Below are 57,671 nucleotides of genomic sequence, written 5' to 3'. Positions count from 1 at the left end.
GGTGATTTGCAATCCTTCAACACCACAAACGTGAACAATGTAGTCACGCGAACAACGATCAATCAACCGGGAGCTGGCGATGCGTGGCGCTACGAATACACCTATCGGGCCGACGGCTATCCTACTCAAATGAAGTCGTATCGGGGTACAGAGTTTATTAATACCATTGAGTATACCTATACACAGTAAAGTCATCAAGGGTGTCTGTTTTGAGAAACTGACACCACGTCGATATACGGCTGCAATTCCTGAACAAGAGCGAACCAACTTGCCATTAATCAAATTTTTCCAACTAAATTACCTTTTTTAGTTGGTATGCGCTTTCTCGCTTTTGCTCTAAGTACCTTTCTTTTTATCAATCTGCTCACCAGTTGCGTGGACCCAATTGGGTTGACGCTTACCGGAACAGTTAATACGTTGGTGGTTGATGGAACCATCACGAACCGCGCGGAACCACAAATTATTCGCATTAATCGCTCGAAAGCCGACCCACTGACGGGCCGTTTTGGCAGTGTTCCCATCACAAAAGCAACTGTTGAAGTTCTTGTTGATTCAGTAAACGTTATTCCCTGCCACGAAACCGAAGCCGGGAGCTATCAGCTACCCAGCGATTTTAAAGGCCAGATCGGTCATCGTTATCAACTCCGCTTTACACTCAGCGAAGGCACACACTACCAATCGACGCCACAAATTATGCCCGCAGTTCCTGCCATTGATCGGGTATCGTCGCAATATAATTCGGCAAGTTTGCCCGTCGAACTCGCCTTAACAGGTGGTTATCGAGGTGGTCACGATGTATATATCGACTGGAAAGACCCCGCCAATGAGCAGAACTATTACCGATGGGAGTGGAAATTGTGGGAAAAGCAGTCGTGGTGTCGGAGTTGCCAACAAGGGGTTTATGCGGTCAATGCCATTCTTGACCATGTGTATAAAGACAAAACGTTTTATGTATCGGGCGATGCACTCTACGAAAACTGTTTTGTACCGACCAATTATTTCGAAGCTGGCCAGCCCCCTTTCACAACCGGATTATACGTCTATGATTATCCGTGTCGCACGGAATGCTGGGAAATTCTGTATAGTTCGGCACTCAATGTTTTCGATGATCAGTTCAGTAATGGTGGTCTGATTACCAAACGAAAAATTGCCCAGATCCCCTACTATGACAGTACAGCCTGTCTGGTTGAAATCAGACAGTTATCTCTGACGAAGCCAGCCTATTCGTACTTTAAGCGCTTTCAGGATCAAACTCAAACTACAAATGGACTTACCGATCCTATACCTTCTGCCCCGGTAGGCAACATTCAGAATTTGGGTAACAGTCAGGAGCATGTTGTGGGTTATTTCACTGCCTCCGCGGTGTCGGCGGTTCGGCATTGGATTGACCGAAAAGATGTGATTGGCCTGCCATTTGGCCAAACCGACCCAACTGGTCCCTCTAAACTGCCGGGTTCCGAGCTGTTCTATTCGCTCAATTTGCGGCAACCTACCCCTGAACCCATTTACCCTTATCCCAACATCCGCATCCTCGGTGGTCCTCCCCGCCCCGTAACCGCCCTCTGCGTTCCCAGCGATAGCCGGACACCTTTTAAACCCGATGGCTGGCAGGATTAGTCTGAGGTTTGTAGTTGGCTACCGCAAAACATCAAACTAAGACTTCTTCCAATAGCCCCTGTTTTGTTTCGTAACAAGCCACTAAAGCCTGACCTAGTAACTGATGACCAGTTCTATTTAAATGGCTAGGGTCGTCGGTCAGATAAAACTTTTCGTCGGGGTGGATAATCAAGTGGGTATCCAGAACAGTCATTTCCCATCGTTTGCCTTCGTTCAACAATATAGTACGCCCCTGTTTCCGCAACCATTGACTAACCAGATCACGATGGGGCGTAGGTGTCAACAGAATAACTTTTTCCCGGTGTGGGTGCAATTGCTCCAGTAAGGCGGCTATCTCCTGCTCAACATAAAGCAACTGTTTTACGAAACCAACAGGCTTACTTACACACAACAAAAGGCGTTTAAGCCAATTCTTCATTTGCTTGGTACGGCCGATTGGTGTTCTATCGAGCGGTAAGGGTGGCAGCGCCCTCATAGCACTCAATTCGTTCGTTGTCAATCCATAGCCTGCCTGCTTAGGCACTTTTTTGGTAGGTGTTTTAAACAGTTTCCAAAACGTAGATGGATGCTGAAGGTTGTAATGCGCCGGTTGGATAATCAATAAATCAACGTTCGAGAGGTCCAGGTATGCTAATGTTTCCCGAACAGTAGCCAGTGGCAGAAAGACATAGCCGGTAATTTGAGGAGAGTAACCCGTTTCTTTGAGTCGATCCGAAAATTGATCTACAAAGCTGCGTTCATTCAAGCTTAGTCCATAGCCATAGACCTGACACCCACCAACTACCAGAATATTCATGTTGAGTATACGTTTAATTCTAAAACATGACCTTATTGGCCATATTTGCATTAGACGTATACTTTATGAGATTGTTTCGTTTTAAGTGAATTAAAAATCAATAAAAGATACAAAAAAGGTTATTACCTTGTATTCTCCGCGTTTGAATCTATTATACGGATTTGGTTGACCCGAGGGGAATTGTAATTTTGGCCGCGTAATGATGTCTCAGCCAAAAAAAATTCATAAAGGATTAACTACTACAGGTTTTTTGACATATTCCCGAAAATAATGTTCTTTTTTGCATACAACGAAATATATTCACTCTATAATCAATAACAGTTTATACATAAGCATGGCAACAGCCCTTGACTCCCCTACCCAGCAACGTGTTGATAAATGGCTTACCGGTAATTACGATGCCGCAACTAAAGAATCGATCCAGCATTTGATTGATTCGGGTAATATTACCGAACTCACCGATTCTTTCTACCGCGATCTTGAATTTGGTACAGGCGGTTTGCGTGGCATTTTGGGTGTGGGCTCCAATCGAATGAATCGCTATACGGTTGGTGCCGCAACACAGGGTCTTTCCAATTACATCAATGCCGCTTTTCCGGGCGAAGACATCAGCGTGGCCATTGCCCACGACAGTCGACGGATGAGCCCTGAATTTGCCCGGTTAGTAGCCGATATTTTTTCGGCCAATGGCATTAAAGTGTACCTGTTCAGTAGCCTTCGCCCAACGCCAGAATTGTCGTTTGCCATTCGGCAGCTGGGTTGCCAGAGCGGTATTGTCGTTACGGCCTCGCATAACCCACCCGAATATAACGGCTACAAAGTGTACTGGAACGATGGCGGTCAGGTGGTGGCTCCGCACGATAAGGCCATTATTGCAGAGGTTAACAAGATCACGTCGGTTGATGATATTAAGTTCGAAGGTATTCCTGAGCGCATTCATCTGATCGATGAAGAAATTGATGCGCCTTACGTAGAACGAGTTAAGTCGAATGCTGTGAATCCTGACGTTATTAAACGTCAGGCCAATCTGAACATCGTGTACACGCCCATTCACGGAACGGGCATTACGCTGGTACCGCGTGTGCTGGATGCACTGGGTTTCAATAACGTTCATATTGTTCAGGAACAGGCAACCCCAGACGGTAACTTCCCAACGGTAAAATCGCCCAATCCCGAAGAACGCGCAGCCATGCAACTGGCGCTCGATCTAGCCAATTCGCTGGACGCCGATCTTATCATGGCAACCGACCCCGACGCCGACCGCGTAGGTGCTGGAGCCCGTAATCATCATGGTGAATTTGAGTTGCTGAACGGCAATCAGATGGCCAGTCTGATCATTTATTACCTGCTGAATGCCTGGAAAGATGCCGGTAAACTGACTGGCAAGGAGTTCGTGGCCAAGACCATCGTAACCACCGATCTCATCGATCAGATGTGTAAAAATTACGGTGTAACCTGCTACAACACCCTAACGGGCTTCAAATACATTGCCGAAGTAATTCGTGAACTGGAGGGGAAAGAGAAGTTTATTGGTGGTGGTGAAGAAAGTTACGGTTACCTCATCGGCGACTTTGTACGTGACAAAGATGCTATTGCGTCCTGCGCCATCATTGCCGAATTGACTGCCTACGCTAAAGATCAGGGCAAGAGCCTGTTCGATATGCTGATGGCGATGTACCAGGAAAACGGTTTCTATTATGAATCGCTGGTATCACTGACCAAGAAAGGTAAATCAGGTGCTGAAGAAATTCAGCAGATGATGGCTGACTTCCGCGCCAATCCACCTAAATCGATTGCCGGTTCACCTGTGGTTCGGGTAGATGACTACAAAGCACTGACCCGACTCGATGCAACGACTGGCACAACCTCAGCCATCGAAGCGGGTAAAATGGGTATCGAATCATCGAACGTGCTGCAATTCTTTACGGAAGATGGTACGAAAGTGTCGGCTCGCCCATCCGGTACCGAACCAAAAATTAAATTCTACGTCAGCGTTCGTGAGCCACTCGAAAGCAAAGAAGCATTTGATGATACGTACGCTCAACTTAAAGCGAAAGTGCAACGAGTCATTGATGAGTTACAACTGACCTAGTCGCTGTTTTATCGCACAATAGTTCCTGCCCGCCTGTTTGCACAGGCGGGCTTTTTTATGCTTGTCCTTACCCACTTATCCTCGGTCTGTGTCCGCACTATAGTCGTCAGGCTAAGCAGATGTGGACCCAAATAAAGCAGCTAAATTCATCGCCATTCAAACGGTCCAAGTCCATTTATACATCTAAGTCTCCGCTCAACAAGAATTAAAGATATATTAAAGATTATATCTTCTTTACTAGTATTATTGTAGATAGTGACACGAGTAATTCTACTCTGTTTCTTTACTTAATCAGGTCAACCTGTACTAAAGCTTATTTTATGATCACTCCGTTACCAACCTCTACCCGAAATGGGTATCGACAATGGGTGTTGTTTAGTCTTCTGTTTCTATCGACTCAGTTGATTTATGCCCAAACAACAATTACAGGTACCGTAACCGATGCCACAACCGGCGAAGTACTCGCTGGCACAACCATTCAGGCCAAGGGTACCAACGTTGGTGCAACCAGCAATGCCGCCGGGAAGTATCAGATTAACCTGCCTACAGGAGCTAAAACCCTTGTTTTTTCCTTCATTGGCTATCAGCCAACGGAAATTGCGATAGGTAATCAGAGCGTGGTCAATGCCAAACTGACCGCCACCGACAATGCTCTTAGTGAAGTAGTTGTGGTGGGGTATGGTGTCCAGAACAAGCGGGACATTACAACAGCCATCGGCTCCGTGAAGGCCAAAGACCTGGCAAACCAGCCAGTAGCGAGTTTCGATCAGGCGCTGGCGTCTAAAATCGCCGGGGTACAGGTCTCACAAACATCAGGCGCTCCAGGTGCAGCCTTATCTATTCGGGTACGCGGAACGGGCTCGATCAGTGCCGGGAATGATCCGCTCTACGTGATCGACGGTATTCCCCTTTCGCGTGATACTAAATATGCTACGGGGAGTACAAACTCGCAATTCCCAGATAACCCAATCAACGTGATGAGCACGATCAATACCGATGATATTGAAAGTATCGAAGTACTGAAAGATGCTTCTGCATCAGCCATTTATGGCTCTCGTGGTTCCAACGGGGTTGTATTATTAACCACTAAACGGGGTAAAGAAGGCAAACCAGTTATCAGTTACGATTCGTACATAGGGGTGCAAAACGTCTCGAAAAAGATTGATATGCTCAATGCCTACGAATACGCGCAATTGAGCTATGAAGCCAAAAACAACGCCTATCTCGACCGGAACCCAACCGGCAAACCTACCGATTCGAACGATATTCGGAATAAAGGCGTAGGGGCACCCAGCACACTCATCCAGCCCGAAATCGTACCCTATCTGAGTGGCCAGACCGGGCTGACCAATACTAACTGGCAGGATGCGATTTTCCGTTCTGCCCCAATTCAGAACCACACGCTTTCTATTTCGGGCGGCAAAGAAAATATTAAGTATTATTTATCAGCCAATTACCTAAATCAACGGGGCGTAGTTATTAACTCAGGCTTCAAAAGGTATGGCATGCGGGCCAATGTAGAGGTTAAGAATGGCCGCCTAACAACGGGGATTAACTTTAATCCCACCTACTCGTACCACGATCTGATCAAGGCAGAAGGTCCTTATCTGGGCGAAGGTGTTGTAGGTTTGGCGCTGCAAATGCCACCACTTTTTCCGGTCTACAATGCGGATGGTTCCTACAATTTTGGCGGCAATGCCTGGGGATATGGGGCTACATCTATCCTAAATCCAGTTGCCATTGCCAATCAGGTTAGTGACAAACTGAGCCAGTTACGATTACTGGGTAATGCCTATGCTCAGTACGAAATCATTGATGGCCTATCGTATCGGCTTAGCGTCGGGGCCGATGTCAACAGTTTCCAACGGGATTACTACCGACCATCAACGCTTGAAATACGTGACCGAAAAGGACCTTCAACCCCAACAGGCTTCTCGCGTGCCCAGAATTTCGTAGACTGGCTGGTCGAGAATACGCTGAACTATAATCGTTCTTTTGGGCAACACACGCTTTCGGCACTGGCGGGTTTTTCGTCCCAGAAAGATCGTCGGGTAGCCAACGAACTTACCGCAACTAATTTTCCGAACGACTTAGTTTACACACTCAATGCGGGGCAAGTTACGTCGGGTAGTTCCGATGTTCAGGAATGGTCGTTGCTATCGTATCTGGGTCGGGTTCAGTATGATTACGGCGGAAAATATCTGGTATCTGCAGCAATCCGGGCGGATGGCTCCTCTCGCTTCGGGAAAGATAATCGATGGGGCTATTTCCCCTCTATATCAGCAGGCTGGAATATATCGCAGGAAACGTTTCTGAAATCCGTCAACTGGCTGAGTGACGTTAAGCTACGGGCTAGTTACGGTTTAACGGGTAACTTCCAGATTCCGAACTATGGCTCAGTCAGTTTGCTCAATTACTCGAACTACATTCTGGGTAACGAAACCGTCGTAAGTGGTCTGGCTCCCGGCAACTCGGCCAATGATAAGTTGAAATGGGAAAAAACGGCGATGCTCGATGTGGGTTTCGACGTGAGTTTCCTTCGTAACAAACTGAATTTCACATTCGATTATTACAACGCCAACACATCTGATCTGCTCCTGAACGTACCTGTTCCCCGTGCCTCTGGTTTCAGTACTGAACTACAGAATATTGGTAAAGTGAATAACCAGGGCTTTGAATTTACGCTCGGCACTCGCCAGACTTTTGGCCGGTTACGTTGGGATGCCAGCGCCAACATTGCCACGAACCGCAATGAAGTGAAAGCCCTCGGACCTTCGGGCGATCCGATTATTGTAGCGGGTGGTGTTGCCGGAGCGCAGTTTATCACCCAGATTGGTCACCCGATTGGCGAATATTATACCTACGTTTACGAGGGTGTTTATAAAAATCAGGCTGAATTGGATGCTAATCCAGCCCTTCACGTTTCGACATCGCGGCCCGGCGATTTCAAGTTCAAGGACGCTAATGGCGATGGTAAGTTTGACCTTAGCAGTGACCGTACCGTTACGGGCAGCTATTTCCCAAAATACACCTTTGGCTTCAACACAAGTCTTAACTACCGAGGCTTCGACCTGGGCGTAACCGTACAGGGCGTGCAGGGGCATAAAATTCTGAACCTGATCCGGCGATATATCTACAACATGGAAGGTAACGGCAACCTGTTCAGAGGGGCGCTGGATCGCTGGCAATCAGCCGACAATCCGGGCAATGGCTTAGTAAACCGCGCCAATCGTCTGGCTTCTGGCTCTAACGGTGAAATTTCAACCTGGCATATCGAAGATGGCTCATACGTACGGATTCGTACAATTACACTGGGCTACTCGCTGCCCACTGCCTTACTTACCCGACTGCGCCTGACCCGTGCCCGTTTATACGTGACAACCCAAAATCCGTTTACGTTCACGAAGTATTTGGGCTATAACCCAGAGGTTAACAGCCGGCCAGACAGCGCCTTATCATCTGGCGAAGATTATGGTACATATCCCCTCCCCCGCACTACTTCAGTTGGTCTCAACCTGTCATTCTAATTACAACCATGAAAAAGATAGCCTTATTTCTTACTGCCTTTGTGGGTCTGACAGCCTGCCAGAAAGACTTTCTGGATCTTAAGCCTCAGTCGCAGCCCAACGTAGATAATTTCTACAAAACTGCTACTGACTTTAATAACGCAGTCAATGGTGCCTACGATGCCCTTCAAAGCTCAAACCAGTATGGCAATGATTATAACACCGTCATTGAAGCCCGTAGCGACAACGTACTCGATAACGACCCTTCGTCAAGTTCTGGGTTGCGGTACAACATCGACCGATTCATCGAGCCAACTACGAACACCGTTCTGCGCGACACCTGGGGAAGCCTGTATACCGGCATTAACCGGTGTAATCTGATTCTGGATAAGATCGATGCCATACCGATGGATGCTACGTTAAAATCACGCTACAAAGGTGAAGCACAGTTTATTCGCGCCTTGTCATATTTCAATCTGGTGCGTTTATGGGGCAAAGTGCCTCTGGTTCTGAAGGCTGGCACCACAACAGAGGCTCGTTCGTATATTCGGAATGAAGTGGCGGATATTTACACCGCTATTGAAAAAGACCTGACAGCAGCCGTAGCAGGTTTACCAGCATCTTATACTGGAAACGATATTGGTCGTGCTACATCGGGTGCAGCAGCCGGTTTGCTTGGCAAAGTGTATGTAACCGAAAAGAAATATGATCTGGCCGTTTCGACGCTGAAAGATCTGGCCAATGGCACTACCTATCAGTTGCTTCCCAACGTTGCCGATGTATTTTCGGTAACCAACAAAAACAACGCAGAACTGCTGTTTTCGGTCAAATTCAAAAAAGGCGGCACCATCGGTGAGGGTCATGGCTCCTGGTTTGGCACCAGCATTGGCGACCCTATTGAGCCATCGTTGCGGGCGGCTTACCCCACTGGTGATAAGCGGCTTCCGTTAACGGTTATGGTGCCGGTTCCGACCAGTATCAATGCTGTACCAAGAAAGTTCTATGATGAATTATCCTCTACGAGCGATGTGGGCAATGACTTTCCGGTGTTACGTTATGCCGATGTATTGCTACTCTATGCGGAAGCCCTTAATCAGGTTGGTTATCAGGCCGATGGCGACGCGTTTAAAGCGTTGAATCGGGTGCGAACTCGGGCGGGCGTTGCGACTTACACAAGCGCACAACTTGCCACGAAAGATGCTTTCCAAACCGCTATTATTAATGAACGTCGTCTGGAACTGGCTTTGGAAAGCGACCGATGGTTCGACCTGCTTCGTACAGGAACAGCCGTAGCGGCCATTAAAGTAACGGGCATTACCATGCCTGATTATCGAGTGGTTTACCCAATTCCACAATCGGAAATTGATGTCTATAACAACAAGACTACTTTCCCACAGAATCAGGGGTATTAGGGCTTCACTAAAGTAGATTCTATAGAATCTGTTGATTCTTTGGATTCTATAGTAGAACAGAATCTGGTAGAATCAATAGTATCTACAGAATCCAAAGGATCAACAGTATCAAAAGTCACAGGGGAATGGGCAGGTATAGTTTGCCCATTCCTCTTTTTGTTTCTCCAATAAGTATAATCACGCATTAAGTCAACCTAAGAGAACGAAGTAGACGACCTAAAATCTGTATCTTTGCAGGCTAGTACTAACACAAACCTATGACACTGCATATTGACCACATCGACGAACTTGATACTGTAGCCCACCAGCTACTCGCTGAAGGGCGGCAACGGACGGTATGGTTACTAGACGGAGAGATGGGGGCTGGTAAAACCACGCTTATTAAAGCACTTTGTCGTGCGTTAGGAGTTGTTAGTACGGTACACAGCCCAACGTTCTCAATTGTTAATGAATATACTACCCACGAAGGGCACTCGGTGTATCATTTCGATTGTTACCGACTCAAAAACGAAGCTGAAGCGCTGGATATTGGTATTGAGGAATACTTTGCTTCGGGCGATTATTGCTTTATCGAGTGGCCCGAGCGCATTATGTCTCTTTGGCCTGCCAGGTATTATCAGGTTCAACTATCGGTGGACACAGATGGGCACCGAATGATTGAAGCAGAAATCAGTTGACTAGTTTACGGTTTACGGTTTACAGTTGCTCACTCAGGAACGATGATGCGTTAGCCAACTGTAAACCGTAAACCGTAAACTGAAAACGTATAAAAAGTGACTGGATTTGAGGAATTGGCCAAACAAACGGCCCTGTATCCGAAAGAAGCTCCGCTGGCCGTAAAGACCAATCGGAATGGTCTGCTTATCGGATTACCCAAAGAAGTATCGCTTCAGGAAAACCGCATCGCGCTCACTCCTGAAGCCGTGGCTATTCTGGTTCGAAATGGGCACAATGTGATTGTTGAGACTAACGCAGGCGAGAAAGCCAAGTTTCCCGATCATGAATATAGCGAGGCTGGTGCGCAGATTGCTCAGTCGCCCAAAGAAGTCTACGAAGCCAATCTGATTCTGAAAATTGAGCCACTTGTCGAAGAAGAGTTCGATCATATTCAATCGGGTAGCACGGTCATTTCGGCCTTGAACCTACCATCGCACGACAAGGCTTACTTCGAGAAGATGCTGAGTAAGAATCTGACTGCCTTTGGTTACGAATACATTGAGGATCAGAGCGGTGGCTTACCCGTTATTCGATCGATGAGCGAGATTGCAGGTAGCACCGTTATGCTTATCGCGGGTGAATACCTTAGCAATGCCGATAACGGTCGGGGTATTATTCTGGGTGGCATAACGGGCGTTCCACCAACGAAAGTCGTGATGCTTGGCGCTGGAACCGTAACCGAATATGCGATTCGTATGGCACTCGGGATGGGCGCCGATGTAAAAGTATTCGACAAGCATCTATACAAATTACAGCGACTTAAATATGCTGTTGGTCAGCACGTGTACACGTCCATTATCGACACCGATACGATGGCAGAAGCCATCCAGCGGGCCGATGTTGTGATTGGTGCGATGCGAGCCGAAGATGGCCTCAGTCCGGTGGTGGTCACCGAAGAAATGATCAGTCGGATGAAACCCGAATCGGTAATCATCGACGTATCGATTGATCAGGGGGGTAATTTCGAGACGTCGCGCATGACGACTCACAAACAGCCTACCTACAAGCACATGGGGGTGATCCACTACTGCGTGCCAAATATTGCCGCACGTGTTGCTTACACGGCCAGTATGGCTCTGAGTAACATCTTCTTACCATTCCTGCTCGAAACTGGAACAACGGGCGGTATTGAGCAAATGATGTATGCGAACCGTTGGTTTATGAAAGGTGTTTATACGCATAAGGGAACGCTTACGAATGCCTATATCGCTCGCAAATTCAACTTGCGGTTCAAAGATTTAGACCTTTTATTGGCTGCCCGATTTTGAGTTAAAATCGTTTTCGGCTTACGGTTTTCAGTTGTGCGAAGCGGTTATGCGTTAGCCAACAGTAAACCGTAAACTGAAAACCGAAAACTATTTTTATGATTAACCATAGCAACGAAAATACCCTACTCGACGACGCAAACTCCTACGATGTCAATAAACAGTTGATGGGAACCATTTCGTCGGATTTTGTGAAAGTCTCCGATCAGCTTAAAGAAGCTTCGTATCAGATTCGCAAGCGCGGCTTTTCAGACTATCCAATTTTTGTCGCTTCCCGCCGGGATGTACCTGTGGGGCAGTTGCTTATTGGAGCTACAGAATTAGAGAACCAGTGGAATTACAAAGCCTCTTTTCTGGATGAATTTATCCAGCGCGAACTCATTGGCGAGGACTCAATTGAGCTATGGAAAGAGAACTACAAAAAGCCGGATGAATATTGCTGTTTATTCGTCGTACACGGTGATTTTGCGGGCTTTGTGTATATTCCGTACCCCGAAGATTAAACAAACTTTCTTCAAGCGTTTTTCTAAGCCGAATCTACCTGATTCGGCTTGTCTTTTTTTAAGACATGAATAATACTTTTTGGGGAAATAGTCCCTTCAAATGGAGTGCTCAAACACATCTTTTACAGGTCACTTGAACACTGGCAATACATCTGATAATCTGGCAAAAAAGGGCATCAAAATTGCAAGAAAGCCACTGCCTACCCTGCCATTTGCCAATTATGCTTTTTTTTAATGCATTAGGCAAATCCGCTCAAAAACCGATTGGAAAAGATGAATTATTTTTGTATTTTTACAATCTATATAGACACATAAAATTGGGCTATTTTTCAAGCCTGAAACAATAAATTTCAGACTCGCTCCTATTCTGATATGACCAACGAAATAATTGAAGCAGATGCCCCCGTTGAAGCTGCACCAAGCAACTATGGTGCCGATAACATTCAGGTGTTAGAAGGTCTGGAAGCCGTCCGTAAACGTCCATCCATGTACATTGGCGACGTGGGTACGCGTGGCCTACACCACCTGATCTGGGAAGTCGTTGATAACTCAATCGACGAAGCTCTGGCAGGGTACTGTGACAAAATTACGGTGACAATTAATGCCGATAACTCAATTACAGTACAAGATAACGGACGGGGAATTCCAACGGGTATCAATAGTAAAACAGGCATGTCGGCCCTGCAAATGGCCATGACCATGCTGCATGCTGGTGGTAAATTTGACAAAGACACGTATAAAGTATCGGGTGGTCTTCACGGCGTTGGTGTATCCTGCGTAAACGCCCTTTCGACCGACCTTCGCGTGGAAGTTCATCGGGAAGGTAAAATCTTTGAGCAGGAATACAAAATAGGTATCCCTCTGTATGACGTACGCATCATTGGTGATGCTAACGACACGGGCACTCGAACCCATTTCAAACCCGATGGCAGTATCTTCACCGATACCATTTACAAATATGATACCATTGCAGGCCGTCTGCGTGAGTTAGCGTATTTGAACAAGGGCATCCATATTTTCCTGAACGACCTGCGTGAGCTGGATGAAGCTGGCGAACCTATACGCCATGACGATTTCTTTTCGCAGGGAGGTCTGGTTGAGTTTGTCGAGTATCTCGATCAAACACGTCCAGCTCTTGATGGAATGAAGCCGATTTACATGGAGAACACCAAAGGATCGACACCTGTACAGGTCGCTCTGGTGTATAACTACGAAGCGGGTGAAAACGTACTATCGTATGTAAACAATATCAATACCCATGAGGGCGGTACTCACGTACAGGGCTTCCGCTCAGCTTTAACACGGGTTTTGAAAAACTACGCCGATAAGAATCCTGGTGTATTGCCAAAGAATTCGGGTAAGGTTACGTTCAGTGGTGAAGATTTCCGGAAGGGCCTAACGGCTGTTATTTCGGTAAAAGTCGGCGAACCCCAATTCGAAGGGCAGACCAAAACTAAATTAGGGAATCAGGAAGTCGTCAGTGCAGTGAGTCAGGCAATGGCCGATCTGCTCGAAACCTGGCTGGAAGAAAATCCGAAAACAGCACAAGGCATCGTAAAAAAAGTACTTGTGTCTGCTCAGGCCCGGATTGCGGCCGATCTGGCTTACAAGCGGATCATGACCGAGCGTAAGGACTTCATGGGTGGTATGGGCTTACCCGGCAAACTGGCCGACTGCTCCGATACCGATCCAGAACGTTGTGAGCTTTACCTGGTTGAGGGTGATTCGGCTGGTGGAACGGCCAAACAAGGTCGTAACCGAGCGTTTCAGGCTATTTTACCCTTGCGTGGTAAAATTCTGAACGTAGAGAAAGCGATGGAGCACAAAATCTACGAGAACGAGGAAATCAAAAATATCTGGACGGCGCTTGGCGTTCGCTTAGAAAAGAAAGATGATGAGACAGTGATGAATCTGGAAAAACTCCGTTATCATAAAATCATTATCATGACCGATGCCGACGTAGATGGTAGCCATATCCGGACACTGATTCTCACGTTGTTCTACCGCAACATGAAGGCCCTGATCGACAATGGATACATTTACATTGCTCAGCCTCCTCTTTACCTTGTCAAAAAAGGAAAAGAAGAGCGCTATTGCTGGACGGAAGCCCAGCGAGAAGCAGCCGTAAAAGAATTAGCAGGTGGCGGTAAAGAAGAGAATGTGGGCGTGCAACGTTATAAAGGACTTGGCGAGATGAATGCCGAACAGCTCTGGAGCACAACGATGAATCCCGACTCACGAACGCTGAAAGTTGTAACGGTGGAGTCTGCTGCCGATGCTGACCACGTTTTCTCGACGCTTATGGGTGATGAAGTAGCCCCCCGACGCGACTTTATCGAACGAAATGCGAAATACGCCCGAGTGGATGTTTAACCGAATGATAACATAAAGCGGGCTTTTTAGTCCGCTTTTTTGTTGTAATTCAAAGTTTGAAATGAGTATGCGTTATTCCCTGAATCCAAACCGAACGATATTGGGCAATTTAGTTTCCCGGTTTACCCACCGTCAGGCAACTACTACTGCCCAGGTGACTGATAAAATGGCAAAAGTTAGTGAGAAAGTAAGCAGTGTAATTGATCAAAGCGATTACCTCAGCCGTGATTTAAGCTGGCTTAAATTTAATGAGCGCGTTCTGGATCAGGCTCGTAGCCCACACCGGACGCTCATGGAGCGCCTGAAGTTTCTGGCCATTTCAGCCTCTAATCTCGATGAGTTTTTTATGATTCGTGTTGGTAGTCTGTACAACTATCTGGATTACCATAAGCAACGGGTCGATTATTCAGGGCTTCGCGAAGTTCCTTTTCGTAAAGCTCTGTTTACGGCTGCTCATCAATTTTGCCAGGATCAGCAAACTGTTTTTACAGAACAGTTACTCCCACTTTTTACCGAAAATGGGCTTCAGTTAGTTACCTACGATCACCTAAGTGCTGAAGAAAGAGCGGAAGCAACGGACTATTTCGACAAAGCGATTTACCCGACCCTAACACCTATGTTGTATGATTATACACATACGTTTCCGGTGTTGCTGGCAAAGGTGTTGATTTTCGGTGTGGTTACACAAAGCCCTGATGGAATTGACTTGCACAATCAGCGCTCTGACGATGATGATGACCGTCAACGCTTATCGTTTGTCCAAATTCCAGCTAACCTGCCACGCTTTCTATCATTTGAACGTGAGGACACCATTTTGTTCCTGCCGATTGAAGAAATCGTTCGACATAACATTAAAAAACTATACCGAAACGTAGAAATTACCTCCGTAAACTTATTTCGGATAACGCGTAATGGCGATTTTACTCTCGATGAAAACGATGACGATGAAGTCGATTTTATTGATGAGGTCCGGCAGAAAATCAAGAATAGGCGTTTAGGTCGTGTTACCCGTGTTGAGGTAGAAACGTATGTAAACAGTGCCTCCAGAACGAATTCTCCCTGGATGATCAACCTGCTGAAAAAACGCTGGGAAATTGATGATCTGAACATTTTCGAGTCGACTGGCTTACTCGACTTTTCAGCCTGCTGGCAAATTATTGGTCATCCTGAGTTTAAAGACGACATGCCTCGGCCGCACGTGCCAGTGCCTCCGCTTGGCCTGGTTCGAGAAAAAACGGATGATATTTTCGAGATAATAAAGCAGCGTGACCTACTGTTACACCACCCCTACAACAACTTTGAGCCTGTGCTCCAACTGCTCGAGCAATCGGCAGAAGACCCAGATGTACTGGCTATTAAGATCACGGTTTACAGGCTGGCAAAACGCTCACGTATTACCGAAGCCCTCTTAAAAGCGGCTGAAAATGGTAAACATGTATCCGTCTTGTTTGAAGTAAAAGCGCGTTTCGACGAAGAGAACAACATTCGGGAAGCCCAGCGATTACAGAAGGCCGGGTGTTTTGTCATCTACGGCATCAGCCGTTTCAAAACACACACCAAGCTGTTGCTGGTCGTTCGTAATGAAGGAAGTCGGGTTGGTCGCTATGCACATATGGCCACGGGTAATTACAATGAAGACACGTCGAAACTCTATACCGATATTGGTTTGCTAACGACAAACGAAACGTATACACACGATATTTCGGAGTTCTTTAATGTCATTACGGGCCACTCGTTACCTAACGAATACCAATACCTGATTACAGCTCCCCGCGACATGCGCGATCAGTTAGTCCGGTTAATTCGATTAGAAGCAGAAAATGCTAAACGTGGCTTACCAAGTGGAATTTGTATTAAGGTTAATTCGCTGGAAGATAAGCTGGTCATTGACGAACTGTACAAAGCCTCACAGGCTGGCGTGCCCATTCGTTTAATTGTTCGCAGCATTTGCTGCCTGCGTCCGCACCGGGAAGGTTTGAGCGAGCACATTACTGTACGGTCAATTGTCGGCGACTTTCTAGAACATACACGTATTTATTATTTCCATAACAACGGCGATCCTAAAGTATATAGTGGCAGTGCCGATGTAATGGTCCGTAGTTTTGACCGACGAATTGAGTCGTTGTTTTACTTAGCAGATACCCGCGTTAAGCAACAGGCTATTCTGATTCTGAAATACAACCTGCTCGACAACATAAATGCTTACGAACTAAAAGAAGACGGCGATTTTCAGAAATGCGAGGTACCTGAAGGTGGTGAGTCCTTCAACATCCATCAGCGGTTCTTCGATGTCACGGAAAAAGAAGCCCTGGAAGCGCGGTTGTTCGACCCAGAAGTTAAGTCAACTGAAGTAGCCAAAATCGAGGAAGAATATCAGGAAGGTGCTGAACGCGCCATCGCGGATATTTAGGTCTTTGCTAAGTTCTGCTGACAAATCCACGGAAGGACTGTTTTGAGAAAATGGACGACTGGATGGCAAATGGATGTCGACTTGGCTGGCTAATTGACCTCACCAATCAAACGACATACGTTTATCGACCAGGCCAGAAATCACAGGAAGTTATTGGCCTCAGTCAATTGTCGGGCGAAGATGTTTTGCCTGGTTTTGTACTTGATCTGACGGCGCTCATCTAAGCAGAAGATGGCTAATGAAAACTGGCTGATTTGACGAATATTATTCGTCAAATCAGCCAGTTTTCATTTTGTTACGCTTCGAGTGGATTCGTTAGTGTTCTACTTTTTGTATCTTAGCCCACCTAACTGTAATTTCATCATCACTGAATGGATCGTTTTACCGGCCTGATTGGCATCGTCTTAATTTTGGGCATCGCCTATGCCCTCTCTGATAACCGAAAAGCTATTAATTATCGTACTGTTGGTGTAGGATTAGCCCTTCAATTTGGATTGGCCTTGTTTGTTTTAAAAACCGACATCGGTCAACTCCTTTTTCAAAAGCTTGGCTATTATGTTGACCGGCTTCTGCAAAAAGCTAGTATTGGTGCTGAATTCGTTTTTTCCTCACTCGTCAAAACGGATGTATTAGTTAAAGTATTTGGCCCTGGTAATGACTTCATTTTCTTCTTCAAGATTATTCCAACAATTATTTTCGTAGCGGTTCTCGTCAATATTTTCTACCATTTGGGCATTATGCAACGCATTGTAGCGGTTATGGCTCGTGCTATGAAATGGCTCATGGGGGTAAGTGGTGCCGAAGCACTCTCTAACGTAGCTAGTACATTTGTTGGTCAGGTTGAAGCGCAAATCATGATTAAGCCCTACCTGAATGGTATGACAAACTCCGAACTGCTTGCCAGCATGACGGGTTCGTTTGCTTGCATAGCCGGTGGTGTGTTAGCGGTTTATATTTCGCTGGGTGTACCAGCTCCCTATCTGTTAGCCGCCAGTATTATGGCCGCTCCTGGCGCATTGGTCATCAGCAAGATTGTCATGCCCGAAACGCAGATTTCAGAAACTCGTGGAACGGTGAAGGTTGAAATCAAGAAAATATACGCGAATCTGCTCGATGCCATTGCTGCCGGTGCTAGTGAAGGCTTGAAAGTTGGTTTCAACGTTGTTGCCATGTTGATTGGCTTTATCGCATTAATTGCCCTAATCGACAGCCTATTCTTCCGCTTCGGGTTCTATATTTTGGGCATTGATTACTTAAGTCTGAACTTTCTGTTAGGTAAATTCTTCTCTGTTTTTGCCTGGGCAATGGGCGTTCCAGCGAAGGATATTCAGGCCGCAGGGTCACTGATGGGGACAAAAATGGTCGTCAATGAATTTGTAGCGTACCTGGAACTGATAAAACTTAAGCCTTCGCTTGACCCAAAAACAATTGCCATTGTGAGCTTTGCTTTATGTGGATTTGCCAACTTTAGTTCTATCGCGATTCAGGTTGGTGGTATTGGTGAATTAGCTCCTAAGCGCCGTAGTGACCTTGCCAAACTAGGCTTCAAAGCCTTAATTTGTGGCACGCTGGCCAGTTATATGTCGGCTACGCTAGCCGGCCTACTCCTTTAATTGTACCGAATTACCCATACCTATATGTTTCCGCCCGGCTCTGATTTGTCAGTAGCCGGGCTTTTTTTTGATTCCTATTTTTTCTTTACATTATTCAACTCTACTTTAGATTCCTGACGTTTTACTATTGTGGTGTGAATGACGATTGTAGGCACTAAACCCCATTAAGAATGATTCCGACAAAACTGATTCCACGGACAGCCGAGGCCAGTGAGCCCCCCCTACTCATAAAATCACTACTGGCACAATCGCTCAAATACGAACCGCAGCGGGAGATTGTATATCGGGATTTGTTTCGCATGAACTATGTTGAGTTCAACCAGCGCGTTCGTCAACTAGCTAATGTATTGGCTGAGTTAGACGTTAAAGCTGGTGATACTGTGGCCGTACTTGACTGGGATAGTCATCGGTATCTCGAATGCTTCTTTGGTGTTACAAGTGTTGGGGCTATTCTACACACCGTAAATGTCCGTCTATCGCCTGCCCAGATTCTTTATACAATGAATCATGCCGAAGATAAGATCGTCCTAATTCATGAAGATTTCCTACCGATTTTGGCTGCCATAAAGGATCAACTTACAACGGTGGAGAGGTTCGTTATACTAAGCGACAAAGTGTATGGTTCTCAGATCGGCTTAAGTGACATACCCAGCTATTTTTCCGGTGAATACGAAGCCTTACTAAAAGGGGCACCATCAGATTACGACTTCCCTGATTTCGACGAAAATACCTGGGCAACAACCTTCTATACCACAGGTACAACAGGGAATCCAAAAGGAGTTTATTTTTCCCATCGTCAGCTATTTATGCACACCATGGGACTGCTGGCCTACATTATTGGGTATGAAGCGATGCCGTTCAAGGGAACTACGGATGTATACATGCCTATCACGCCTATGTTCCACGTACACGCGTGGGGATTTCCGTTCCTGGCAACCATGATGTCAGCAAAACAGGTTTATCCCGGTCGTTACGAACCTGAATTACTACTTAAACTTCTTATTAAAGAAGGGGTTACATTGTCGCACTGCGTACCCACTATTCTAAACATGCTAGTAAGTAGTCCCGCAGTTCAGAAGTTCCGGGAAAACCTGAGTCGATGGAAAGTGTTAATTGGTGGTTCAGCACTCACAAAAGGGTTGGCCCAGGCTGCTACTGACTTAGGCATTAGGGTTATGGCTGGTTATGGGATGTCAGAAACAGCCCCCGTTATGGCCGTTGTGTATTTGAATGAACAGGAAAAAGAGCTACCTAAAGAAGAGCAGATTGAGTTAAGCACACGAGCAGGCCGCATTTCGCCTTTCATCGAAATGCGATTAATGGACGATGAGGGCAATTTTGTTCCACACGATGGACATTCACTCGGCGAAATTGTGGCACGCGGCCCCTGGCTCACGCAAGGCTACTATAACGACCCAGAACGTGGAGCCGAACTCTGGAAAGGCGGTTGGCTCCATACCGGCGATGTTGCCAGTATCACCCCCGATTACTGGGTTATGATTGCCGACCGAACTAAAGATGTTATTAAAACTGGAGGTGAATGGGTATCTTCACTGGATATGGAAAACATACTCTCGCAGGTAGAAGGTGTAGCCGAATCGGCGGTAGTTGGCCTTCCAGATGCTCGTTGGGGTGAACGGCCCCATGCACTCATTGTACAGAAACCAGGTTATAACCTCACTGCCGAAGGGATAAAATCTAAATTACAAGCTCAGGTTGACTGTGGTGAACTTCACAAATGGTATGTTCCGGACCATATTTTATTTGTATCGGAAATACCGAAAACAAGCGTCGGTAAAATTGACAAAAAGCGCATCCGAAGCGAAATGAAAGAGCAAATTTTAGCATCATGACCGTAGCCTGGACGGCCACGTCTGGGTAAAATACCTGGTAGACTTAACCCGGACGTGGCCGTCCAGGCTACGATTATGACACGTATAGGTCTTTTATCCGATACACACAGCTATCTGGACCCGCAAATTTTCAAACACTTCGACACTTGTGACGAAATATGGCATGCAGGCGATGTAGGGAATCTCGTTGTCATGGAGCAGTTACGAGCATTCAAACCCTTACGAATTATATCGGGAAATATTGATCGCGAAAGCATCGATTTACCGGTTAATCAACGCTTCGAGCTTGAAGGCTTAAGCATCTGGATGACGCATATTGGTGGCTCACCACCCAACTATAATCCTGCAGTTCGGCCACAATTACAGGCTAATACGCCCGATATTTTTATTTGTGGACATTCGCATATTCTTAAAGTCACGCGCGATCCAATGATGAAGAATATGCTGTTTATTAATCCAGGAGCGGCTGGCAAAACAGGTTTTCATATTATGCGAACTGCCGTACGATTCTCGCTCGATTTGGGGCGAATTTTAGATATGCAGGCCATTGAGTTAGGTAAAAAGTAATGTAACAAAAAAGGGTTTCCTGTTTAGGAAACCCTTTTTTGTTACATTATGAAACTTATATCGGCAGCGACTCAGGCTCTGTTTCAGCAGGCTTGGCTTCCTTACCGATTTCTTCTTTAACTTCCTCAGCTACACCTTTGTTCTTGTAAGCCTGATAAACGGTTTCACGTTCGAATGGGCGTTTCCCGATTAGACGTACCAAATCATTCTGATACAGAATTTCTTTCGAAAGTAATTCCTTAGCAATGATTTCTAAAGCCTCACGGTGATCAGTCAGCAGATCCTTCGTGCGATTGTAAGCGATGTCAACAATCTTACGAACTTCCTCATCAATGTGCTTGGCCGTTTCTTCTGAATATGGCTTATTGAATGCATAGTCCGATTGTTTCGAATCGTAGAAGGATACATTCCCGATCTTATCATTCATGCCATACATCGTCACCATACTGTAGGCCAGTTTAGTGATTCGTTCCAGATCGCTCAGAGCGCCCGTCGATACTTTGCCGAAAATCAAATCTTCAGCAGCCCGACCGCCCAATGCCATGCACATTTCGTCCATGAGCTGCTCCGTGCGATATAGATATTGCTCACGAGGCAAATACTGCGCATAACCAAGGGCAGCTACTCCACGTGGTACAATCGTGACTTTTACGAGCGGATCAGCATGTTCGAGGAACCAGCCTGCTACAGCGTGACCAGCTTCGTGGTAGGCAACAATTTCTTTTTCTTCTGGTGAGATAATCTTGTTTTTCTTTTCCAGACCACCAATCACACGATCCATCGCATCCTGGAAGTCTTTCATATCAACAGCTTCTTTATCGCTACGAGCGGCAATCAGGGCAGCTTCATTACATACGTTAGCGATTTCAGCACCAGCGAAACCAGGTGTTTGAGCAGCCAGTTCTCTCGGATCAACATCCGGCGACAATTTGATTGGCTTCAAATGCACCCGGAAAATAGCTTCCCGACCAATAATGTCTGGCTTATCAATGCTGATCTGACGATCGAAACGACCTGGACGTGATAAAGCAGAGTCCAGTACATCGGGGCGGTTTGTTGCGGCCAGGATAATAATACCCGAATCCGTAGCAAAGCCATCCATTTCGACCAGTAATGAGTTCAGCGTATTTTCACGCTCATCATTAGCGCCGGGCATTGAACCCCGACCCCGTGAACGGCCTACTGCATCGATCTCATCAATAAAGATGATACAAGGTGCTTTCTCTTTCGCTTGTTTGAAGAGGTCACGCACCCGAGCAGCACCTACCCCAACAAACATCTCAACAAAGTCAGAACCTGACAGCGAGAAGAAAGGAACGCCAGCTTCACCAGCAACAGCTTTCGCCAGGAGCGTTTTACCTGTACCTGGAGGGCCAATCAATAAAGCACCTTTCGGAATTTTAGCCCCAAGTTTGGTAAACTTGGTTGGATTCTTCAGGTAATCAACAATTTCCTTGATTTCTTCCTTGGCTTCATCCAGACCAGCTACGTCGTTAAAGGTGATTTTTACCTTATTATCAGCATCAAACAAAGCGGCTTTCGACTTGCCTATATTGAAGATCTGTCCGCCAGGGCCACCTGCGCCAGACATTCGACCCAACAAAAAATACATAGCTAGTATCATCACGATCAGGAATCCCCATGTGCTGATAATACTACCAAAGTCGCTACGTTGTTCGAATTTATAATCAACCTTTTCGTTAGCAGGAACGCCTTGCTGCATGGCATCAAGGTCCTTCTTGAAGGTTTCACCAGAAGCTATCTGAAATTGAAAATGGGGGCCATGTCCACTACCGAAATAAGGTTTTTCGGTAAACATAGACCGGTATTTCGGGCTTTGTGCAGCTTGTTGCGTAAGGGTAACTTCCGCAATCTTATCATTTACGACCACTACTTCGGCTACTTCATGATCTTTAACCATAGCCTCGAACCGCTTTTGCGATGTCTCGCGAGTGGCCGAACTTTTATTAAAGAACGTAATGCCGAGAATGGCGGCAATCAGCAATGCAACAATCCAACCCTGAAAGTTAGGCTTACGAGGCCCTCCACGAGGTACTAACGGATTTCTATTATTATTTTCTGCCATTTCTTCAGGTTATGCAAACAGATTTTCAACAAGTAACACCGTTTTTCAATTGAATGTTTCTTTCTCGAAACGGTTAGGACAGACGGTTAATCAGGCCTATAAGCGGCCCAAATTAACCCATATTTAACTAATCTTAAGTTAGGAAGCCACTGTTAGTTCATTATCTTCAATCAAATGAATTTCAGCATCTCCCCACAGTTGTTCAAGATCGTAGAATGACCGGCGTTCTTTTTTGAACACGTGGGCAACAACGTCCACGTAATCCAGCAAAATCCACTCCCGATTCAATTTACCTTCTTTATGCCAGGGATCTTGTTTACTGGCTTTATAAACTTCTTCTTCAATAGACGTTGAGATGGCGTCAATCTGCGTGTCGGAATTACCCGAACAAATGACAAAATAATCGCAGATGGCGTTTTTAACGTTGCGCAAGTCCATCACTACAATGTCATGCCCTTTTTTTTCCTGCATTCCGCGAACAACAAAATCACGTATTTGCTCAGCGGTAAACTCTTTATTGTTGTTAATTCTCATGCTTTCAGTTTAACATTGTCACGCTAACCAGCGGGTACTTTATCTAAAAGACGTGTTGTCCGAAGCACCATTCATTAGCTCTACTACTAAACTATACAATATTTTGTACAAAATCTATCCCAAAACGCTTTTTCTTGGACAAATAATCCAATATCTGCCAAGCTGTCAGTCTACTAACGACGAAGCGGCTGCTTTGATTGCCCAAACGGACCCCAGCGAGGGCATGCTTGTCATAACCGACAACCAGACTGCTGGACGCGGACAACGTGGTAATCAATGGGAAGCAAAATCTGGGCAGAATCTAACCGTTTCGTTGATTCTTAAGCCATCTTTCTTAGCGGCCACTGAACAATTCTGGCTCAACATCGCTATTTCGCTAGGTATTTACGATGCTCTCCAACCGCTTATTGGCGATTCGCTACGAATTAAATGGCCTAATGATATTTACGTTGGTGATCAGAAATTGGGCGGAATTCTGATTGAAAATATTCTGCACGGCTATAACATCGAATGGTCAATTGTAGGAATGGGGCTAAATGTGAATCAAACAGAGTTTGGTTATTCAACCGCTACGTCGTTACAATTACAGGCTCCACTGCCAAATTCGTATGATCTTCCTGGATTACTTAGCCGGTTATGCGAAACGCTCGAACAGCGCTACTTACAATTGCGTACGGGGCAACGGGATACGTTAAAAATCAATTACCTACAGATACTCTATCGCTATCAGGAGGAACATACATTCGAAGCTGATGGCTACTCGTTCCGAGGAACTATCATTGGTATAGATACCACCGGTCGTCTGGCCATATCAACCGCCGGACAAGTACGATATTTTAACTTTAAAGAAGTGAGTTTTGATATATGATGTATGATGTATGATGTATGATGTATGATAGAAAGATACATCATACATCATACATCATATATCATACATCATATATTATTTAATCGCTTCCTCTACTGGGTTACCAATGCAGCCATTTGGCTCGAGGAGACCGAGAAGAGCTGTAATAGTTGGGGCAATATCATGAATATGGGTTCGACGCAGCGTTTGGCCTGGTTTTACGCCCCAACCGTAAATCAGGAAGGGTACATGGGTATCATAAGCGTAAGTAGTGCCATGTGTTGTACCCTTGTTACGGCCTTCAATCCACCCTGGAGGCTGCATTACATAGAAATCACCGCTCCGATTTGGATGGTACACATTCCGAAACAGATTTTCCTGCAATAATGGCAGAGCCTCTGCTCCCAAGTTGTGTAAATTCACCACGTTGACAACCGCTTTTTGTTTAAGCAAAGTCGCTCGTAGCAATTCGTATACATCCTGCATGGCAATCTTCTTCTCGGTTAACAATGCATGATTCAGATAAATTTGCTGGTTAATGTAGGACAGCATCCATTGCCCTGGTCCATAGGCTTTTTCGAGCGTGGCCTTTACGGTTTCGCCAATTTCTCCATAACTCTTTACACCAGCTGGAATGCGGTACTCCTGTAGAAAACCGGGAGCATCAACCACGCCATGATCGGCCGATAGGAACGTTACCCATTGGCCTGGTCCTACGGTAGCATCTAACTGAGCAAAAATATCAGCTAGTTGACGATCAAGTCGAATGTAGTTATCTTCTGTCTCTACGGCGTGTGTTCCAAAAGCATGGCCAATATAATCGGGCGATGAAAAGCTGAGGCAAAGCATATCCGTTACATCATGCTTGCCCAGTTGTTCACCCTTTATGGCAGCCAACGCAAATTCTTTCGTAATCTGATCGCCATAGGGACTAGTCCGTAATACTTCATATTTGCTACTACCCGTCTGAACAACAAATTCATGAGGGAAAACCGCTTTTGCTTCGCCTGGCATTGTTGCTTCATAAGGCTTATCATCGGCAGAGCTTTCTGTGTATTGGTTCATGGGAAGTGTTGTTTCCCACTTTTGGCTAATAAATTTTTCGGGCAGCTTTTGTGCATTAAATGCCTGTACCCATTGCGGTAACTCCTGCTGATAAAATGTACTGCTTATGAAATTACCATCTTTCGAATCAAACCAATAGGCAGCGTTGGCGGCATGTCCGGCAGGCAAAATAGCTCCCCGATCTTTCAGAGCAATACCAATTACTTTAGCTCGACCATCAGTCGCCAGCTTAAGTTGATCACCAATTGTTGTAACAAGTAGGTTACGGGGCGACATTTTACCTGCTGTCCCTGTATTACCTACTGTAGTTACGGTCGTATCTTCGGCACAGTATAACAAACGACCAATATTTCGCTCATAGAAATCATTACCAACAATGCCATTGAGTGCTGGAGCAGATCCCGTATAAATGGCAGCGTGACCAGGCCCCGTATACGTAGCGGCATAATGATAATGGTTATTTCGGGCATTAAATCCCTGATCCATCAATCGTCGAAAACCGCCCGTGCCAAATTTAGAATAGTATCGGTAGAGGTAATCATAACGCATTTGATCGACTACTATTCCGACAACGAGTTTAGGCTTATCTAATGGCGACCGGGCAATTATCGGCGCTTTTTTAGGTTGCGCTAACGCTGTTACCGTAAGTAAAGACGATAACAAAATGGAAGAAATAAGACGCATAAGGTCGTTTGTTGGGGTTGGGTAACTTTTGGGCAAATGTACAAAACAAATTGTTGGGCGATTTAAAGAGAAAATGAAGCCTTTATAAGCTCTGATTCGAAAAAATCCAGAAAGAGTTGCCAAGTGTATATACTCAGGAGACTTTTTTTCCAACATTCTGGTTTTGATTCTGTTAATAGTTATCCTATTGTTTGACATGATTCAGATTTCCGGATCCGCTACATTCTGGTTAACAGCTCTGCTATTTTTCGTAGCTATTTTCGGGCGGTACGTTCTGTTTTCGCTAACATTCTGGTGGCTGTTCAAGGTGTCGTGGAAAGAGCAGTTTACGCAAAGGACTGTACAAACTCGCCCTCGAAAACCAGATCAGGATTGGCGTGAGATTGGCTGGTCGGCACTGACATCGATTATCTTCACGGCTATTGCTATGGGGATGATTCTGGCTTACCAAGCGGGTCATACCGCCGTTTACACGCACCTCCACGACTATCCGCTCCTGTGGTATCCAGTCAGTATTCTATTGGTTCTGTTCATCCATGAAACCTATTATTACTGGCTACACCGCTGGATGCACCGACCTAGCGTTTATAAATGGGTTCACAAAACTCACCACGACAGTATTACGACTTCGCCCTGGACTGCCTTCTCGTTTCATCCTATTGAGAGTACGTTACAGGCCATTATCATTCCTGCGCTAACATTTATTATACCGCTTCATATTTCTGCGGTTGGGCTTATCCTCATGATTATGACCTTATCGAGCGCGGTCAATCACCTGAATACAGAAATTTATCCCCGTAATTTCGATAATCATTGGTTTGGGCGCTGGCTTATCGGAGCAACTCACCACAGCTTACACCATACACAATTCCGGTTCAACTACGGCCTCTATTTCACGTTTTGGGATAAATGGATGAAAACCGAGAGCCCCGATTTTCACCGATTATTTGGGGAGAAAACGAAAAAAAGTAATAGGAGCGAGGAGTGAGAAGCGAGGAGTTGCTGACGCTAGTATTTGTGTTGAGTCAGCAACTCCTCGCTTCTCACTCCTCGCTCCTATTACTAAGCATACTATTTACTTCGGTCTATGGTGTACTGTACGAGTTGGTACAACGACTGGCGGTAGTTTGAATCGGGGAAGGCGTCCAATAGTGCTTTTGCTTCAGCCACGTATTGGTTCATGGCCTGCGTTGCGTATTCAATCCCGCCGGAATTCTTAACGAAGGTGATCACTTCATCCACCTTTTTTGGTTTCTCGCTTTCGTTCTTGATAATATTGATAATTCGACGCTTTTCCAGAAAACCAGCTTTATTTAACGCATAAATAAGCGGCAAGGTCATCTTTTTCTCTTTGATGTCGATGCCCAATGGCTTTCCAACTTCGGCAGTACCGTAGTCAAATAAATCATCTTTAATCTGGAAAGCAATCCCGACTTTCTCACCGAAAACGCGAGCCTTTTCCACCATGTCTTTATCGACACCCACCGACTGTGCCCCTACGGCACAACAGGCGGCAATGAGCGAAGCCGTTTTCTGACGAATAATCTCGTAGTAAACGGCTTCGGTAATATCTAAACGACGCGCTTTTTCAATCTGAAGCAGCTCACCTTCGCTGAGTTCGCGAACGGCCATTGTAACGATACGAAGCAAATCGTGCTCATTATTATCAACGGCCAAAAACAAACCACGCGTCAACAGATAATCGCCAACCAGTACAGCTACTTTATTTTTCCAAAGCGCATTGATGGAAAAAAAGCCGCGTCGATAATTCGATTCATCGACTACGTCGTCGTGAACGAGCGAGGCCGTATGGCACAATTCAATGAGTGAGGCACCCCGGTAGGTTGATTCGTTAATCTGTCCGCAAACACCGGCCATCAGAAACACAAACATCGGGCGAAGTTGCTTGCCTTTCCGCTTCACAATGTACTTCGTAATCTGGTCGAGCAGCATGACGTCACTCTTCATCAATCCCCTGAACTTCTGTTCGAATAATTCCATTTCGACAGCAATCGGGGCCTGTATATCAGCGACGGTAAGAGACATTATATGGGGTATTCAGTCGTTAGTCGTTAGTTAATAGTTGTCAGTTATTACCTGTTACCGACAACTATTGACTAACGACTATTAACTATTCGTTAACAATTATAGTAAGGAAAGCGCAGACGCCGAAAAAGCCGTTGAGAAAACCTAAGCACCTTTTCATAACTATCCGAGCATCAATTCGTTTTGTTTATTACTTGAAAACACTCAACTTACCGGCACGGCAAGTCAGGTATGCCATTTACTATCGTTTTGCATGATTAACAACCCTACTCCAACTGTTCCGAAGGTAGCCGCTACTCAGCCCAGAACCAATTCAACCACTCACGCACTCGTATTAGGAGGAGGATCGCTAAAAGGGGCGTTTCAGGTTGGAGCCGTTATGGCGCTTTTTGAGTCAGGTTTTGTACCTAATAAACTATATGGAATTTCGGTTGGGAGCCTCAATGCTACGTTTATTGCGAATGAAGCAGCCCGTCAGCAAGCCGAAACAGGCCAGGTTGACTGGACAAAAGTAGGCAAATATTTAATTGAATTCTGGATTCGGAATATCACGAAGCCTAGCGATGTGGCTGTTATACGATCTCGGTTCCGCATGGGCTATAATACGCTAATGAGTCGATTCGATGGTTTGTTAGATAATTCGCCGATTCAAAACCTTATCCGAAGTCTTGTTGATGTTGAAGCCATCAAAACGGGTCCTGTTACGCTGAAAGTTGGTGCGGTCGACATTATCGAGGGCGATATGTATTATGCCGACGCTCACGACCCTCATTTTCTGGACTATGTGTATGCGAGCAGTTCGCTACCGTTCTTAATGCCTGCCGTACAAATCGGGGGCGACCATCGGCGGGCGTTCTTAGATGGTGGCCTGCGAGAAGTAGCCCCGTTGCGGGTCGCTATTGAAGATGGCGCCAACGACATAGCCTGCATAGCTTGCCATGCCAAGAAGATTTACAACGAGAAATTCAACTACCGAAACCTGTTGAACTTGATGGACCGGGTGAAAGATATCACGGTTAATCAATTGGTCAATAATGATATTGCGTGGGCCGAACGCTTTGCCGAACGTGAAAAACTCCATGATCGTAACCTCAACCTAACCATTATCCGACCAACCGAACCTCTATCTTTGAATCTCATGAAATTCACCTCGGAAGATATTGGAAAGATGATTGTTCAAGGGTATCAGGCCGGAACCGATATGTTGAAGCAGAAGCGGTTGAACGGCTCTAAGACGATTTTACCTTGACACTTCTGTGTGATTCGCTTCATTTGGGTATTTACCCAACAAATATGCTATTCATTTAGCTAATAGCATATCAATCAGGTCTTTGTAAATCGGGAATTAAATTCATGATTTGCAAAGACCTGATTGATAAATAACGTGAATAATGGCTCAGCTTCCATTTAATTCTTTGATTATCAACGTTTTTTGTCATCCCGACGCAGGAGGGATCTACGGTAGCTAGAATGTGCTGCTGTTAGCGAAGATCCCTCCTGCGTCGGGATGACAAAACCACCTTTTAGCATTCTGATTGTCAGTGATTTATATATTATACCAACCCATTATTCACGTTAAATACCAAGAAACAATTTTATCGTTTACTGAGAGCGATAAGGACCATGAATGGCTTTCACGATAAACGACTCATTGGTGTCATCCAGGACAACGATTCGGTACGATTTACCACTGGGATCAACCCGAATTACAATGTGGCCAGACTCACTTTTTAGTTGTTGTCGTAACTCGCCAATGGCGATTTTGGCTTCTTCCAGTAAGTTAGTCGCGAATACATCACGTTCGCCAGCGTAACTCTGTTTCGATAGCATACGCTCAAGCACGTCACGTCCTGGGTGTGAAGAAGCCCAGGCTGGAAGAATCAATACGCGTGGTCGCAAACTAGCTAGTAGCGTTCCATTTTCAGAATCAGGATACCCATGATGATCAATCAATTGAACATCCACAGGTCCGGCGACATTGGCAATAGGCGTTTCCACATCGTGCCAGGCAGGTGACCCAAACTGAAGCACGCCCTGAATATCTCCCCCCGAAAAATAGTCAAAGTCTCCATAACGAATTTGATAGGCAATGCTGCACATATTTTCGTTGGGGTAATCTTTCGGTTGCAAGGTGCCCAAACTCGGAAAATCAGACCAGGTCTCATTCTTGACACCCGTCCAGATTTCTCCATTAACAGCCACATTCCGAATTTCTACCGGATATTTTTTACTCAACTTAGGCTGCTCAACGAAGGTAATCTGGTCGTTTCGACCTGCCTGAAATCGCTCAACTTTTAAGCCTTTATGCTGGATTTGCCAATCCAGAAACCGACGATAATTAACAACCATCGAATCGCTGGTAAACGGAGTTGGGTAGTTGTAACTGGGCCATCCCCGGTCTAGTAATTTTCGGATGGGAATGTGCTCAGCAACCTCGGTAATACCTGTCAATACATAGCCGCCCGCTCCCCGCTTTGTCACGTTTAGCGGGGAACCCATATGATCATCATGAAAATGCGTAATGATGGCGTAATCGATGGCAGGTTGAGCGTTAAAGCGTAACATAGCACGAGCATAGCGGGCAATCCATTCGCCAGCCTGTCGCTCATTTGTAGGCTTTACAGGTATGTTTCGTGGCTTGCCTGTCCGCCAGTTGATCGGATTAATAGCTCCTGCATCTACCAATAAACTAGTGCCATCCGGAAAGACAATAAGCGTGGAGTTCCCTTGCCCCGTATTGATCTGGTGAATATCCAGTTGCCCCATCTGCCAAACAGGCAATGGTTTGCCCACTTGTTGCGCTTGTGCAGCAATCGCCGACAACAGTATTATTCCCAGAAGCAGCAGTCGAATGAATGGCATATAGCAGTAAAGAGATTAAAATAGCCCAGCTACTTCCTGTGGCCGGTCAGTGGTCAGTATATCTCCTCCTTGCTTGACTACATCCCGATAGCCAGCGCCTGCTTCTACCATTGGCTTTTCGTCTAACTGCCCAGGCCCATAAGTGCCAACGGAGGCCAGAATACCAAGTTTATGCAAACGCTCGTAGTACGTTATGGGCTGAAGCTTTTGTGGGGTAAGTGCAATTAAGTGGCCCGAAGCCAATGGATGATTTTCTAGTTTATCCAGATCGGCCATACTATTTACCCCAACCGCCAGCCACAGAGTTGGGTATTTTTCCCGAACTCGTTGCGCTTCTGCGAATGAGTAACAAATAACAAAAACTGAATGAACGGCCTTATGCTTCTCTACTTCTTTCAGAACACGCAAAGGGTCTGTGCCCGGCTTCACATCCAGAGCAAGCATATAGCGGTTTTTGTTCCAGTTCAGTATATCCGTAAACGTTGGCATCGACTGATTAGTCAACTCTCCTGCCAGCGTTTTGAGTTTAATTTTACTTAGCTCCGTCAATGTCTTTTCAGACACCGGCCCTTTGGCATCCGACTCCCGATCTAGCGTAGCATCATGCAATAACACAAAGCCACTGTCGCGCGTCATCCGCACATCCATCTCAATAATAGCATCAGGAAGCACTTTTGCCGTTTTATCGAATGTGGTGATCGAATTTTCAGTATCCGACGAACCAGGGCCTCCTCGATGGGCTAAAATGAGCGGGTGTTTTCGAGCTGGAGAATACTTAAAAAAGGCATCGACGGTTTTAGTATCATGAAACCGATTGAGCACTTGGGCTATTCCCTGTTTTGTTGTGAGGAGAATTAGTAAGAGAAAAATAGTTGTTTTCATAACTCTGGTTTATTAGAAATAAAAATCCCCCGTCACAATTCCTGTGCGGGGGATTTTATCATGCTACTGCGAAGAAATTAGAACGAGTAACGAACACCAAGCTGAGCCTGCCAAACGTTGTCGATCGTGATGCTTTTCACCCACGAATCTTTCAGCAGAATTGTCTGACCATTCAAATTCTGCGTAGCCAGACGGTAAGTTGGTACACCGGCTGCGCTAACGCTAGCAATGGCCAATGGGTTAGCTGTTGTTGACACCCAACCTACACCCCATTTGTTGTTCAGTAGGTTACCAACGTTCAGGATATCAGCACGGAACTGGATGCTGTGTTTGGTATCTTTAGCACCAACTTTAATGAAGAACTCCTGAATTACGGTGAAGTCGAAACGGGTCAACCAAGGTGCATAAGCACCGTTACGCTCAGCATATTGACCACGACGTGTTTTCAGGTAATCGTTATTGTTGATATAAGAATCGAAAGCAGCCTGTTGTTGCTCAGGAGAGTACGTAACAGTGTTTGCACCTGTACCTACTGTAAGCGCTGCGAATGTCAATTCAGACGCTGTTTTTGGAACGTAGATCAGGTCGTTTGTCTGACCGTCACCATTCAGGTCACTACCATAGATGTACGATCCTTTGTAACCACTCGTCGACGAGCCACCGAGCGTAAACGTTGTAGAACCACCGAATTTACCACCATAGTTAAGGCGATAATTAATATAACCGATGATCCGGTGACGCAGGTCATTATCTCCATACGACAACGTTAAATAATTCTGGCCACCAACAGTTGGGGTATTACCAACTACGGTGCTACCAACCGACATTAAATCACGTGACAGACCATAGGTATAAGCCAACATACCACCGAAACCTCGGCTTGTTGGTTTCTCGAGTTTAGCGGTGAACGTGTACGAACTACCTTCGTTGGTGTTTTTCAACACGAACGCGTTGGTGTTATAAGGGTAGTTGATGTAACGAGCTGTGTTGATTGCAGCTGTACCCGTCACGCCCAAGGCAGGATAACGACCACGGGTATCAGGACCGCTCAGTTGGCTCGTTGGCGCTTTCAAGTTAGCATCGATATAGCGAAGGCTTTGGACCGTCTTGTTATAGATAAACTCCAATGTTCCGATTAAGCCCCAAGGTAAGCGCTGGTCAACGGCAATGTTTGTTTTCCAAACCACTGGATATTTCAAGTTCGGGTCAGTAGCATTAACGGCATATCCCGTTAAGCTCATAACATCCGTGTTAACGGCTGGCAATACACCTGCTGGCAATTTACTAGGATCGGTAGCGAATGGAATATTCGAATTCTGGAGGTTAATTACACCTGTGTTTACACCATTATTACCTAACTGGTTAGACACTAACACTTCAGGAATACGCGATACGAACAGACCGCTACCGCCACGGATTTGGGTCATTTTATCTCCCTTAACATCCCAGTTGAAACCAACGCGAGGAGAAACTAGCAGACGAGCTTTTGGGAAAGCGCCCGTGTTGAGTTTGTAATCGTTGCCATTTTCGTCTTTATACGTCAGGCTAGCTACCCGTGGATTGTTAAAGGCTTCGGCAGTTGAATTATCATAGGCGAAGATATCAGCCCGAACACCAGCCGTCAGTTTGAAGGTTGGGTTGATCTGGAACTCATCCTGCACATACGCACTATAAGTACTTCTGTGCAATGTCTGCAATGGTTCACCACCGCCTGGTACCAGTGAGTAACGGTAGTTATATCGGTTCAACGTAACAGGCGATGTAGTAGCCGTTGGGTTACTAATCGAAGCCAGAGCAGCCGCTTTGAAATCAGCAATCGAGTTATACACATATACACCGTTTGAAGCTGGGAAGAATACGTTGTTAGACGTATATTTCTCGTACGACAAACCGAATGTAAGTGTGTGCTTACCGGCGAAATAGCTGAAGTTATCGGTAATGTTCAGCGTCGAGTAGTTCAGTTTGTTGTTAGGCGTAAACGGATCGAAACCGATAGAGGTATAAGTCGTTCCATCTTTCAGAATATCGATGGTTGGGAATACCGGTGTCAGATACGTCCGGTCTTCAATCTGCTTGTTGTAGGTAGCAACCAGTTTGTTAGCAAACTTACCACCAAATGTAGAGTTCAATTCAGCAGCAATAGACCGGGTGTTATCAGCAATTTGATAGCCTGTATTCTGTGGAGACAGCGCCAGGTTACCCGCATAACCAGACGAAGCATAACCGGTCCGGTTACCATTACCAGCCGTGTTGCTACTGTTACTGTTGCTAATTGCCTGATCTGAGTTAGAATCGTGGTGAGAATAACGTACCGACAGTTTATTGTTGTCGTTGATGTTCCAGTCCAAACGAATCAAACCCTTCGTACTTTTTACCTGGTTGTTGAAGTTATCAAGAGCTCCCAGATCACGATTGAAGTTCGTTTTCATAAAGGTGCTCAGATCCTGTAAGTCACTATACAATACGCGCGATACGTTACCGGATGTTCCAGTGCCCCGATCAGCTACCCAATCAAGAGCGGGTACGCTGCTCTTAAATTGCTCAACGTTAACGAAGAAGAACAGTTTGTTTTTAATGATTGGACCACCTAACCGGAAACCGGAGGTTTTCTTATCGATCGTTACTGGAGCCAAATCACGACCGTCAGCTTTTTTACCAGCTAAGCTGCTGTTCTGGAACAGATAATAAACTGATCCAGAGAAATCATTCGTTCCAGAACGAGTAACGGCGTTGATACCAGCACCAGAGAAGCCTGTCTGACGAACGTCGTAAGGAGCTACGTTCAACTGAATTTCATCTAAAGCGTCCAACGACACAGCGGTTGTACCGGTACGTCCACCCGCAATAGCCGAAGAACCTAAGCCGAAACCGTTGTTGAATACGGCACCATCAATGGTGATGTTGTTGAAACGAGGGTCCTGACCACCAAATGACTGTCCATTACCATACGCGTTGTATTTGGTAATATCAGTCATTGTACGACCGATTGTTGGCACCGTGTTGATCGTTTCCCGACCATAGGTTGTAGCAGCTCCTGTACGGTTAGAGCTGATAATACCACTTTGGTTACCCGAAACAACAACTTCGGCTAAAGAAGTACTGTTGTCAACCATTTTGAAGCTTACATCGGCAGAAGTACCCAGGTTGGTGAACACACCGTCTACCACCTGATCTTTGAAGCCAACATAAGTGGCAGTTACTTTGAAAGGTCCACCTACACGCACACCAGGAATCGTATAACGGCCCGATGCGTTCGTAGTTGTACCGTAGCGGCTACCTGATGGCAGGTGGATAGCAACAACCGTAGCACCAGGCAGAACTCCGCCTTTGTCATCGGTTATCTGTCCATCAATGACAGCAGTAGTTACCTGTGCCATGGCTCCGCTCCCACTGAGCACTGCCAATAGCATACTGCCGACCAGCAACAAAGCCACTCGAAATTGCAGTAGTTTTTTAGACATAGAAGTGTTTGTTTTGTTAGTAGGTAATGAGATTTGTATCCATCAGATACTTTCTCAATTTAATGACAAATATGCTATTTTTTTCAAGTCAAAAAAGCAAGGCATCTTAAAAAAGTACCACCATATTAAAATGTATTGACAAAATTCTAAAAATAATCTTATTTTAAAATGATTAGGTTCTATAATGTTCATTACCATATTGTTAAGGGGAAAAATTCTTTAGATGGTTTTGTTGACATTGTATACCCATTTGGGTGGTAAATGTGTAATTATGTTTGTTTAAGGTAGCGATCTCAAATTACTCCTCTCTTAGTTTTGTCCTCTTATGCAACCGACCGATAAGTCTGATTTTAAGCTTACACAATACAGTCATGGCGCGGGTTGTGGCTGCAAGATTTCGCCCAAAATCCTGGACCAAATTCTGCACACAAATGCAACGGCTTTCCAGCCTCGTTACGATAATCTATTGGTTGGAAATGACTCGCGGGATGACGCGGCTGTTCTCGACCTCGGCAATGGAGAAGCCATTATCAGCACAACCGATTTCTTCATGCCCATCGTCGATGACGCTTTCGATTTTGGACGAATTGCCTCAGCTAATTCGATTAGCGATGTCTATGCTATGGGGGGCGAACCAATTATGGCCATTGCTATTCTGGGCTGGCCGTTAGATAAACTTCCCCCTGCCGTTGCTGGGCAGGTGCTCGAAGGCGCTCGTGCAATTTGCCTGGAAGCCGGAATCCCACTCGCAGGGGGCCATAGCATCGACTCTCCCGAACCAATTTTCGGATTGGCCGTAACGGGTAAGGTTCGGCTCGATCATCTTAAGCAAAATAATACGGCAACAGCAGGCTGTCGATTGTATTTGACCAAACCACTTGGTGTTGGCATTCTGACAACTGCCCAGAAGAAGGGAATTCTGAAAGCTGAGCACGCCAGTATAGCACCCGTTCAAATGGCGCAGCTTAATAAATTCGGAGCTGTTTTAGGAAAGTTGCCGTATGTGAAGGCGCTGACTGACGTAACAGGTTTTGGCTTACTTGGTCACCTGACCGAAATGGCCGAAGGATCTGGACTAAGTGCAGTCATTAATTTCGATGCAGTGCCCAAACTAGACATGGTGGAAGACTATCTGGCGCAGAAAAGTTTTCCGGGGGGTACGGTTCGTAACTGGGATAGTTATGGGCATAAAATCAGCGAATTAACCGAACTACAGCGCTATATTCTGGCTGATCCACAAACATCAGGGGGCCTCCTCATCGCCATTGATCCTGGTAGTATGGATGAATTTGAACGCGTAGCCCAGGAAAACCGGTTTACTTTGCAACCATTCGGCGAGTTAGTCGAACAACGAGAAAAAGTTGTGTACGTAAATTAATAGGAGAAAAGGGAGGAGGGGAGTAAAGGAACTAAAGGGAATCAGTATATATCCTTTACTCCTCCTCCTCCCTTTTCTCCCCCTCCTCCCTCTCTATGAAATTATTCTTCCGTCAAACTGGCGAAACCGGTCCAGCCATAGTCATTCTACACGGCGTTTTTGGCTCATCAGATAATTGGCTGACTACCAGTAAAACTATTGCCGCATACGGCTACCGTGTCTTTGCTCTCGATCAGCGAAATCACGGGCAATCCCCCAGAAGCAACGATCATGATTACCAGAGTATGGCGGCCGATCTACGTGAATTTCTTATCGACCAAAACCTGGATAATCCAATTCTGGTAGGTCATTCGATGGGCGGAAAAACGGTTATGCAGTATGCCATGCTGTATCCGGGTACGTTTCAAAAACTCGTTGTTGTCGACATTGCCCCTAAGTTTTACCCAGTTCACCACGCTCAACTCATCCAGGGGTTGAAAGCCATTGATCTTGCTAACATCAAAGGACGCAATGAAGCCGATGCAGTTCTACAACAGTATGAACCCTTGATTCCGGTGCGGCAGTTTTTGTTAAAAAACCTGTATCGGAACGAACAGGGAGGGTTTGATTGGCGTATTAACATCCCTGTTATTGAACGCGAATTACATGGTATTGGTGAAGAATTAACCAATCCTAAGATCGTCAACGAGCCAACGCTATTTATGCGTGGTAGCGAATCGCCTTACATCCTGGATGAAGATATTCCGACGATAAAGCGCATTTTCCCAAACGCCCAAATCGAAACCATTCAGGGAGCAGGCCATTGGGTACAGGCTGAGAAACCGGTTGAGTTTGTAGATGTGTTGATGAAATTTATTAACACCTAATTTTGTCAGACAAAAAATGCCTACTCTTTACCTTATTCCTACCCTACTCGCCGACGATACTGCCAGTCAGGTGTTGCCTCCTCCTATACAAGGGATAATTGAAAAAACGGACGCTTATTTTGTTGAGAATATCCGCACAGCCCGACGGTTTATAAGTGGCCTGAAGACAACACGGGTAATCGATGAAACAACCTTTTTCGAACTCGATAAAGACACTCCTCCAGCCGATACCCGACGCCAGATTCAGGAATTGACAGAGCGCAAACGAAACGCTGGCGTTTTGTCAGAAGCGGGTTGCCCTGGTGTAGCAGACCCCGGAGCAGTAGTGGTCGGTATGGCCCATGCATTAGGCTGGAAGGTTGAACCACTCGTAGGTCCGTCCTCTATTTTACTAGCGCTGATGGGTTCTGGCATGAGTGGCCAATCGTTTGTATTTCATGGTTATTTACCTATCGATCGGCAGGATCGCGCCCGGTCGCTACGTCATCTGGAAAAAGAAGCACAAACCCGGCAACAAACTCAGATTTTCATGGAAACGCCGTATCGAAACGATGCCCTTTTTGCTGATGTTCTGGCCAATTGTCAGGCCAATACGCGCTTGTGTGTAGCTTGTAACCTAACTGCCCCTGACGCCTTCATCCGTACACTAACGATTCGCGAATGGAAATCACAGGTGCCCGATTTACGAAAAAAACCAACCGTGTTCCTACTTTTGTAAATAAGTAGCCTGGACGGCCACGTCCGGGAAAGAAGCTTTTTATCCTATCCGGACGTGGCCGTCCAGGCTACGTTAATATGATCCAAGCCTTCGAATTCTCTCCATTTCACGAAAATACCTACGTTGTATCCGACGATGCTACGGGTGAGGCTGTGATCATTGATCCCGGTTGTTACGAACAGGTTGAAAAAGAAGCATTAGCCAAGTTCATCACCGACCGTAAGCTCAAAATCAAACACTTACTACTTACGCATGCCCACCTCGACCATGTCTTTGGGGTTGCTTACGTTAAGCGCAAGTTTGGCGTTAAAGCATATTTGCATGAGTTAGATATGGTAATCTACAATGACGTACCAACGCGCTGTGCATTATACGGATTGCGTGGGTACGAACCCTCTGAAATTGATGCTTATCTTAAAGAGGGTGATCAGTTTCGGTTCGGCAATACGGTTCTGGATGTAATCTTTGTACCCGGCCATGCGCCAGGCCATGTTGCCTTTGTAAACCACGCAGACCGTTATGTACTTGGAGGGGATGTGTTGTTTCGGGGTAGTGTTGGCCGAACGGATTTCCCCTATTGTAATCATAGCGACCTGATCAACAGTATCCGAACACAGCTCTTTACCTTACCTGATGATTATGTTGTTTATCCGGGCCACATGGAACCGACCACCATTGGCCAGGAAAAGCGAACAAATCCATACGTAAAAGGAATTATAAATGATAAATGATGAATTAGTTATCATCATTATATGGGTGGCTCCATCATCATTTATCATTCATAATTTATCATTCAATCTTGAAATCACTACTTAAACATTTACCCAATGCGATGACCTGCGGCAACTTGCTGTGTGGCTGCATTGGTCTGGTCATGACCCTGCGCGGTCATCTGGAAACGGCTTCCTGGTTAATTATGCTAGCGGCTGTTCTCGATTTTGGTGATGGATTCGTAGCCCGATTAGTGAAGGTATCCGGTCCATTTGGGAAAGAGCTGGATTCACTGGCCGATGTCGTAACGTTTGGGGTCTTACCCGCTACGATTGTCTTTCAACTTGCCTGGTTTCAGGGATTAGACATAATTTCCTACGGTGCCTTTTTAATCGCTGTTCTGGCTGCTCTACGGTTGGCGAATTTCAACATCGATACACGCCAGTCCGAATCGTTCATCGGCTTACCAGTTCCAGCCAATACAATGTTGATTGCCGCCTTTCCACTTATGGAACGCTATCAACCTCAATTTGATGCGATCTGGAAAAATGATATAGGATTGGGAATGATGATTGCCTTTTCGTTTATGATGGTGTCTGAAGTACCTTTATTCGCACTCAAATTCAAGACCTTTAGCTGGGCAGAAAACCAGATTAAATACAGTTTTCTAATCGCTTCTGTTCTGCTCCTGTTATTTTTGCATTATGCGGCCATCCCGCTGATTATTCTACTTTACATTGTTCTTTCACTTTTTACTAAAGAGCGAAAGAGCGAAAGAGCAAAAGAGTGAACCCTTATCACTCAAAATTCACTCTTTCGTTCTTTCACCCTTTCACTCATTAAATAATGAAATACATCGCTGAAATTAACATCATGACCCGTTCGGAAATTTTGGACCCACAAGGCAAGGCCGTTAAGTTGGGGCTTCATAATCTCCAAATGGATACGATCGACAACGTTCGTATTGGTAAACACATTCGGCTTGAAGTAGATGCCGACACCGAAGAACAGGCTCGTACAACCGTCGATTCAGCCTGCCGTCAGTTACTGGCCAATCTTATTATGGAAGAATATTCATTTGAGCTGCACACAGCTTAAAAGGCATCCATTGTCTTTTTCCGGCACAAATAGTACAATTGGTGAATTCGAGAGAATACGCACCACAAAAAATACTATTTTTGCCAACTATTTTGCAACAGCGAATGAATACAATTTATTCTAGTATCAAGGGATTGGGTTTTTACGTTCCGGATAACATTGTTACCAACAACGACCTGACCCAATATATGGATACGTCGGATGCCTGGATTCAGGAACGGACGGGCATCAAACAACGACGTTATTTCACACCCGGCAAAGATACCAACGCCAGTATGGCAACGGCAGCCTCGAGGATGGCGCTCGATCGCGCTGGTCTGGCGGCTAAAGATGTTGATCTAATCGTTTATGCAACCATCACGCCGGACTATTATTTTCCGGGTTCTGCTTTTCTGATGCAGCGTGAACTGGGGCTCGAAGGCATCGGGGTTATCGATATTCGGAATCAGTGCTCAGGCTTTGTATATGGGCTATCCATTGCCGACCAGTTCATTAAAACGGGAATGTATAAAACCATTCTGGTAGTTGGTTCGGAAATCCAGTCAACATTTCTTGATAAAAGTAATGCAGGTCGGGGTGTCGCTGTTATTTTTGGCGATGGAGCCGGCGCTGCTGTTTTGCAGGCAACTACCGACCCTGATCATCGGGTGTTATCAACCCACCTTCACGCCGATGGTCGCTACGCCGAAGAATTGTATGTACGTGACCCAGGCAGTAGTCGGGAAGGCCGGTGGATTAGTGAAGCCACCTTAACTGACGGCAATTACAACGTAACCATGAATGGCAATGCTGTTTTTAAGCATGCTGTCGTTCGGTTTATGGAAGTAATTAATGAAAGCCTCGAAGTCAATGGCTATAAAGCGGATGATCTGGCTCTACTAGTACCACATCAGGCCAATATCCGGATTTCGGAGTACGTTCGGCAGCAAATGAATTTACCCGAAGAAAAAGTATTCAATAATATTCAGCAGTATGGCAATACGACTGCAGCGTCGATTCCTATTGCCATGACAGAAGCCTTTGAACAAGGACGCATCAAATCTGGCGACTTAATTTGTCTGGCCGCATTTGGTAGTGGTTTTACCTGGGCTTCAGCTCTTATCAAATGGTAAAGTTTGATATATGATGTAGGATATATGATGTATTTCTCCAGCCTACATCATATATCCTACATCATACATCACTTATCTCACATCAATACGTTCCTATCGATAACATAACTAAGGTACAGGCTTCTACGGGCTCAATTCCTTCTGCCTGGAGCTGTTTTTCAAATTCTGGGTTTTCGGCCCCAGGATTAAATATTACCCGACGAGGCTTCAAACTTTTTATATAGTCATATAATTTTGGCTGATTTTGTGGGCCAACATACATCGTGACTGTATCAATATCTTCGAGAGCGGGCTCTCCGATATGAATTGTATTTCCTTCAATCTGGCCTTCCGTCAAGCCAAGCAGTTCTATCTCATGCCCGTGCCGAAGCAAACTGTAAGCGGCCAAATTTGCATAGCGCCCCGATTTCTCAGTAGCTCCAACTACTAACGTTTTCTTTGCGTTCGTATCCATTAGTTTACAGATATATACATTAATCGTACATACCTATGCGTTCTTAACAAATCTGGCCTCTAAGCAGTTTTGAGCATTTCCAGAATCTTCGTAAAAAAATCTGGGACTAACGTTACTTCTCTATAAAATTGGGTCATTATCAATAGTTTATCATAGCCATGCGCTTCTTTACCAATTATATAGGCGATACAATCAATATATTAAAAAACTGACAACTATTTTACTACACAGTTGTTAAGCAATCATCACATGAATTAGCTTATCCAACGCTAAATATAAAAACGTAGGTTATGGATGCGAAAGGGACCCAAAGCTTCTGGAATGAAAAGTGGACACCAATTGTGTTTGAAGGAATTGAGAACCCTCCTCATTATGAGGTTTCAAATTATGGCAGGTTGCGCAGTTTTCAGTCTTCCTCCACAACACCCCCCAATACTTTTTCGGGAAAAACACCCGGCAAACCAATAAAAGGGTCCGTCATTCAGGGGTATCGATCGCTTAATATTCGCTCTGGAGGGAAAACCTTCAACCGATACGTCCATAAACTAGTTGCCGAACAGTTTCTAAAACGTGAAAACGCCGATCAGACGTTTGTGATTCACATTGATCATGATAAGCAGAATAACTATTATCAGAATCTGCGCTGGGTGACGAAAGATGAAATGATTGAGCACAATCGGAATAATCCGAGTCTCAAAAACCGGCAGTTGCCCCGCCAAACCCGCAATTACAAACTCACTGAGAGTAAAGTTAAAATCATTAAAAAGCTGCTGCTTAACGATAAAAACAGGTTGAAGATGATTGCCAAGCAATTTGGTATCACCCACACGCAACTAAATCGTATTCGATCCGGCGAAAACTGGAAGCACGTTACGATTGAGTAGCGGGTAATAATCGTCATAAAATGATCAGGAGTTGTCAGGTATAGCTGATGCAATTCAACCTGACAAATCTTGACAATTTCTAACTAGACCTGACAGTCTCGCACTAAACCTGACGATTCAGTAGTTCACCGATTCGCCAACCATTGGCCCAGGCACGCCAGCTAAGGGAAGTGACACAAAAAATGAGGTACCCACATCTTCCGTGGTTTCAAACCAAATAGTGCCTCCTGCATGTTCAACTCCCCGCTTGGCAATGGCTAAGCCTAGCCCCGAACCGCCCCGTTTGGTACTAAAATTAGGGAGAAAAATTTTACTCTGAATGGCCTCTGGAATGCCCGCTCCATTGTCGTGAATTTCGATCTGAACAGCATCACTATTGGTATACAATTTCAAATCAATAACAGCTTTTCGCTCCGGCGGTACAGATTGAATCGCATTGATCAGCAAATTGGTCAGGATACGGCCAATGAGCTGGCGATCGCCAACTACCATAACCGGGCCTGAAGTAATATCCCGTCGAAGAGTAATTCGTTTATCATCGCCGTATAAATCGGCGGTTTTGTTGAATACGCCTGCCACTTCAAAAATCTCCTTCTTCGGCAAGGGCATTTTGGCAAATTCCGAAAACGACGTAGCAATATCACTCAGGTTATCAATCTGATCCAGCAGTGAATCAAACGTCCGCAGAATAATCCGACGAGCGGGGTCATTGGCTCCAGCTGATGAATCCTTCGCATTAGGAAACGTCCGTTGTAGATGTTGCAACGTAAGTTTCATAGGCGTGAGCGGGTTTTTGATTTCGTGAGCTACCTGCTTAGCCATCTCGCGCCAGGCCGATTGTTTTTCGGTTTGAGCCAGTGCCTGCTTGCTTTCTTCCAGCTTCAAAAGCATACGATTATACTCTTGAATAAGCAATCCAATTTCGTCGTCCGATTGCCAGGGCAACGGATCATTAGGCAGCTCAAGATTCGTTTTCCTGATTTTCTGCGTCAACAACCGAAGCGGCTTTGTCAGCATGTGCGATGCGAAGTAGGATAAGATCAGGAAGAATAAAAATAGAGCGGTAAAAATGCTTAGTGAGGTTGCAATGACCTCAATAATTTTCCGATCAAGTTCTGGCTGCGCATAAAAATAAGGAATGCTCAAAACGCCCAACAAGCGACCATCATATGATTTAATGCCTGCATAGGCCGTTCGATATTGCTTACTACCCAGTGATTCATCGAGTAGTATTTGGTTCTCCTTATCCTCAATAATATGAATGTAAGCCTCCGGATTAATCCGTTTGGATAAATAACCGCTCTCATAAATAAGGGGGCGAGTCGATGTATACAATTGCCCCTTCGTGTCAAACAGATTGATATCAATGTTGGCATCTCGGGCTATTTTGCCTAACTCCTCCTCCATTGATGCTTTACTACGCTTTTTCGTATACAGGTGCTCATCCAGATACGCTAGAAAATTGGTAGCAATATTTCGCGTGTTGCTGATATAGGTATTCTTCTGATTATCAACATAGTTAGAGCTAATGACCCCCAGAATGATAAGAATCACAAAAATCAGGGGCAGAAAGAAGGCCAGATTCAGCAAAATCTGAATCCGGGTTGAGTAATTAATATTGAACTTGGAGAATCGGTAATTTATGGCATAGCCCAAAATGACTAAAATTACCGTTAGCACCAGCAACAGATACAGAAATGAGAAATTAGAAAAGATATTTCGGAAAGGATACTCAGGTGAAGAAACAACAACAATATGCCCATCGCGCCCTCGCTGAGCAATGTGGTGGTATTTATTACTGGAGATGCCAGTGGCAAACAGCGTTGGATTGTCGAGCAGAGACAAATCAAGCTTTCGATCGTAATTATAACTACCTGGCCCACTGTAAAGCAATCGGTGCTTGGTAGGCCCAAACGATGAGTTACCTAAAGCTGGTCCAGAAAAGAAGGCATAGCTATATTCCTGTGTATCTGAATTTTGCGTAAATTTTGTATCGACCAATAATTCAGGATAGACGCTTTTGGGCCGTTCATTACGCAACCGTAAATCCAACACGACATAACCTAATGTATCACTCTGGGAAGAGCCTTGCGAACGAATTGAATTCGTAACCAGATTCGGCTTGGGAATAGCGACAAAGCATACATATTGCTTAACAAACTGATTACCAAGCTCATTAACGAAATATACGCCCGGATATTCGGTTTTATAATTAGTTTGTCGATAACGACTCGTTAGGGTGCTCAGCGAAATAGGGTCCGGGCTAATGTCAAGCGGTCGCCCATTGGCTCGAAAGGAAAATACCTCGATGTCGTATTTATCAAAATACTTATCCAGATGTAAACTCTTCACCCGTTGCTGAATCCGTTCCCGAACCAGCAACGTGTCGGATTGTAAAGAATGAGCAATTTCCGTATCCTTTTGAATTGACTCCTGCGCCTTACTCATCAGAAATTCGCCAAACACATCGTTTTCGGCCAGCAATTGCGTAGCGAATTCCTGTTCATGATTTAGCTGCTTTCTAATTTCCTGGTTATAAACCACATAGGCCGTCATGACAGCGCATATGAAGGCTGCCAGAAACAGATAAATGGAGGTTTTATAGCGAAATGTGTATAACGTCTTCGGCAGCTGACTTATATAGATAAGCAGGAAATAAAGTCCATTCAGCAGGAATACGCTATCTAATGCCCCGCCCAGAACAAGCCAGACTCCGCCACTCAACACGGTGCCTACCACAATCAGCAACAAACCAGCCCCAATATTACTGCCCCGGTTATACCGCAAAAAAAGGCTCCCCAGTAAATGAGTGACCAGAAAGTAAATACAGGAAATGGTAATGAAAACCACCAAACAAACTATTTTCAAAAACGAAAAATGGATGTTGAGGGTAATATCGAGGGTAAACTGAGACTTTTCGTAAATATTATTCAGCTCGACATAACAGAGTGCAAACACCATGTAACTGCCAACCACACAGCCTACTGATAAGACTAATTTTAGCCAGTGAGGCTGGCGTAGCAATAGCATATAGGTTTTCGAGCGGTAGTAATACCTAACCCAATAGAAGGCCAATATGGCAATGACTAATGCATTGAGTAACAGATCGCCCAGAGATGGAACCAGAATAGACGAGGCATAATACTTGGGGTTAAACAGGTCTGTTTCGATGAATAAAAACGGGACACCGAAGTACAACATCACTGCTCTAAGGAGCAATAAATAGGCCGCCAGGGCAACAAATCCCCATTCATAGTGATGCTCTTTCCGGAGTCGGAACATCAGTTGAAAAACATAAAGGCCTAGAAAGACAATGAATAACGTAGCCAGAATAACGGTATTGACTGGCGTCGAATGATTACGATAAGCGTCGACCTTTGGGGGTTCTACCGAGAATAAAAAGGCCGAATTATTATCGTAAATTGCCTGATACGTATTCTGTCGTTTATCGATAATCGACTTAGGGTCAAGGGCAAATATATCCGGGTTATAACCCGATTGCAGATACGCATTACTGCTGTGGTAGTATCGATAAATATTGACTAACGAGAATACATCCAGTACCTCTGCCCCAACGGATACGCGTCGGTGGCTAACAATGTATCGGCCCTGTTCAAAATCGATCAGCTTAGGCGTTGTGGTTACAGTGGCAAGCTGACTATAATCCGGAATAAACCGGTAATCGGACCAATAAACTAATTGTTTGTCCTTGAATACGAAATAAGGATAGTGGGTAGGTACTTTAAATAAATTGGTGAAGGTAGATTTAGGATTCCGCTTCAATAAGTCAGCTACGCTATCCAGATCCGTATCGCTGACCTTCATTTCATCTTTTACCCGCTGTTGAACAGCGCTTACATATTGTTCATCCGTAGCACCAGGGGCATTCTGTTCCAGCAAGAAGAAGCATAAAATAGCCAATCCTCCAGCCAGTACTGCCAGTAGCAGAAAAATATGTTTCTCGATACGCTTCACAAAATGGGTAGTATTGTCTTAGTCAAAAACAATCCCTAAAATCATGCCAAGTTTTTTACTAGTTAGTTAATCGATTAACACTGACTACTTATCATTTACCAATCACGGTTTATCGACTGTGTAGCCACCAGTTTCATAGCCAATCTCAGCCCCCAGCACATAAAGTAAATGCTTCCGATCAATAATGACCTGCACGCCTTCTACGTTATACACTTCGTCGGTGGGGCCAGGCAAATCAAACCCTAGTAACCAGGATGATCCACAGCCTCCTCCGCGCACACCAACGCGCAATCCATATTCGCCGGGAATTTTATTAGCCTGTAATGTGTCCAGAATCTGTTGACGCGCTTCAGGCCGAACAGAAACGGGATTATCGATTGTCAGCATAAACTAGTGCTTTGACAAAATAGATTCTAACTGTTTCTATCGATTCTCGGGGCCGCCCGCGCGGTCGATTCTAGCGTATTGATTAATTAGAAACGATAGAATCAACCGCACGGGCGGCCCCGAGAATCGATAGAATCTAAATTGGACGAGTATTAGAATAAACCCTTTTTTCAAAATTACCCATTTTTACGGAACAAGGTTCCCCTTCTCTATGGATCTATTGAGCGACTTTTTGAAACTGATTGTACCCGCCGGCCTGGTATTATACGGTATGTATCTCACCGTGAAACTCTTACTGGAGCGCGAAGCCGATCGGCACAAATACGATGTACAAGCCCGCTACACCGAAACTGTCATACCGATTCGGTTGCAGGCTTACGAACGAATGACCCTGTTTCTGGAACGTATTAGTCCTAATAATTTATTGTTGCGGTTAGGCGGCAGTTCGATAACCGTGCTGGAGTTTCAGCAACGGCTTCTGCACGAGATTCGGGAAGAGTATAACCACAATCTATCTCAGCAAGTGTACATGAGTCAGGCTATCTGGGATCAAATTCAGGCTGCGATGAACGACGTAATGACCCTTGTGAATCAGGCATCGGGTGACACGCAACCTGACGCACCAGCTCTTGAACTATCGAAGCGAATCTTCGAACGGATTATTCAGCGCGATAAGCAGCCCACTTCTGAGGCCCTCCATGCCTTAAAAGCAGAAATTCAGGCAATGTTTATGTAAAGTTGCAAGGCGCGGGGAGCTCGGAGCAAAGTTAGCTCATATTGGCCCTGCACCAAGCTCCCCGCGCCTTAAAACACCCCCGCCGAAACCATTAGTGCTTTTTGTAAGGCTGCTTGATTGATTGGTAGGGCTATTCCTTCGCTCGCCAGTGTTTGGATGATTTCTTCAGTAGGTAGATTACCTGTCAGGTCGTCAGCTGCCATGGGGCAACCCCCAAAACCTCGTAACGCGCCATCTATTCGCTGTACACCCGCTCGTACAACAGCGCGCACTTTGGCATCGGCATCGCCCGGACGAGCGTGCAAGTGAGCCCCAAATTCGACAGCTGGAAAGGCTTCGATCAGGTGCTTAAAAAGTGCTTCAATTGATTCGGGGGTCGATGAGCCAACAGTATCTGAGGGAGCAATTATTGAAATACCCAGTTGCGCCAGCCGAGCCGTAAACTGACTTACTAATTCAGGGCTATAGGGATCACCATATGGGTTACCAAAACCCATCGACAAATAAACAACCAACTGCTTGCCTGCGTCAAGGCACACCTTCTGTATGTCGGCCACTTCGACAAAAGCCTGCGCTATTGTCTTGTTTGTGTTACGCTGCTGAAAGGTTTCTGAAATTGACAGCGGAAAACCGACGTATTGAATTTGCGGATAGGCAGCAGCCTGTTCGGCACCACGCAGATTGGCAACAATAGCCAGTAGTTTCGTTTTGGTTTTCGACAGAGTCAGTCCGGCTAATACCTCAGCCGTATCGCGTAGTTGCGGAATTGCTTTGGGCGAAACGAAACTACCGAAATCAAGGGTATCGAAGCCAACCTGAAGCAACGTGTTCAGATATTGAATTTTGAGGTCTGTTGGCACAAAATGAGTCAACCCCTGCATGGCATCGCGTGGGCACTCGATCAGTTTCATCGGCGAGCTTGTTGACGCATGATTATGGCCAGCACAACCATCACAATAGCGCAAATGGCCAATCCACCTGCTTCGCGCGCCATTTCGATGTTCATGCTCCGCATCCCTACTTCACTAAACAAAAATCCTTCGAATTTAGGTGGCCACTGATAAACAGCCGCACCAATGTAAATACCACCTAATATGGCAAAAACCCACCATTCTCCAACACTCGCATAGGCCATAAAACAGGCTATGGCAGCGGCCCCATAAACAGGAATCCAGACTTGTGGATCCGGGTCATTGTACTGTACGGCGGCAAATAAAATGAAGAGTATGCCAAAGGTGATTGAAAGAATTTTACGCATAATAGTTATCTAGTGCTTTGACCAAATAGATTCTAGGAATTCTATAGATTCTTTAGATTTGATTTAATCATGCCTGATTATCAGCGGAATAGAATCCCAAGAATCTATAGAAACTAAATGGGACAACTACTAGTCAGTAGTCTGGTTGACTATTGACTAGTGACTTACTTACAATATTCCGCCACAGCCGTAGCTGCATCGGCATAGCCCAATACCTGAGCTTGTTTTAAGTTAAGGCAACCATTTTCGCGGGCATTCTGCAACAACTGTGCAATACCCAACCCATAAAATGCCTTCCCAAATTTAGGGTCCGCTTTAACGGCTTTCAGAAAATCGTCAGTGGCGCCAACAAGTTCTTTTTGCTGAAACCGTAAGTTCCCTCGATTGTATAAAGCGAGTGCATTGGTCGAATCTAACGTTATAGCCTGCGAAAAATCCGTCAGGGCAGGTTGCGTCTGCCCCTGCGTTGCAAATAACTGCCCACGATTCAGGAATAGTTCGGCACTGATGCTTCGGCTGGTATCGGGGGCAAATCGAATGGCATCCGAGTAATCTTTTAAGGCACCGGGCAAATCATTTTGGGCTACTTTCAGTAATCCCCGATTGTAATAAGGCCGGTAAAAATCGGGGGCTAGCTTAATGGCCTGATCGTAATCAAGGGCAGCATTGGCATATTCTTTTAACTCAAAATAAGCAACCCCTCGTGAATTAAATGCTTCAAAGTTGTCGGCATCAGACTCGATTGCCTGATTCAGCACCTGTACTGCTTCCCGAAATTTACCTTCTTTTAAATAAGTCCTCCCCTGTTCAACATAATTATCAGATGAGTTGCAGGAGAGTAAAATAAAAAACGTCGACTGAATAATGTAGGCTAATCGCTTCATTTTGAATGAGCGAATGAGCGAATGAGTGAATGAGTGATAAAAGCACACGGCAATAATTCACTCATTCACTCATTTGCTCATTCACAATTAATTTTAATTTGGACAAAGGTACGTGTGAAATTTGGTCGTTTGACGAACAATTGCTTAACTTTGCGTCGGCAAATCGGTGCTACCAGCTCCTGCTGAATCCCCCAGGTCTTGACCGAAGCAAGGGTAGGTGGTCGTAGCGGTGAGACATTGGTTTGCCATTTTTTATTTCCGCCCAGTGCGGTTATGCTGTTTAGCGGGTTATGCATTTAGCTGTATCAGACCGCTAAATTCTCTAACTAAGATGGACCTGCTTAGCCAACTCACCACTTCCTTTCAGAATTCATTTCATACCGATCCGTTGTTGATTTGCTCACCTGGTCGTGTTAATCTCATTGGCGAACATACCGATTATAACGAAGGTTTTGTTCTTCCAGCTGCCATCGACAAAGCAATTTACCTAGCCGTTGGCCCTCGTTCAGACAATGAGCTTCATTTCGTAGCCCATGATTTGAACAAAACTTACCAAGGTTCTCTCGACAATCTGGTTCCGACAACTACCTGGGCCGATTATTTACTGGGGACAGTTGCCCAATTTCGGCTGTCAGGTCATGAGGTCGGTGGTTTTAACTGCGTTTTTGGCGGTACAATTCCAATGGGTTCGGGGCTTTCGTCATCGGCAGCTCTTGAAAATGGCGTTGGTTTTGCCCTCAACGAATTATTCAACCTGGGGCTTGATCGTATAACCTTACTCAAATTCTCGCAACGCGCCGAAAACGACTTTGTTGGTGCGAAAGTTGGAATTATGGATATGTTTGCGAGTATGATGGGCAAAGCTGATCATGTTATTAAGCTCGACTGTCGGTCACTCGAATACGCCTATGCTCCTTTACAAATGGATGGCATCAGTATTGTCCTCTGCGATTCACGGGTGAAACATTCTCTGGTGACTTCCGAATACAACACACGTCGTTCAGAATGTGAAGCGGGCGTTCGTTTTCTCCAAACGTTTTATCCTGAAATCAAGAGTCTGCGCGATGTAACGATGCCAATGCTGGACCAACATCTTCGTGATGCAGAGCCGTTAATTTATCGACGATGTGCTTACGTAGTACAGGAAAATCGGCGCTTGCTTGATGGCGTAGCCGCACTTGAAGCCAATGATATTGCTACGTTTGGGCAACTGATGTACGGTTCTCATGAAGGGTTAAGCGAATGGTATGAAGTTAGTTGCCCCGAATTAGATATACTGGTGGACATTGCTCGTCAACATCCAGGTGTACTAGGTGCTCGTATGATGGGCGGAGGTTTTGGTGGGTGCACCATTAATCTGGTGCGCGAAGAGGCCGTTGATACATTTACGAGCCTGATTATGAAACAATACAAAGTCCAAACGGGTAAAGATACGTACCTTCACGTCTGCAAAATCCAAAACGGAACGAGTGTAGTTAGCAAGGCAGTAGATCATAATAAGTAAATGGACTAAAAAACAGCTTATAGATTTACTGACCATAGACAATTAATTAACTCTATTTTACCATGAAATTTTTCATTGACACAGCCAATCTGGCTGACATTAAAGAAGCCCAGGAAATGGGTATTCTTGACGGCGTTACTACCAACCCTTCGTTAATGGCCAAAGAAGGTATTACGGGCAAAGACAACGTAATGCGCCATTATAAACAAATCTGCGAAATCGTTCAAAGCGACGTAAGCGCGGAGGTTATCTCAACTACCTACGATGAGATGATTAAAGAAGGCGAAGAATTGGCTGATATCGACGAGAACATCGTGGTAAAGGTGCCAATGAGTGGCGATAGCATCAAAGCCATCAAATATTTCTCGGAAAAAGGTATTCGTACCAACTGTACATTAGTATTCTCGGCTGGTCAGGCTTTGTTGGCTGCTAAAGCTGGTGCTACCTATGTATCGCCGTTCGTAGGTCGTTTGGACGATATTTCGACGGATGGTATGGCTCTGATCGAGCAAATCGTAAATATTTACACGAACTACGGATATACAACTGAAGTATTGGCCGCATCGGTACGTCACCCAATGCACGTTATTCAGTGTGCCGAAATCGGTGCAGATGTTATGACGGCTCCTTTGGGCGTTATTAAAATGTTGCTCAATCATCCTCTGACTGACAGTGGTCTTGCCAAATTCCTGGCCGATCACGCGAAAGCTGAGAAAAAATAAAATTGAATTACAATTTACGGTTTACGATGTGCGATTTGTCGTTATACATCGTAAACCGTAAATCGTAAATCGTAAATCCTTATGTTTTCCACCGAATCTGTCCTTTCACTCAGTCATGCCGATATTTATCAGGACAAAAAACTGGTATTAGGCGATGTATCGTTTCAGATCAATAAGGGTGATTTCGCTTATCTTATAGGGCGAACCGGTAGTGGAAAAACATCTTTATTAAAAACATTGTACGCCGATTTGTGGCTTCAGAATGGCAAAGGACTTGTCGCTGGTTATCCACTCGACTCGCTCAAACCTCGCGACATTCCGCAGCTCCGCCGAAAAATTGGCATCGTTTTTCAGGACTTTCAATTATTTTTTGATCGTACTGTAGAAGACAACCTGAAGTTCGTTCTGAAAGCCACTGGCTGGAACAACAAGGTTGATATGAACAATCGCATTGCTGATGTGCTTATGCAGGTTGGCCTGGGAACAGCCCAGAAAAAAATGCCTCACCAACTCTCAGGCGGTGAACAACAACGCGTTGTGATTGCCCGCGCCATGCTGAATGAGCCTCTTATTCTCATTGCCGATGAACCTACCGGAAACCTTGATCCGGCCGTATCCGACCAGATCATGAAAGTGTTTCAGGCGATCAATAATGCTGGAACCGCCGTGCTCATGGCTACGCACAACTACGACCTTCTCAACAAATACCCCGCTCGCGTATTGCGCTGTCAGGAGGGGCAAGTGGTCGAATTAGGTGGTTAATCCAATCGTAAGCTATAAGTAAGGAGGCTGATTTGGATTCTTTAGACGGGATAAACCCCGGCTTTATGCATCTTCGTCGTCGTCATTTCCTAAGCACGCTTACAGCGCTTACTGGAATTTCTTTGCTCCCAGAAACTAAATTAGTCCAGGCCAAAGTCGCAGTAAAGCCATACCCGATTGCCTGCAACTCCTATAGCTGGCTTACTTTCTACGGACGGCAGGGAAAAACCTGGATGGCTGATCCCGATGCGTCATTGAGCGAACTGACTCAATCAGGCTTAATGGCCTATGAACCAGCAATTAACTCCGCCGAAGAAGTCACCAAACTCATCCCACTGTTAAAAAAATATAAGCTGGCAATGCCTTCTTTATACGTTAACAGCACATTGCATCAAGCAGATGAGGCCCAAAAATCCATTGATACAGTCCTGGCCATTGCTGAGGCTGCCCGCCTAATTGGAACCAGCATTTTTGTAACCAACCCTAGCCCAATTAAGTGGGGCAGTAACGACGATAAATCAGATGCCGAGTTGGTTGAACAGGCCCGAAACCTGGATCGACTGGGAGCAGAGCTACGGAAACGTGGTATCACGCTAGCTTATCATACGCACGCGCCCGAACACCGGCAAGCCGCCCGTGAGTTTCACCATATGCTTCTCGCAACTGACCCTAAAAACGTATCACTTTGTTTAGATGCGCACTGGGTGTATCGGGGATCGGGGAATTCGCAAGTGGCGTTATTTGATGTGATAAAATTGTACGGTAAACGCATCGTCGAAGTGCATATTCGACAATCGCGCGAGGGTATTTGGCAGGAAACATTCGGTGAGGGCGATATTGATTATCAACGCCTTGCCACCGATTTGAAAGCACTCAATAGCCACCCATTACTGGTTCTGGAACAATGCCTGGAGAAAGGGTCGCCAAATACAATGGGCCCAGTAGAAGCGCATAAGCAAGACCTGACTTATGCTAAAACCGTTTTCTCAGGGTTGTTAGGCTACTGAAACAAACCGTTCAATTGACAGTTATTCATCCGTATGCTGCACAACGCAGTTTATTCATAAATAACCAAGTCAATTAAACTCACGTTATCATTATGCAACCCAATATAGGCCTTGAAAAAGATGTTCTTAAACAGGACAATACCCTATTAAACGACTTTTTGTCTGATCTACACGTACTCTATATTAAAACCCGCAAATACCACTGGAACGTCGCAGGGCCGAATTTCATGGAATACCATAAATTCTTTGAAAGCCAGTACAAAGCTATTGAAGCCGAAATTGATGAAGTAGCCGAGCGTATCCGGCAGTTAGGAGGAACCCCTTTGGCTACTATGGCCGAGTTTATTCATAACACCAGCCTGAAAGAAGATTCAGGCAAGCCTAAAGATACGGCTGACATGTTCAAGAATCTCTTATCAGACCATGAACAGATTGTTCGGGAGCTTCGTGACGATGTTGAAAAGTGTGATGAGGAATTGAAAGATGCTGGTACCGCTGACTTTTTGACGGGTCTGATGGAGGCTCATGAAGCTATGGCCTGGATGCTACGGAAGTATCTTTCGTAGAAATAGTAGTGAAAAATGAAGAGTGAAGAATGTAGAATAATGAGATTCAGGAATTTTGCCTATATTCCTCATTATACATTCTTCACTTTTCATTTGTATCGTGCCCAAATCTCTTTCTCTCCGTTCAGGTCTCGGCAGTATTTTATTTTGGTCGGTTATCTCAGCCGCATTTATTGGTCCAGGTTCCGTTACTGCCTGCGCTATTGCAGGGTCAAAATATGGGCTACAACTTCTCTGGGTGCTTACCTTCGCCACGCTTGGTACTGTCTGGCTGCAAGAAGCCGCAGCACGCATTACTATTGCAACCGGGCAAGATTTAGGGCAGGTTATTTCCCAGACATACACTGGAGTAAAAGGGCGCTGGGTATCCTGGGCCTTATTTTTAGCTATTTTTTTAGGTTGTGCCGCTTATCAGGCCGGGAATATTTTAGGCGCAGTGTCGGGACTGGCTTTACTTACCGGGCTACCAGTTCCCGCTTTAACGGTTGGTATCGGGCTGGTTTGTATTGCTCTGCTATGGATTGGATCAACGCAAAATTTGGCCAATTTTCTGGGTTTGATTGTCTTTGCCATGGGCGGGGCCTTTGTGTATGTGGCCTTCGGAACACCTGTTACGCCCTCTCAATTAACTAAGTCTTTGCTCACGCCCAGCTTTCCAGATGGCTCATTACTGCTGATCAATAGCCTGATTGGAACGACCATAGTTCCCTACAATTTGTTTTTTGGTTCAAGTATTGTGCCTGGTCAGTCGCTTAGCGAAATGCGGCTGGGCATTTGGGTAGCGGTGATATTAGGTGGCATTATCTCGGTGGTATTATTGTTAGCTGGTCTGCTTATCCCAACCGATTTTTCATATCCGCACATGGCGCAGGTTCTAACGGACAGTCTGGGTTCATGGGCTGGCTCTTTGTTTGCCTTTGGCCTATTCGCAGCCGGATTTGCCTCTTCCTTAACGGCTCCACTGGCAGCAGCCGTAACAGCACAAAGCTTATTGGGTGTTCGAAAGAATTCGCCTGTTTATCGGGGAATCTGGATCGTTGTGATGCTTACAGGGTTGACCTTTGGCCTGCTCAATGTTACGCCAATTCCCGTAATTGTTGCCGTACAGGCCATTAATGGCATTCTACTTCCTTTCGTAACTATTTTTCTATTTATCGCGGTAAATAATCGAACATTACTAGGTGACTTTCGTAATTCGTTGGCTCAGAATGTGTCGCTAGGATTGGTGGTTCTCGTAACAGCCATATTAGGCTTATGGAATGTCTGGCTGGCGTTTCAGCAATAAAAACGAAAAGGAGTGGGCACACAGTTGGCGCCCACTCCTTTTCGCTATATCGTTAATTACTTATTTCTTCTTTTGTACCTCACGCTCTAAGTGTTCGATTCGCTTTTGTTGCTCAATCAAACGTAGGGTCATTTCTTCATTCTGCTTTACCAACGTAGCCAGCAACTTTGTTAAATCAACGCCTTCTTTTACCATCTCGGTAGCACTTGGAATACCTGGAAGGTGCTTGTTCTGCTGAACGTATTTCTCGACTTCTGTCAACGATGGAAGCTTATAAGATGGCGCAAACACATAATCAGCCCACTGGTTTTCCGAGGCAGGTTGTACGTGCATGGCTACAGCCGAAAGCCGTCCAGACAAGGTCACATCGCCTTTATCATTAACGGTCAGGAATTTACCAGCCGTCGCATCGCTCGTCGGCGAGTTCGCGGTCATATTTGTCAAACGAAGACCACTACGCCCATCCGTACCAGCAGTAAGTTCCAGTCGATTCTGTGGCGACGATGTGCCAATGCCAACATTTACATTATTCCCCAATACCATTGCATTGCTGGTCAGTACGCGCGCATTAGCTCCTATAGCTGTGGCATTAGAAAGTCCTACACCAACTCCAACGGCATTAGCACCAAGTAATGTATTATCCTGACCATCCGTTTCGAAACCGGCGTTGGGGCCAATAATTAAATTACGGTTACCACGCTGGTTGAGTTGTCCAGCATTATAGCCAATAAACACGTTATCGCTACCGTCAGTATTTAGGCTACCTGACTCAACGCCAACAAAAGTATTATGGCTTCCAGTGGTATTCGGGAAACCTGCTTTATAGCCAAAATAGGTGTTATAAGAGCCACTTGTATTCTTTTGCCCAGACATACTACCCATGAACGTATTGTATGTTCCGGTGCCGCCAACTGTAGCTGTTGTGCTTTGGCCAATAAATAGATTATTCGTTCCGTTAGGTGACTGAAAACTAACCACCTGGTTGTCAGGAGTAATAATCTGGCTTTGTGCCAAGGTCTTCGTCGCGAAGCTAGTGGTCAATACAAGTAAAGTAAAAGTAACGTGTTTCATAGATAAATCTGGCTATGGAAATAATGACTAAATATAGCAATTTTCGTTCCGTTTTTCACTCGTCGAATAAATTACAATGAACTGAGCTACAGAGCCCAAAGATAAAAATTTGGCTATGTATTTCCAGTGAATCTACGCCTTGAGATTTAATTTAAAACGAATTGTGCTCAGTTTGTTTTATAGTATAGCGTCTTCCTCGATGATTTCAGCTCAGTAATCAACAGTTTTCCATTCTCCACATAATACTTTGCAGAAGGTACATCCTGCATCTGTCCGTTCACTCGCAACCGAACGCAGAATAAATTACCTTTCGTGAACCATCGTGCCCCTGCCGCTGCTAACTGCGCATAAAGAATCGAATTGCCTTTGCCCGAAGATTGCACCGAGACGCCTGCTCCACTAGCATAACCCGACGAGCCACCATCCCCAAATGTACCGTCGGCTTTCAGAATCATAATGGATGATGTGCTGCCATAAAAGCCGCCATCAGTGCTTCCCCCTCCATAATTGCTGGATGTTTGCCAGGCACCAACCAAAGCAGGATCGCGGTATAAACCATCAGTAGAAGCTGTTGAATTTGAAGGTGCCACTCTCGTTTCTCCAGGCTTCTCCCCTACGTTGGCACGCGTTAACATCCCCGACATAGTTACGTTTCCGTTTTGGCCAAGCTTAACCAAAAGCTGCCCATTGAGTAGGGTAGTTTCAAATTGAAATATAGATCCGTCAACAGGATAAGTTGCCGTACCTTGCGCTTTCGTATTTGTTATCGTTCCTTGCAGTTGGTATTGATCGACACGCTCACCAGCTCGAATCTGAAGTTCGCCATTGATCTGCTGGCCACTAACTTTCCAAAGAATAGCGCTTTGCAATGATATTGCTGAGTTGGCAGGTGAGCCCAACGTACCCGCCCATGTACCACTCATCCCTTGCCCTAAGAGTCGACTACTGGTAAATAGAATAAAGGAGAGAAAAATATAATCATAGCGTTTCATAGATGGCTCGATTAGTATGGCTTTGCAGTTTAACGAGCTTAATTTGCTATGGAAGCTGTTTAAACTTTCCGTTTTCGATTGATTTTTCGCAGGAAAATGACCGAGAATGC

General features: G+C 45.4%; 48 protein-coding genes (1 of these 48 running past the window's edge). 32 read left to right on the top strand and 16 right to left on the bottom strand.

The annotated features are described in order from the left end of the window. Both ACYVGR_RS12435 and ACYVGR_RS12430 read left to right on the top strand, forming a co-directional pair. Window positions 1-189: the final stretch of a hypothetical protein gene (locus tag ACYVGR_RS12435; RefSeq protein WP_460956998.1), read on the top strand. 771 nt of this gene lie to the left of the window's left edge; only the last 189 of its 960 coding nucleotides appear in the window; its start codon lies beyond the left edge, outside the window; its stop codon occupies window positions 187-189. 126 nt (window positions 190-315) lie between these two features. After that, a complete protein-coding gene (locus ACYVGR_RS12430) occupies window positions 316-1,617 on the top strand; it encodes a DUF4249 domain-containing protein (RefSeq protein ID WP_460956996.1) in 1,302 nt (433 codons plus the stop codon). Window positions 1,618-1,648: 31 nt separating this feature from the next. Here the strand turns inward: ACYVGR_RS12430 and ACYVGR_RS12425 are convergent, their stop codons facing one another. After that, window positions 1,649-2,413 carry a hypothetical protein gene (locus tag ACYVGR_RS12425; RefSeq protein WP_460956994.1) on the bottom strand — a complete coding sequence of 255 codons (765 nt, stop codon included), beginning with the start codon at window positions 2,411-2,413 and terminating at the stop codon, window positions 1,649-1,651. 334 nt (window positions 2,414-2,747) lie between these two features. Here ACYVGR_RS12425 and ACYVGR_RS12420 point away from each other — a divergent pair, with 334 nt between their 5' ends. From ACYVGR_RS12420 to ACYVGR_RS12365, 12 genes are all read left to right on the top strand, one after another. Continuing rightward, complete coding sequence (locus ACYVGR_RS12420; protein WP_460956992.1) at window positions 2,748-4,505, top strand: phospho-sugar mutase; 1,758 nt, start codon at window positions 2,748-2,750, stop codon at window positions 4,503-4,505. Between the two features lie 320 nt (window positions 4,506-4,825). Further along, window positions 4,826-8,032: a SusC/RagA family TonB-linked outer membrane protein gene (locus ACYVGR_RS12415; protein ID WP_460956990.1), complete on the top strand. Its 3,207-nt coding sequence runs from the start codon at window positions 4,826-4,828 to the stop codon at window positions 8,030-8,032. Between the two features lie 8 nt (window positions 8,033-8,040). Further along, complete coding sequence (locus tag ACYVGR_RS12410) at window positions 8,041-9,423, top strand: RagB/SusD family nutrient uptake outer membrane protein (protein ID WP_460956988.1); 1,383 nt, start codon at window positions 8,041-8,043, stop codon at window positions 9,421-9,423. 257 nt (window positions 9,424-9,680) lie between these two features. Continuing rightward, on the top strand, window positions 9,681-10,100 hold the full coding sequence (gene tsaE / locus ACYVGR_RS12405) for a tRNA (adenosine(37)-N6)-threonylcarbamoyltransferase complex ATPase subunit type 1 TsaE (RefSeq protein WP_460956986.1): 420 nt from the start codon (window positions 9,681-9,683) through the stop codon (window positions 10,098-10,100). Window positions 10,101-10,196: 96 nt separating this feature from the next. After that, on the top strand, window positions 10,197-11,408 hold the full coding sequence (locus ACYVGR_RS12400; protein ID WP_460956984.1) for an alanine dehydrogenase: 1,212 nt from the start codon (window positions 10,197-10,199) through the stop codon (window positions 11,406-11,408). Between the two features lie 95 nt (window positions 11,409-11,503). After that, a complete protein-coding gene (locus ACYVGR_RS12395; RefSeq protein ID WP_182457337.1) occupies window positions 11,504-11,908 on the top strand; it encodes a hypothetical protein in 405 nt (134 codons plus the stop codon). A gap of 372 nt (window positions 11,909-12,280) precedes the next feature. Beyond that, window positions 12,281-14,281, top strand: a complete 2,001-nt coding sequence (gene gyrB, locus ACYVGR_RS12390; protein ID WP_460956981.1) for a DNA topoisomerase (ATP-hydrolyzing) subunit B — start codon at window positions 12,281-12,283, stop codon at window positions 14,279-14,281. Window positions 14,282-14,348: 67 nt separating this feature from the next. After that, window positions 14,349-16,691: a polyphosphate kinase 1 gene (gene ppk1, locus ACYVGR_RS12385; protein WP_460956979.1), complete on the top strand. Its 2,343-nt coding sequence runs from the start codon at window positions 14,349-14,351 to the stop codon at window positions 16,689-16,691. A gap of 14 nt (window positions 16,692-16,705) precedes the next feature. Further along, complete coding sequence (locus ACYVGR_RS12380; protein WP_460957797.1) at window positions 16,706-16,915, top strand: Uma2 family endonuclease; 210 nt, start codon at window positions 16,706-16,708, stop codon at window positions 16,913-16,915. A 147-nt stretch (window positions 16,916-17,062) separates the two neighbouring features. Continuing rightward, window positions 17,063-18,304 carry a NupC/NupG family nucleoside CNT transporter gene (locus ACYVGR_RS12375; RefSeq protein WP_460956977.1) on the top strand — a complete coding sequence of 414 codons (1,242 nt, stop codon included), beginning with the start codon at window positions 17,063-17,065 and terminating at the stop codon, window positions 18,302-18,304. A 170-nt stretch (window positions 18,305-18,474) separates the two neighbouring features. Further along, the gene (locus ACYVGR_RS12370) at window positions 18,475-20,157 is read left to right on the top strand and encodes a fatty acid--CoA ligase (RefSeq protein ID WP_460956975.1); all 1,683 of its coding nucleotides are present in this window, start codon (window positions 18,475-18,477) and stop codon (window positions 20,155-20,157) included. Between the two features lie 75 nt (window positions 20,158-20,232). Next, window positions 20,233-20,724 carry a metallophosphoesterase family protein gene (locus ACYVGR_RS12365; protein ID WP_460956973.1) on the top strand — a complete coding sequence of 164 codons (492 nt, stop codon included), beginning with the start codon at window positions 20,233-20,235 and terminating at the stop codon, window positions 20,722-20,724. 55 nt (window positions 20,725-20,779) lie between these two features. Here the strand turns inward: ACYVGR_RS12365 and ftsH are convergent, their stop codons facing one another. Together ftsH and rsfS are read right to left on the bottom strand one after the other, a co-directional pair. Continuing rightward, window positions 20,780-22,810, bottom strand: a complete 2,031-nt coding sequence (gene ftsH, locus ACYVGR_RS12360) for an ATP-dependent zinc metalloprotease FtsH (RefSeq protein ID WP_460956971.1) — start codon at window positions 22,808-22,810, stop codon at window positions 20,780-20,782. Window positions 22,811-22,948: 138 nt separating this feature from the next. Continuing rightward, complete coding sequence (gene rsfS / locus ACYVGR_RS12355) at window positions 22,949-23,344, bottom strand: ribosome silencing factor (RefSeq protein WP_460956969.1); 396 nt, start codon at window positions 23,342-23,344, stop codon at window positions 22,949-22,951. A 103-nt stretch (window positions 23,345-23,447) separates the two neighbouring features. Here rsfS and ACYVGR_RS12350 point away from each other — a divergent pair, with 103 nt between their 5' ends. Continuing rightward, a complete protein-coding gene (locus ACYVGR_RS12350; RefSeq protein ID WP_460956967.1) occupies window positions 23,448-24,212 on the top strand; it encodes a biotin--[acetyl-CoA-carboxylase] ligase in 765 nt (254 codons plus the stop codon). Between the two features lie 75 nt (window positions 24,213-24,287). Here ACYVGR_RS12350 and pafA read toward each other — a convergent pair whose 3' ends face one another. Beyond that, window positions 24,288-25,940 (bottom strand): alkaline phosphatase PafA, encoded by a 1,653-nt coding sequence (pafA, locus tag ACYVGR_RS12345; protein ID WP_460956965.1) that lies wholly within the window; start codon window positions 25,938-25,940, stop codon window positions 24,288-24,290. 196 nt (window positions 25,941-26,136) lie between these two features. On the opposite strand from pafA, the gene ACYVGR_RS12340 reads away from it, so the two are divergent. Continuing rightward, entirely contained in the window at window positions 26,137-26,928 is a 792-nt protein-coding gene (locus ACYVGR_RS12340; RefSeq protein ID WP_460956963.1) for a sterol desaturase family protein, read from the top strand. Between the two features lie 83 nt (window positions 26,929-27,011). On the opposite strand, the gene ACYVGR_RS12335 is transcribed toward ACYVGR_RS12340, so the two are convergent. Then, window positions 27,012-27,986: a polyprenyl synthetase family protein gene (locus ACYVGR_RS12335; RefSeq protein WP_460956961.1), complete on the bottom strand. Its 975-nt coding sequence runs from the start codon at window positions 27,984-27,986 to the stop codon at window positions 27,012-27,014. A gap of 253 nt (window positions 27,987-28,239) precedes the next feature. Between ACYVGR_RS12335 and ACYVGR_RS12330 the strand changes: the two genes are divergently transcribed. Further along, window positions 28,240-29,235 carry a patatin-like phospholipase family protein gene (locus ACYVGR_RS12330; protein WP_460956959.1) on the top strand — a complete coding sequence of 332 codons (996 nt, stop codon included), beginning with the start codon at window positions 28,240-28,242 and terminating at the stop codon, window positions 29,233-29,235. A gap of 353 nt (window positions 29,236-29,588) precedes the next feature. On the opposite strand, the gene ACYVGR_RS12325 is transcribed toward ACYVGR_RS12330, so the two are convergent. The 3 genes from ACYVGR_RS12325 to ACYVGR_RS12315 all read right to left on the bottom strand — a co-directional run bounded on the left by ACYVGR_RS12325 (window position 29,589) and on the right by ACYVGR_RS12315 (window position 35,191). Then, window positions 29,589-30,848 (bottom strand): ComEC/Rec2 family competence protein, encoded by a 1,260-nt coding sequence (locus ACYVGR_RS12325; protein WP_460956958.1) that lies wholly within the window; start codon window positions 30,846-30,848, stop codon window positions 29,589-29,591. 15 nt (window positions 30,849-30,863) lie between these two features. Continuing rightward, window positions 30,864-31,730, bottom strand: a complete 867-nt coding sequence (locus tag ACYVGR_RS12320) for a glycerophosphodiester phosphodiesterase family protein (RefSeq protein WP_460956956.1) — start codon at window positions 31,728-31,730, stop codon at window positions 30,864-30,866. 77 nt (window positions 31,731-31,807) lie between these two features. Next, entirely contained in the window at window positions 31,808-35,191 is a 3,384-nt protein-coding gene (locus ACYVGR_RS12315) for a TonB-dependent receptor (protein ID WP_460956954.1), read from the bottom strand. A gap of 325 nt (window positions 35,192-35,516) precedes the next feature. Between ACYVGR_RS12315 and selD the strand changes: the two genes are divergently transcribed. The 7 genes from selD to ACYVGR_RS12280 all read left to right on the top strand — a co-directional run bounded on the left by selD (window position 35,517) and on the right by ACYVGR_RS12280 (window position 41,074). Beyond that, window positions 35,517-36,569 (top strand): selenide, water dikinase SelD, encoded by a 1,053-nt coding sequence (gene selD, locus ACYVGR_RS12310; protein ID WP_460956952.1) that lies wholly within the window; start codon window positions 35,517-35,519, stop codon window positions 36,567-36,569. Between the two features lie 95 nt (window positions 36,570-36,664). Then, entirely contained in the window at window positions 36,665-37,435 is a 771-nt protein-coding gene (locus tag ACYVGR_RS12305) for an alpha/beta fold hydrolase (RefSeq protein WP_460956950.1), read from the top strand. Between the two features lie 16 nt (window positions 37,436-37,451). Further along, window positions 37,452-38,153, top strand: coding sequence for an SAM-dependent methyltransferase (locus ACYVGR_RS12300; protein WP_460956948.1), 702 nt, complete (start codon window positions 37,452-37,454; stop codon window positions 38,151-38,153). 77 nt (window positions 38,154-38,230) lie between these two features. Continuing rightward, window positions 38,231-38,884: an MBL fold metallo-hydrolase gene (locus ACYVGR_RS12295; RefSeq protein ID WP_460956946.1), complete on the top strand. Its 654-nt coding sequence runs from the start codon at window positions 38,231-38,233 to the stop codon at window positions 38,882-38,884. Between the two features lie 101 nt (window positions 38,885-38,985). Continuing rightward, window positions 38,986-39,654 carry a CDP-diacylglycerol--serine O-phosphatidyltransferase gene (gene pssA / locus ACYVGR_RS12290; RefSeq protein ID WP_460957795.1) on the top strand — a complete coding sequence of 223 codons (669 nt, stop codon included), beginning with the start codon at window positions 38,986-38,988 and terminating at the stop codon, window positions 39,652-39,654. Window positions 39,655-39,710: 56 nt separating this feature from the next. After that, window positions 39,711-39,962 carry a phosphoribosylformylglycinamidine synthase subunit PurS gene (gene purS / locus ACYVGR_RS12285; RefSeq protein WP_182457366.1) on the top strand — a complete coding sequence of 84 codons (252 nt, stop codon included), beginning with the start codon at window positions 39,711-39,713 and terminating at the stop codon, window positions 39,960-39,962. Window positions 39,963-40,066: 104 nt separating this feature from the next. Continuing rightward, complete coding sequence (locus ACYVGR_RS12280; protein WP_460956944.1) at window positions 40,067-41,074, top strand: 3-oxoacyl-ACP synthase III family protein; 1,008 nt, start codon at window positions 40,067-40,069, stop codon at window positions 41,072-41,074. A gap of 82 nt (window positions 41,075-41,156) precedes the next feature. On the opposite strand, the gene ACYVGR_RS12275 is transcribed toward ACYVGR_RS12280, so the two are convergent. After that, window positions 41,157-41,528, bottom strand: a complete 372-nt coding sequence (locus tag ACYVGR_RS12275; RefSeq protein WP_460956942.1) for a CoA-binding protein — start codon at window positions 41,526-41,528, stop codon at window positions 41,157-41,159. 290 nt (window positions 41,529-41,818) lie between these two features. Between ACYVGR_RS12275 and ACYVGR_RS12270 the strand changes: the two genes are divergently transcribed. Then, on the top strand, window positions 41,819-42,412 hold the full coding sequence (locus tag ACYVGR_RS12270; RefSeq protein WP_460956940.1) for an HNH endonuclease: 594 nt from the start codon (window positions 41,819-41,821) through the stop codon (window positions 42,410-42,412). Between the two features lie 117 nt (window positions 42,413-42,529). On the opposite strand, the gene ACYVGR_RS12265 is transcribed toward ACYVGR_RS12270, so the two are convergent. Both ACYVGR_RS12265 and ACYVGR_RS12260 read right to left on the bottom strand, forming a co-directional pair. After that, entirely contained in the window at window positions 42,530-46,387 is a 3,858-nt protein-coding gene (locus ACYVGR_RS12265) for an ATP-binding protein (protein WP_460956938.1), read from the bottom strand. Window positions 46,388-46,489: 102 nt separating this feature from the next. Further along, on the bottom strand, window positions 46,490-46,774 hold the full coding sequence (locus tag ACYVGR_RS12260) for an iron-sulfur cluster assembly accessory protein (protein ID WP_460956936.1): 285 nt from the start codon (window positions 46,772-46,774) through the stop codon (window positions 46,490-46,492). Between the two features lie 211 nt (window positions 46,775-46,985). Here ACYVGR_RS12260 and ACYVGR_RS12255 point away from each other — a divergent pair, with 211 nt between their 5' ends. Beyond that, complete coding sequence (locus tag ACYVGR_RS12255) at window positions 46,986-47,510, top strand: DUF7935 family protein (RefSeq protein ID WP_460956934.1); 525 nt, start codon at window positions 46,986-46,988, stop codon at window positions 47,508-47,510. Between the two features lie 68 nt (window positions 47,511-47,578). On the opposite strand, the gene ACYVGR_RS12250 is transcribed toward ACYVGR_RS12255, so the two are convergent. The 3 genes from ACYVGR_RS12250 to ACYVGR_RS12240 all read right to left on the bottom strand — a co-directional run bounded on the left by ACYVGR_RS12250 (window position 47,579) and on the right by ACYVGR_RS12240 (window position 49,652). Next, window positions 47,579-48,421 (bottom strand): hydroxymethylglutaryl-CoA lyase, encoded by an 843-nt coding sequence (locus ACYVGR_RS12250; protein ID WP_460956932.1) that lies wholly within the window; start codon window positions 48,419-48,421, stop codon window positions 47,579-47,581. After that, window positions 48,418-48,768, bottom strand: a complete 351-nt coding sequence (locus ACYVGR_RS12245; RefSeq protein WP_460956930.1) for a transmembrane 220 family protein — start codon at window positions 48,766-48,768, stop codon at window positions 48,418-48,420. The genes ACYVGR_RS12250 and ACYVGR_RS12245 overlap by 4 nt, the downstream gene beginning before the upstream one ends. Window positions 48,769-48,932: 164 nt before the next feature. Next, on the bottom strand, window positions 48,933-49,652 hold the full coding sequence (locus ACYVGR_RS12240; RefSeq protein ID WP_460956928.1) for a tetratricopeptide repeat protein: 720 nt from the start codon (window positions 49,650-49,652) through the stop codon (window positions 48,933-48,935). A gap of 331 nt (window positions 49,653-49,983) precedes the next feature. Here ACYVGR_RS12240 and galK point away from each other — a divergent pair, with 331 nt between their 5' ends. From galK to ACYVGR_RS12210, 6 genes are all read left to right on the top strand, one after another. Further along, window positions 49,984-51,156: a galactokinase gene (galK, locus tag ACYVGR_RS12235; protein ID WP_460956926.1), complete on the top strand. Its 1,173-nt coding sequence runs from the start codon at window positions 49,984-49,986 to the stop codon at window positions 51,154-51,156. Between the two features lie 62 nt (window positions 51,157-51,218). Beyond that, window positions 51,219-51,878 (top strand): fructose-6-phosphate aldolase, encoded by a 660-nt coding sequence (gene fsa / locus ACYVGR_RS12230; RefSeq protein ID WP_460956924.1) that lies wholly within the window; start codon window positions 51,219-51,221, stop codon window positions 51,876-51,878. Between the two features lie 81 nt (window positions 51,879-51,959). Further along, a complete protein-coding gene (locus ACYVGR_RS12225; protein ID WP_460956922.1) occupies window positions 51,960-52,640 on the top strand; it encodes a cell division ATP-binding protein FtsE in 681 nt (226 codons plus the stop codon). 65 nt (window positions 52,641-52,705) lie between these two features. Beyond that, entirely contained in the window at window positions 52,706-53,647 is a 942-nt protein-coding gene (locus ACYVGR_RS12220; RefSeq protein WP_460956920.1) for a sugar phosphate isomerase/epimerase family protein, read from the top strand. 92 nt (window positions 53,648-53,739) lie between these two features. Next, window positions 53,740-54,213, top strand: coding sequence for a Dps family protein (locus ACYVGR_RS12215; RefSeq protein WP_460956918.1), 474 nt, complete (start codon window positions 53,740-53,742; stop codon window positions 54,211-54,213). 100 nt (window positions 54,214-54,313) lie between these two features. Beyond that, the gene (locus tag ACYVGR_RS12210; protein WP_460956916.1) at window positions 54,314-55,498 is read left to right on the top strand and encodes an Nramp family divalent metal transporter; all 1,185 of its coding nucleotides are present in this window, start codon (window positions 54,314-54,316) and stop codon (window positions 55,496-55,498) included. 60 nt (window positions 55,499-55,558) lie between these two features. Here ACYVGR_RS12210 and ACYVGR_RS12205 read toward each other — a convergent pair whose 3' ends face one another. Continuing rightward, window positions 55,559-56,569 carry a hypothetical protein gene (locus ACYVGR_RS12205; protein ID WP_460956914.1) on the bottom strand — a complete coding sequence of 337 codons (1,011 nt, stop codon included), beginning with the start codon at window positions 56,567-56,569 and terminating at the stop codon, window positions 55,559-55,561. Between the two features lie 167 nt (window positions 56,570-56,736). Then, a complete protein-coding gene (locus tag ACYVGR_RS12200) occupies window positions 56,737-57,561 on the bottom strand; it encodes a hypothetical protein (RefSeq protein WP_460956912.1) in 825 nt (274 codons plus the stop codon). Window positions 57,562-57,671: the final 110 nt, after the last annotated feature.

The organism is Spirosoma litoris, from assembly GCF_054776755.1.
The sequence above is the reverse complement of the archived record's forward strand: the minus strand, read 5'-3'. Positions and strand labels throughout refer to the sequence as shown.

Coding starts and splice junctions, on each gene's coding strand:
- gyrB (WP_460956981.1), top strand. CDS start 12,281: ATGACCAACGAAATAATTGAAGCAGATGCCCCCGTTGAAGCTGCACCA.
- fsa (WP_460956924.1), top strand. CDS start 51,219: ATGAAATTTTTCATTGACACAGCCAATCTGGCTGACATTAAAGAAGCC.
- ACYVGR_RS12205 (WP_460956914.1), bottom strand. CDS start 56,569: ATGAAACACGTTACTTTTACTTTACTTGTATTGACCACTAGCTTCGCG.
- ACYVGR_RS12200 (WP_460956912.1), bottom strand. CDS start 57,561: ATGAAACGCTATGATTATATTTTTCTCTCCTTTATTCTATTTACCAGT.
- purS (WP_182457366.1), top strand. CDS start 39,711: ATGAAATACATCGCTGAAATTAACATCATGACCCGTTCGGAAATTTTG.
- ACYVGR_RS12295 (WP_460956946.1), top strand. CDS start 38,231: ATGATCCAAGCCTTCGAATTCTCTCCATTTCACGAAAATACCTACGTT.
- ACYVGR_RS12280 (WP_460956944.1), top strand. CDS start 40,067: ATGAATACAATTTATTCTAGTATCAAGGGATTGGGTTTTTACGTTCCG.
- ACYVGR_RS12375 (WP_460956977.1), top strand. CDS start 17,063: ATGGATCGTTTTACCGGCCTGATTGGCATCGTCTTAATTTTGGGCATC.
- ACYVGR_RS12300 (WP_460956948.1), top strand. CDS start 37,452: ATGCCTACTCTTTACCTTATTCCTACCCTACTCGCCGACGATACTGCC.
- ACYVGR_RS12395 (WP_182457337.1), top strand. CDS start 11,504: ATGATTAACCATAGCAACGAAAATACCCTACTCGACGACGCAAACTCC.
- ACYVGR_RS12260 (WP_460956936.1), bottom strand. CDS start 46,774: ATGCTGACAATCGATAATCCCGTTTCTGTTCGGCCTGAAGCGCGTCAA.
- tsaE (WP_460956986.1), top strand. CDS start 9,681: ATGACACTGCATATTGACCACATCGACGAACTTGATACTGTAGCCCAC.
- ACYVGR_RS12305 (WP_460956950.1), top strand. CDS start 36,665: ATGAAATTATTCTTCCGTCAAACTGGCGAAACCGGTCCAGCCATAGTC.
- ACYVGR_RS12415 (WP_460956990.1), top strand. CDS start 4,826: ATGATCACTCCGTTACCAACCTCTACCCGAAATGGGTATCGACAATGG.
- ACYVGR_RS12315 (WP_460956954.1), bottom strand. CDS start 35,191: ATGTCTAAAAAACTACTGCAATTTCGAGTGGCTTTGTTGCTGGTCGGC.
- ACYVGR_RS12365 (WP_460956973.1), top strand. CDS start 20,233: ATGACACGTATAGGTCTTTTATCCGATACACACAGCTATCTGGACCCG.
- ACYVGR_RS12330 (WP_460956959.1), top strand. CDS start 28,240: ATGATTAACAACCCTACTCCAACTGTTCCGAAGGTAGCCGCTACTCAG.
- selD (WP_460956952.1), top strand. CDS start 35,517: ATGCAACCGACCGATAAGTCTGATTTTAAGCTTACACAATACAGTCAT.
- ACYVGR_RS12250 (WP_460956932.1), bottom strand. CDS start 48,421: ATGAAACTGATCGAGTGCCCACGCGATGCCATGCAGGGGTTGACTCAT.
- ACYVGR_RS12370 (WP_460956975.1), top strand. CDS start 18,475: ATGATTCCGACAAAACTGATTCCACGGACAGCCGAGGCCAGTGAGCCC.
- ACYVGR_RS12270 (WP_460956940.1), top strand. CDS start 41,819: ATGGATGCGAAAGGGACCCAAAGCTTCTGGAATGAAAAGTGGACACCA.
- ACYVGR_RS12240 (WP_460956928.1), bottom strand. CDS start 49,652: ATGAAGCGATTAGCCTACATTATTCAGTCGACGTTTTTTATTTTACTC.
- ACYVGR_RS12420 (WP_460956992.1), top strand. CDS start 2,748: ATGGCAACAGCCCTTGACTCCCCTACCCAGCAACGTGTTGATAAATGG.
- ftsH (WP_460956971.1), bottom strand. CDS start 22,810: ATGGCAGAAAATAATAATAGAAATCCGTTAGTACCTCGTGGAGGGCCT.
- ACYVGR_RS12275 (WP_460956942.1), bottom strand. CDS start 41,528: ATGGATACGAACGCAAAGAAAACGTTAGTAGTTGGAGCTACTGAGAAA.
- ACYVGR_RS12340 (WP_460956963.1), top strand. CDS start 26,137: ATGATTCAGATTTCCGGATCCGCTACATTCTGGTTAACAGCTCTGCTA.
- ACYVGR_RS12425 (WP_460956994.1), bottom strand. CDS start 2,413: ATGAATATTCTGGTAGTTGGTGGGTGTCAGGTCTATGGCTATGGACTA.
- ACYVGR_RS12320 (WP_460956956.1), bottom strand. CDS start 31,730: ATGAAAACAACTATTTTTCTCTTACTAATTCTCCTCACAACAAAACAG.
- ACYVGR_RS12245 (WP_460956930.1), bottom strand. CDS start 48,768: ATGCGTAAAATTCTTTCAATCACCTTTGGCATACTCTTCATTTTATTT.
- ACYVGR_RS12335 (WP_460956961.1), bottom strand. CDS start 27,986: ATGTCTCTTACCGTCGCTGATATACAGGCCCCGATTGCTGTCGAAATG.
- ACYVGR_RS12225 (WP_460956922.1), top strand. CDS start 51,960: ATGTTTTCCACCGAATCTGTCCTTTCACTCAGTCATGCCGATATTTAT.
- rsfS (WP_460956969.1), bottom strand. CDS start 23,344: ATGAGAATTAACAACAATAAAGAGTTTACCGCTGAGCAAATACGTGAT.
- pssA (WP_460957795.1), top strand. CDS start 38,986: ATGACCTGCGGCAACTTGCTGTGTGGCTGCATTGGTCTGGTCATGACC.
- ppk1 (WP_460956979.1), top strand. CDS start 14,349: ATGCGTTATTCCCTGAATCCAAACCGAACGATATTGGGCAATTTAGTT.
- ACYVGR_RS12255 (WP_460956934.1), top strand. CDS start 46,986: ATGGATCTATTGAGCGACTTTTTGAAACTGATTGTACCCGCCGGCCTG.
- ACYVGR_RS12220 (WP_460956920.1), top strand. CDS start 52,706: ATGCATCTTCGTCGTCGTCATTTCCTAAGCACGCTTACAGCGCTTACT.
- pafA (WP_460956965.1), bottom strand. CDS start 25,940: ATGCGTCTTATTTCTTCCATTTTGTTATCGTCTTTACTTACGGTAACA.
- galK (WP_460956926.1), top strand. CDS start 49,984: ATGGACCTGCTTAGCCAACTCACCACTTCCTTTCAGAATTCATTTCAT.
- ACYVGR_RS12410 (WP_460956988.1), top strand. CDS start 8,041: ATGAAAAAGATAGCCTTATTTCTTACTGCCTTTGTGGGTCTGACAGCC.
- ACYVGR_RS12430 (WP_460956996.1), top strand. CDS start 316: ATGCGCTTTCTCGCTTTTGCTCTAAGTACCTTTCTTTTTATCAATCTG.
- ACYVGR_RS12325 (WP_460956958.1), bottom strand. CDS start 30,848: ATGCCATTCATTCGACTGCTGCTTCTGGGAATAATACTGTTGTCGGCG.
- ACYVGR_RS12215 (WP_460956918.1), top strand. CDS start 53,740: ATGCAACCCAATATAGGCCTTGAAAAAGATGTTCTTAAACAGGACAAT.